Annotated in this window: 47 protein-coding genes, 6 pseudogenes and 1 riboswitch (1 of these 54 running past the window's edge); of the genes and pseudogenes, 14 read left to right on the plus strand and 39 right to left on the minus strand. The window is 65.3% G+C overall.

Going from position 1 to position 57671, the window contains the following annotated elements:
• Positions 1-1938: DUF5801 repeats-in-toxin domain-containing protein (locus ALC15_RS35565; protein ID WP_244486398.1), on the plus strand; the 1938-nt coding region annotated here is incomplete at its 5' end.
• A gap of 68 nt (positions 1939-2006) precedes the next feature.
• On the opposite strand, the gene ALC15_RS35570 is transcribed toward ALC15_RS35565, so the two are convergent.
• Positions 2007-3776, minus strand: a complete 1770-nt coding sequence (locus ALC15_RS35570; protein WP_050631326.1) for an alkaline phosphatase family protein — start codon at positions 3774-3776, stop codon at positions 2007-2009.
• 307 nt (positions 3777-4083) lie between these two features.
• Here ALC15_RS35570 and ALC15_RS35575 point away from each other — a divergent pair, with 307 nt between their 5' ends.
• On the plus strand, positions 4084-5514 hold the full coding sequence (locus tag ALC15_RS35575; protein ID WP_094194319.1) for a cytochrome c peroxidase: 1431 nt from the start codon (positions 4084-4086) through the stop codon (positions 5512-5514).
• 11 nt (positions 5515-5525) lie between these two features.
• Here the strand turns inward: ALC15_RS35575 and ALC15_RS35580 are convergent, their stop codons facing one another.
• From ALC15_RS35580 to ALC15_RS35595, 4 genes are all read right to left on the minus strand, one after another.
• The gene (locus ALC15_RS35580) at positions 5526-6212 is read right to left on the minus strand and encodes a hypothetical protein (protein ID WP_244486399.1); all 687 of its coding nucleotides are present in this window, start codon (positions 6210-6212) and stop codon (positions 5526-5528) included.
• A 120-nt stretch (positions 6213-6332) separates the two neighbouring features.
• Positions 6333-8396 carry an alkaline phosphatase family protein gene (locus tag ALC15_RS35585; RefSeq protein WP_244486400.1) on the minus strand — a complete coding sequence of 688 codons (2064 nt, stop codon included), beginning with the start codon at positions 8394-8396 and terminating at the stop codon, positions 6333-6335.
• Positions 8397-8633: 237 nt separating this feature from the next.
• Positions 8634-10010 (minus strand): cytochrome c peroxidase, encoded by a 1377-nt coding sequence (locus ALC15_RS35590; protein WP_050631328.1) that lies wholly within the window; start codon positions 10008-10010, stop codon positions 8634-8636.
• The gene (locus ALC15_RS35595) at positions 10007-10792 is read right to left on the minus strand and encodes an EfeM/EfeO family lipoprotein (RefSeq protein WP_050631329.1); all 786 of its coding nucleotides are present in this window, start codon (positions 10790-10792) and stop codon (positions 10007-10009) included. The genes ALC15_RS35590 and ALC15_RS35595 overlap by 4 nt, the downstream gene beginning before the upstream one ends.
• A 246-nt stretch (positions 10793-11038) precedes the next feature.
• On the opposite strand from ALC15_RS35595, the gene ALC15_RS35600 reads away from it, so the two are divergent.
• Positions 11039-11530, plus strand: coding sequence for a prepilin peptidase (locus ALC15_RS35600; RefSeq protein ID WP_050631330.1), 492 nt, complete (start codon positions 11039-11041; stop codon positions 11528-11530).
• 18 nt (positions 11531-11548) lie between these two features.
• On the opposite strand, the gene ALC15_RS35605 is transcribed toward ALC15_RS35600, so the two are convergent.
• The 11 genes from ALC15_RS35605 to ALC15_RS35655 are packed head-to-tail and all read right to left on the minus strand — an operon-like array spanning position 11549 to position 19748.
• A complete protein-coding gene (locus tag ALC15_RS35605) occupies positions 11549-12193 on the minus strand; it encodes a hypothetical protein (protein ID WP_244486401.1) in 645 nt (214 codons plus the stop codon).
• Positions 12193-12756, minus strand: coding sequence for a type II secretion system protein GspM (gene gspM, locus ALC15_RS35610; protein ID WP_050631332.1), 564 nt, complete (start codon positions 12754-12756; stop codon positions 12193-12195). The genes ALC15_RS35605 and gspM overlap by 1 nt, the downstream gene beginning before the upstream one ends.
• On the minus strand, positions 12753-13826 hold the full coding sequence (locus ALC15_RS35615) for a PilN domain-containing protein (protein ID WP_050631333.1): 1074 nt from the start codon (positions 13824-13826) through the stop codon (positions 12753-12755). The genes gspM and ALC15_RS35615 overlap by 4 nt, the downstream gene beginning before the upstream one ends.
• Positions 13826-14200 carry a hypothetical protein gene (locus ALC15_RS46725; RefSeq protein ID WP_050631334.1) on the minus strand — a complete coding sequence of 125 codons (375 nt, stop codon included), beginning with the start codon at positions 14198-14200 and terminating at the stop codon, positions 13826-13828. The genes ALC15_RS35615 and ALC15_RS46725 overlap by 1 nt, the downstream gene beginning before the upstream one ends.
• Positions 14185-14754 carry a hypothetical protein gene (locus ALC15_RS46730; RefSeq protein WP_050631335.1) on the minus strand — a complete coding sequence of 190 codons (570 nt, stop codon included), beginning with the start codon at positions 14752-14754 and terminating at the stop codon, positions 14185-14187. Before ALC15_RS46730 ends, ALC15_RS46725 begins: the two co-directional genes overlap by 16 nt.
• On the minus strand, positions 14754-15461 hold the full coding sequence (locus ALC15_RS35630) for a PulJ/GspJ family protein (protein ID WP_050631336.1): 708 nt from the start codon (positions 15459-15461) through the stop codon (positions 14754-14756). Before ALC15_RS35630 ends, ALC15_RS46730 begins: the two co-directional genes overlap by 1 nt.
• Positions 15458-15868, minus strand: coding sequence for a prepilin-type N-terminal cleavage/methylation domain-containing protein (locus ALC15_RS35635; protein WP_128089668.1), 411 nt, complete (start codon positions 15866-15868; stop codon positions 15458-15460). Before ALC15_RS35635 ends, ALC15_RS35630 begins: the two co-directional genes overlap by 4 nt.
• Entirely contained in the window at positions 15843-16307 is a 465-nt protein-coding gene (locus ALC15_RS35640; RefSeq protein ID WP_050631338.1) for a type II secretion system protein, read from the minus strand. Before ALC15_RS35640 ends, ALC15_RS35635 begins: the two co-directional genes overlap by 26 nt.
• Positions 16308-16322: 15 nt before the next feature.
• The gene (gene gspG, locus ALC15_RS35645) at positions 16323-16802 is read right to left on the minus strand and encodes a type II secretion system major pseudopilin GspG (protein ID WP_050631363.1); all 480 of its coding nucleotides are present in this window, start codon (positions 16800-16802) and stop codon (positions 16323-16325) included.
• Positions 16803-16855: 53 nt separating this feature from the next.
• Entirely contained in the window at positions 16856-18067 is a 1212-nt protein-coding gene (locus tag ALC15_RS35650; protein ID WP_050631339.1) for a type II secretion system F family protein, read from the minus strand.
• Between the two features lie 4 nt (positions 18068-18071).
• Positions 18072-19748: a GspE/PulE family protein gene (locus ALC15_RS35655; RefSeq protein ID WP_050631340.1), complete on the minus strand. Its 1677-nt coding sequence runs from the start codon at positions 19746-19748 to the stop codon at positions 18072-18074.
• Positions 19749-20081: 333 nt separating this feature from the next.
• Between ALC15_RS35655 and gspD the strand changes: the two are divergent.
• Both gspD and ALC15_RS35665 read left to right on the plus strand, forming a co-directional pair.
• Positions 20082-22456, plus strand: a pseudogene (gene gspD, locus ALC15_RS35660) (type II secretion system secretin GspD).
• Between the two features lie 76 nt (positions 22457-22532).
• Positions 22533-23006 (plus strand): tetratricopeptide repeat protein, encoded by a 474-nt coding sequence (locus ALC15_RS35665; protein WP_050631364.1) that lies wholly within the window; start codon positions 22533-22535, stop codon positions 23004-23006.
• Positions 23007-23110: 104 nt separating this feature from the next.
• On the opposite strand, the gene ALC15_RS35670 is transcribed toward ALC15_RS35665, so the two are convergent.
• The 7 genes from ALC15_RS35670 to ALC15_RS35695 all read right to left on the minus strand — a co-directional run bounded on the left by ALC15_RS35670 (position 23111) and on the right by ALC15_RS35695 (position 32316).
• Positions 23111-24664 carry a PepSY domain-containing protein gene (locus ALC15_RS35670; protein ID WP_094194321.1) on the minus strand — a complete coding sequence of 518 codons (1554 nt, stop codon included), beginning with the start codon at positions 24662-24664 and terminating at the stop codon, positions 23111-23113.
• A 2-nt stretch (positions 24665-24666) separates the two neighbouring features.
• The gene (locus tag ALC15_RS35675; protein WP_050631341.1) at positions 24667-26946 is read right to left on the minus strand and encodes a TonB-dependent receptor; all 2280 of its coding nucleotides are present in this window, start codon (positions 26944-26946) and stop codon (positions 24667-24669) included.
• 106 nt (positions 26947-27052) lie between these two features.
• Positions 27053-27248: riboswitch (cobalamin riboswitch) on the minus strand.
• A 96-nt stretch (positions 27249-27344) separates the two neighbouring features.
• A complete protein-coding gene (locus tag ALC15_RS35680) occupies positions 27345-28271 on the minus strand; it encodes a CobW family GTP-binding protein (RefSeq protein ID WP_094194322.1) in 927 nt (308 codons plus the stop codon).
• A 1-nt stretch (position 28272) separates the two neighbouring features.
• Positions 28273-29763 (minus strand): amidohydrolase family protein, encoded by a 1491-nt coding sequence (locus tag ALC15_RS35685; protein ID WP_050631343.1) that lies wholly within the window; start codon positions 29761-29763, stop codon positions 28273-28275.
• A gap of 152 nt (positions 29764-29915) precedes the next feature.
• Positions 29916-30080 (minus strand): hypothetical protein, encoded by a 165-nt coding sequence (locus ALC15_RS46735; protein ID WP_244486403.1) that lies wholly within the window; start codon positions 30078-30080, stop codon positions 29916-29918.
• Positions 30077-30307: a hypothetical protein gene (locus tag ALC15_RS46740; protein WP_244486404.1), complete on the minus strand. Its 231-nt coding sequence runs from the start codon at positions 30305-30307 to the stop codon at positions 30077-30079. Before ALC15_RS46740 ends, ALC15_RS46735 begins: the two co-directional genes overlap by 4 nt.
• A 152-nt stretch (positions 30308-30459) precedes the next feature.
• Positions 30460-32316 carry an ABC transporter ATP-binding protein/permease gene (locus ALC15_RS35695; RefSeq protein WP_050631344.1) on the minus strand — a complete coding sequence of 619 codons (1857 nt, stop codon included), beginning with the start codon at positions 32314-32316 and terminating at the stop codon, positions 30460-30462.
• 194 nt (positions 32317-32510) lie between these two features.
• Between ALC15_RS35695 and rpmE the strand changes: the two genes are divergently transcribed.
• Positions 32511-32738, plus strand: coding sequence for a 50S ribosomal protein L31 (rpmE, locus tag ALC15_RS35700; protein WP_016845230.1), 228 nt, complete (start codon positions 32511-32513; stop codon positions 32736-32738).
• 477 nt (positions 32739-33215) lie between these two features.
• On the opposite strand, the gene ALC15_RS46745 is transcribed toward rpmE, so the two are convergent.
• The 3 genes from ALC15_RS46745 to ALC15_RS35715 all read right to left on the minus strand — a co-directional run bounded on the left by ALC15_RS46745 (position 33216) and on the right by ALC15_RS35715 (position 35231).
• Entirely contained in the window at positions 33216-33452 is a 237-nt protein-coding gene (locus tag ALC15_RS46745) for a hypothetical protein (RefSeq protein WP_244486405.1), read from the minus strand.
• Positions 33453-33973: 521 nt separating this feature from the next.
• The gene (locus tag ALC15_RS35710) at positions 33974-34591 is read right to left on the minus strand and encodes a LysE family translocator (RefSeq protein ID WP_050631346.1); all 618 of its coding nucleotides are present in this window, start codon (positions 34589-34591) and stop codon (positions 33974-33976) included.
• Between the two features lie 13 nt (positions 34592-34604).
• Positions 34605-35231 (minus strand): FMN-binding negative transcriptional regulator, encoded by a 627-nt coding sequence (locus ALC15_RS35715; RefSeq protein WP_050631347.1) that lies wholly within the window; start codon positions 35229-35231, stop codon positions 34605-34607.
• Between the two features lie 98 nt (positions 35232-35329).
• Between ALC15_RS35715 and pdxR the strand changes: the two are divergent.
• Positions 35330-36822 (plus strand): annotated as a pseudogene (pdxR, locus tag ALC15_RS35720) (MocR-like pyridoxine biosynthesis transcription factor PdxR).
• Between the two features lie 31 nt (positions 36823-36853).
• Here the strand turns inward: pdxR and ALC15_RS35725 are convergent.
• The 4 genes from ALC15_RS35725 to ALC15_RS35740 all read right to left on the minus strand — a co-directional run bounded on the left by ALC15_RS35725 (position 36854) and on the right by ALC15_RS35740 (position 38984).
• Positions 36854-37444 (minus strand): hypothetical protein, encoded by a 591-nt coding sequence (locus ALC15_RS35725; protein WP_050631348.1) that lies wholly within the window; start codon positions 37442-37444, stop codon positions 36854-36856.
• Positions 37445-37456: 12 nt separating this feature from the next.
• Positions 37457-37774 (minus strand): hypothetical protein, encoded by a 318-nt coding sequence (locus ALC15_RS35730; protein WP_050631349.1) that lies wholly within the window; start codon positions 37772-37774, stop codon positions 37457-37459.
• Positions 37775-37779: 5 nt separating this feature from the next.
• Positions 37780-38292 (minus strand): protease adaptor protein RcdA, encoded by a 513-nt coding sequence (gene rcdA, locus ALC15_RS35735; RefSeq protein ID WP_021081334.1) that lies wholly within the window; start codon positions 38290-38292, stop codon positions 37780-37782.
• A 500-nt stretch (positions 38293-38792) separates the two neighbouring features.
• Positions 38793-38984, minus strand: coding sequence for a DUF1192 domain-containing protein (locus tag ALC15_RS35740; protein ID WP_050631350.1), 192 nt, complete (start codon positions 38982-38984; stop codon positions 38793-38795).
• A gap of 348 nt (positions 38985-39332) precedes the next feature.
• On the opposite strand from ALC15_RS35740, the gene metG reads away from it, so the two are divergent.
• The 3 genes from metG to ALC15_RS35755 all read left to right on the plus strand — a co-directional run bounded on the left by metG (position 39333) and on the right by ALC15_RS35755 (position 44999).
• Positions 39333-40934, plus strand: coding sequence for a methionine--tRNA ligase (metG, locus tag ALC15_RS35745; protein WP_244486406.1), 1602 nt, complete (start codon positions 39333-39335; stop codon positions 40932-40934).
• Between the two features lie 69 nt (positions 40935-41003).
• Positions 41004-42002 carry an NAD(P)H-quinone oxidoreductase gene (locus tag ALC15_RS35750; RefSeq protein WP_050631351.1) on the plus strand — a complete coding sequence of 333 codons (999 nt, stop codon included), beginning with the start codon at positions 41004-41006 and terminating at the stop codon, positions 42000-42002.
• 120 nt (positions 42003-42122) lie between these two features.
• A complete protein-coding gene (locus ALC15_RS35755; RefSeq protein ID WP_050631352.1) occupies positions 42123-44999 on the plus strand; it encodes an EAL domain-containing protein in 2877 nt (958 codons plus the stop codon).
• A 211-nt stretch (positions 45000-45210) separates the two neighbouring features.
• Here ALC15_RS35755 and ALC15_RS35760 read toward each other — a convergent pair whose 3' ends face one another.
• Positions 45211-45468, minus strand: coding sequence for a DUF7662 domain-containing protein (locus ALC15_RS35760; RefSeq protein ID WP_050631365.1), 258 nt, complete (start codon positions 45466-45468; stop codon positions 45211-45213).
• 116 nt (positions 45469-45584) lie between these two features.
• Here ALC15_RS35760 and ALC15_RS35765 point away from each other — a divergent pair, with 116 nt between their 5' ends.
• On the plus strand, positions 45585-47078 hold the full coding sequence (locus ALC15_RS35765) for a sensor domain-containing diguanylate cyclase (RefSeq protein WP_050631353.1): 1494 nt from the start codon (positions 45585-45587) through the stop codon (positions 47076-47078).
• A gap of 258 nt (positions 47079-47336) precedes the next feature.
• On the opposite strand, the gene ALC15_RS35770 is transcribed toward ALC15_RS35765, so the two are convergent.
• From ALC15_RS35770 to ALC15_RS35805, 8 genes and pseudogenes are all read right to left on the minus strand, one after another.
• On the minus strand, positions 47337-49385 hold the full coding sequence (locus ALC15_RS35770) for a DEAD/DEAH box helicase (RefSeq protein WP_050631354.1): 2049 nt from the start codon (positions 49383-49385) through the stop codon (positions 47337-47339).
• A 186-nt stretch (positions 49386-49571) separates the two neighbouring features.
• Positions 49572-50164, minus strand: a pseudogene (locus ALC15_RS35775) (GNAT family N-acetyltransferase).
• Positions 50164-50869 (minus strand): annotated as a pseudogene (locus ALC15_RS35780) (ABC transporter ATP-binding protein). Before ALC15_RS35780 ends, ALC15_RS35775 begins: the two co-directional pseudogenes overlap by 1 nt.
• Before the next feature lie 131 nt (positions 50870-51000).
• The gene (locus ALC15_RS35785) at positions 51001-51798 is read right to left on the minus strand and encodes an ABC transporter permease (protein ID WP_050631355.1); all 798 of its coding nucleotides are present in this window, start codon (positions 51796-51798) and stop codon (positions 51001-51003) included.
• Between the two features lie 120 nt (positions 51799-51918).
• The gene (locus ALC15_RS35790) at positions 51919-53382 is read right to left on the minus strand and encodes a phenylacetate--CoA ligase family protein (RefSeq protein ID WP_128089670.1); all 1464 of its coding nucleotides are present in this window, start codon (positions 53380-53382) and stop codon (positions 51919-51921) included.
• A 516-nt stretch (positions 53383-53898) separates the two neighbouring features.
• The gene (locus ALC15_RS35795) at positions 53899-54258 is read right to left on the minus strand and encodes a hypothetical protein (protein ID WP_050631357.1); all 360 of its coding nucleotides are present in this window, start codon (positions 54256-54258) and stop codon (positions 53899-53901) included.
• A gap of 191 nt (positions 54259-54449) precedes the next feature.
• Positions 54450-55133 (minus strand): haloacid dehalogenase type II, encoded by a 684-nt coding sequence (locus ALC15_RS35800; protein ID WP_244486408.1) that lies wholly within the window; start codon positions 55131-55133, stop codon positions 54450-54452.
• A 31-nt stretch (positions 55134-55164) separates the two neighbouring features.
• Positions 55165-55766, minus strand: a pseudogene (locus ALC15_RS35805) (CGNR zinc finger domain-containing protein).
• Positions 55767-55931: 165 nt separating this feature from the next.
• Here ALC15_RS35805 and ALC15_RS35810 point away from each other — a divergent pair.
• From ALC15_RS35810 to ALC15_RS35820, 3 genes and pseudogenes are all read left to right on the plus strand, one after another.
• A complete protein-coding gene (locus tag ALC15_RS35810; protein WP_050631358.1) occupies positions 55932-56627 on the plus strand; it encodes an alpha/beta fold hydrolase in 696 nt (231 codons plus the stop codon).
• 33 nt (positions 56628-56660) lie between these two features.
• Entirely contained in the window at positions 56661-57260 is a 600-nt protein-coding gene (locus ALC15_RS35815; protein ID WP_050631359.1) for a TMEM175 family protein, read from the plus strand.
• Between the two features lie 40 nt (positions 57261-57300).
• A pseudogene (locus ALC15_RS35820) lies at positions 57301-57671 on the plus strand (alpha/beta fold hydrolase) (it continues 483 nt past the right edge of the window).

Below are 57671 nucleotides of genomic sequence, written 5' to 3' on the forward strand. Positions count from 1 at the left end.
CTGGTCGATTCGCACACCGGCCTCGCCGACCTGCTGGTTCTGAACGGCAACACGATCGAGGGCCATGTCGGCACGACCGACGGCACCCTGGCATTCACCATCACGGTCGATCCGGCCACGGGGCTCGTGACCTTCACCGAGTATCGGGCGGTGAAGCAGCCGCTTGGCACCAGTCCGGACAACGGCGAAGGCGTGACGCTGGCGCCGGGAATCGTCAGCCTGGTTGCAACCATCACGGACCGCGACGGCGACGTCCAGAGCGCGAGCCTTGACCTCGGCAAGCAGCTCACGATCACCGACGACGGACCGAGCATCGCGGCAAATGGCACGACGCCATCGCTGTCGTTGAGCGAAACGCATCTGACCGCGACGGCGTTCGACGACCACATCGCCGGCTCGGCGCCGGATGCATCGCAGACGACGACATCGACCGACTTCTCGACGGCATTCACTTCGGTTCAAGGCGCCGATGGTGCGACCATCTGCTACGCGCTGACGATCAGCGGCGGCAACGATACCGCGTCGGGCCTGATCGATTCGCACACCGGCCTCGCCGACGTGCTGGTTCTGAACGGCAGCACCATCGAAGGCCATGTCGGCACGACCGACGGCACGCTGGCATTCACCATCGCCGTCGACCCGACAACAGGGCTCGTGACCTTCACCGAATATCGCGCGGTGACGCAACCCCTCGGTACCAATCTCGACACCGGCGAAGGCGTTACGCTGGGAGCCGGCATCGTCAACCTGGTTGCAACCATCACCGACAAGGACGGCGACGTCCAGAGCGCGAGCCTCGACCTCGGCAAGCAATTGACGATCACCGATGACGGTCCGACCATCGGCGGATTCCCGGAGACCTGCATCGCCGGTCAAGACGATCAGATCGCGACCGGCACCTACCACGTCAATTTCGGCGCGGATGGCGATGCCGGGATGCAGGTTGCGATCCACGACGGTGCGGTCGGCAGCACGGGATTCAACCTGGCCACGTCCAGCCTCGGTGGCGGCATCACCTCGGTGCATGTCACCGGAAATGGCGACGACTACAACTTCTACTATGCGACTCACACGGTGAGCGGCGGCGTCGAAATGGACGCCTACCTCTCGGATTCAGGCGGTACGCTGGCTGATCCCTACTTCACGCTGCTGATCAATCCGGACGGAACCTTCATCTTCGATCTCGAGAGCGTCGACGTGCTGAAGCAGGTCACCGTGACCGGCTCCACCTTCGGCGCCTCGGGCGGCGGCACGCCGTCCCTCACCGCCCCGGATAAAGAGCTCGTCATCACCGGATCCGACAACAGCGGCAATCCCATTGATGTCAAGGCGTCGAGCAACGGCATCGCAGTCGGCGATACCGGGCTCAGCATGGATCCCAACGAGCAGCTGAACCTTAAGTTCTCCAACGAGCAGCCGCAGATCAGCTTCATGCTGACCCAGTGGCAAGGCAATGGCACGGCGAGCGTGATCTTCAAGGTCCTGGACGGCGGCACCGACGTGCACGACTTCAGCATCGACGTTGCAAAGCCACATAGCGGCAATCCCACCGTGGTCGTGCAACAAACGTCGGATGCGTCGCTGATCGACACGTCTACTTTCGACAGCGCCACGTCGACCTACACGCTCTACGTTGGCAAGGAGTTCAACCAGGTCGGGATCGACTACAGTCAGGCGGCCAGCGGAAACGCCACCTTCACGGTCAACAACATCACCTATAACGAGAAGACGACCATCCCGAGCACCGATCTGCTTTTCGACGTGCTTGCCGCCGACAAGGATGGCGATACAGCCACGACCAGCCTTCAGGTCGATATTCAGGGCGTCACGACCGGGGCACCCGCGCCGATATTCGCGCCCAGTCCGGAAATTGCGGCAATGGCCGGCACCGTCATTTCAGATCCGATCGCTCATGTGCAGCACGATCTGATCCTGTAAGGGCCCTGAAGCCTGGTGAAAGTCCTGGCCCGCGTCAGCTATTGGCGCGGGCAGGATGATCTCTCGTATCAGTGCCAGCCTTCGCCGGCCTTCAGCGCCGCCGACAGGCTGCGCACCGGGCGCGTCACCAGCGGATCAAGATCGAAACGCTTCTCGAGCATCCTGAGGATCGACGTGGTGTCGAAGTCCTCATGCGCGACGCCCGACTTGTTGAAGCGCTTGGCGATCAGCAGCGCCGGAATGCGGGTGCCCGGGCCCCACTGGTCCGCAGCACGGGCCTCGGCACCATGACGGTTGAACGGCGGCGGCGGCACGTGGTCCCACTGCCCACCGAACTCGTCATAGGTGATGACGATCAGCGTGTCCTTGCCATCAGGCCCTTCGACGATCGCCTTGACGAGATCGACGAGATGCTGACTGCCTTCGGACTCGCTGGTGTAGCCCGGATGCTCGTTCTCCTCGCCGATCGGCTTGATGAAGCTGACCTGCTTCAGCCGGCCGGTCTTGGCTGCCTGGATGAACTCTGCCTCGTCCTTCAGGTGATCCCTGCGGGCCTGCGTTCCCGGCGCGTAATTGGCGAAGTAGTTGAGCGCCTGGTGGTGGTACTGGAAGTCCACGTCGGGGCAGTTCGGGAACACTGCGGTGGAGACATGGTTCGGATCGGTGCAGGTCGTGCCGTTGCCATTGGTCCAGCCGGAAGCACCGACGTCGCCATTGGCATTGGACCAGCCGCCCGAGTACCAGGCCCAGTCAACATGCTTGGCCGACAGCCGATCGCCGATGTTCGGCGTGTGCAGCGGCGGCAGGCGCTTGATGTCCGGAGTGCCCGGCGAATAGGGCTGGTAGGTCGGCTGCGTGGTGTTAACCGCATAGTCACCGCAGGCGAGGCCCGCCGGCAGGCCGGCCTGGTTGCACTTCGCCGTGAGCTGCGCGTCCTTCACGGTGGAGAGCGGCGCATAGAGCGGCGTGCTGGTCGGCATGCCGTTGGCATCGACGATCGAGTGGAAGTCGTTGGCGCTGCCGTCGTTCAAGGCACCGACGAACTGCGGCGCCGCGGCCGCGACAAAGAATTGGTGGTTGAGGAACGAGCCGCCGAAGGCACCCTGGAAGAAGCTGTCGGCGATGACGTAGTTCGGCGCGCCGTGGCCGTGGAGATAGCTGTAGATCGGCAGCTTCTTGGTGTCGTAGTAGCCCATCACCAGGCCCGAAGCGTCGCTGCCGGTCACGTAGCGGTTCTGCCGGCCGCCGTTGAGCTGATACTGCTCGCTGTAGAAGCGATGCACGATGTCCTCGGTACAGCCGCCGGGCGCGCCGGTGCCGTTGAGGAAGCCGTGCGCGGCGAACGCACCGACCGGCTTCGGACAAGTGGTCGCCGAGGTCGGGATGAAGTCGTTGATCTCGAACGGCTTGTTCTTGAACGCGCTCAGGATCGCGACCGAGCCCGTGTTGTCGGTGCAGGTGGTCGGCTGCGGCGACGGAGAGGTCAGATTGACGTCGTTCTGCAACAGGCAGGCATAGACGGTCTGGTTGTCCTGGCGGACCTGCAGCGTATGGGCCTGGTCGGCGTCGGAAGTACCGTTGATCTTGTCGCGGCCGACATCGCCCCAATGCCCGTACAGGTTATCGAAGCTGTGGTTTTCCTGATAGATGACGACGATGTGCTTGTACTGATGCACGCCCTCATGGCCGCGGTCGCGCAGCTCACGCAGTTCGTCCCGCACCTCGTGCTTGAACTCATCAACGATCTTTTCGACCAAATTCTCGGCGTTTGCCACCGGTGAGATGGCAACGGCGCCAGCAACAACTGCGAGCGCCGGAATGGCTCCCCAAAGCCGCATAGTGCTCTCCTGATTCCAGAAAGAAATAGAAATGGAGTTGCACGCTATGCAAAACACATTTCGCCGGGATGACCGTTTTTCGACGCGCGCACAAACGCGTGAAAGAACCCGCACACGCCGATCATTTTTCTTTCTGTCATATGCAGCGCCGCTTCCGGCCCGTTGATTGATCGTCATCAAACCGCAATCAACAGTCGTCTATCCAAACAGATGGTCATTGATCCTGCCGACAGGAAACTGTCACCTCGGTGACATCTTCCGACGTCGGGCGGCGCATATGCATTGTGACAAGGGGCGTACTCTCGCAATGGCTTGGGATATTCTGGCGTCCGGCTCCGCGAAATGTCGTGCGCCATCTGCCGATCGCGACGTGAGACCGCGGCGGACTGCATTGCTGGCGCTCGTGGTTGCCTTGCTGCCGTTGCGCGCACTGGCGTTTCCGCTCGGCGGCGACCAGACCGTGCTGCCGGCCGGCACTGAATTTTCCGAGGACGCCCTGGTGCGGCCGCGCGAGCTCTTTCATTCCGAGGCGATGGGCGGCCGAAAGTCCTATTTGGTCAATCTCGGTGATCTCGCGTTCAACTCGCCTTCCATCCTCGGCGGCAAGGCGCGCCAGGCCGAGATGAGCTGCGGCACCTGCCACGTCAGCGGCGCATCGAACCCGAAGCTGTTCGTTCCGGGCGTGTCCTCGCGCCCCGGCACCTTCGACACGACGAGCCTCGTCTTCAACGCGAGGACCTTCAACAGCATCCTCGACCCGGTCAGGATTCCGAGCCTGCGGGGCGCCCGCTTCCTCGCTCCCTACGGCCATGACGGGCGCATCACCTCGCTGCGCGAGTTTGTATATAATGTCATCGTCAACGAGTTTTCCGGCCCGCGGCCAAGCGACCAGGTCCTCGACGGCCTCGTCGCCTATATCAACGACATCGACTTCCTCCCCAATCCGAAGATCGCGCCCGGCGGCAGGCTCGGTGCGCAGGCAAGCGTGGCCGAGCGCCGTGGCGAGGCGCTGTTCTTCAAGCCGTTCCCGAAGCAGGCCGAGCTCAGCTGCGCCGGCTGTCACATTCCGGGTGGAACCTTCAACGACCAGGTGCGTCACGACGTTGGATCGGGCGGGCTGGTGAAGACCCCTACCCTGCTTAACGCCAATTTCAACGCGCCGTACTTCCACGACGGCCGCTACGACAGCTATGAGCAGGTGGTCGATCATTTCGACCGCGTGTTCGACCTCGAACTGTCGACCCAGGACGTGCAGGACCTCGTGGCCTATCTGAATGCGGTCGGCGACGGCGAACGTCCGTTCGACAAGGACGGCGTCGTGCTCCGGATGAAGGAAGTGCTGGAGCTCTCAAGCGTGCTTGAGGCCGCGATCCCGGCCGCCGATACCGCGGCGGTGTCGCTCGCCGTGACCGGGGTCGGCGCCGAACTGCGCGAATTGACCGAGCACATCCCGGACATCAGGAACACCTCGATCGGCGGCAAGGACGAGCGGCTCGCGGCGCGCGCGATCCTGAAGGAACTCGTCCTCACGCTGCGCCGCATCGACCTCGAAGTCGCGGCCGGTCATATCGACGAAGCGATGACGGAGTATCGCAGATTTGCCCAGCTGGTGAATTTCGACGTCCCCGTCGCCCTGAAAAAGGCCGAGCCGTGGTCGCTGTTCAACAGCACCGTGCATCAAGCCCACTACACGGCACTCGGCCGGATGCTGCCGGTCACCAGCGGGCAATCACAGTAGCGCACGGCCCATCACTGCGAGGCCGGCGGCTCGACCCATACGTCGCTCTGCTGGATCCGGCGGATCAGCGCGTGCGGGTCGAACTTGCGCAGACCCGCGGGAAGTTCGAAGCTTTGCGCCGGCTGGGGCTCGTCCCGGATGTGATCGGCTGATATCACCGTCCCGTCTTCGGTCTTGATCTGCACCGGAAAGCTGCGCGCACGGTCGATCCAGCCGGTGAAGCCCAGACCGGACGGTGCGGCGATTCGATAGATTTCGGTGTTGCGCCCCGCGATGGCCTGCTGTCCATCGTGCTGGCAGTGCCACGTCGCGAGATCGACCGGCGCGGATAGCTGCGCCATCACCAGCCATTGCCGGCACGGATCGTCGGGATCGACCGGCACGAACTGCTGGGTGAGCGGGCTCGATTGCATCGCATTCATGAAGACGTGCGTGGCCGGCCGGACGAAATAGGCGGCGGGGCCGGCCGTATCGAGCAGGAAGAAGCCGTCGGGCAGCGCGGTGGTCTCGATGCGCGCTTTTCGGCCCGAGACCCGCAGCGTTCCCATGGCGGTTGCCGCATCGTCCTTCCGCGCGACGAGGTCAGCTGCAAATTGCTGCGCCGTCGCCGGCATCGGCGCGACGGCCAGGATCGCGATCGCGGACAGGCAAGCCGCCACACGCCTGCGCTCCTTGCATGTGTTTTCGTCGCGCGTCATCGCAGATCCCCGGTCGTCCAGTTGATGGGCAGGCAGAACATGACGGCGCCGACCGAACCAATGGTTCGATCGGCGCCGGCCTTGGATGGATTCAAGACCTCGTGGTGGACGAGGGCCCGATCACTCGGTGTAGGACAACGTCACCGGCTTGCTGAAGTCGAACGCGTCGAACAAGTCAGAGAGCGCCGGGCTGTTGGTCGGGACGTACTCGTTGTTCTTCGAGTAGCTCGGGTTCGGCAGGTTGTCGCGGCTGCGGTTCGTGAGCGGCTGGAGGCCCCAGTTGCGTTCGATGAACTTCAGCAGCGAAGCGTGGTCGGCGTAGTTGTGGTTGACCTTGCCGCCCGTCGAATAGGGCGAGAGGATCAGGGTCGGAATGCGCGGTCCGTCGCCGAAGAAGTCGATCGACTGCTGGTAGCCGGAGTCCCAGTAGCCGCCGGCCTCATCCCAGGTGACGAAGATCGCGGTATCAGCCTTCAGCTCCGGATTGTTCTCCAGCGCGTTGAGCACGTTCAGGACATAGGCCTCGAACAGGTCAACCTTCGAGCTCTGCGGGTGACCGTCGAGCAGACCGTCCGGCTTGCCGAACGACACCGCGGGCAGCGTGTTGTTCTGGATCGCCGTGATCAGATCGGCAGTGTCCTTCATGTGGGCCTGACGCACGGCCGGGTTGGCCATGATCGAGGTCGCATACTGGAACGGATTGCAAATCTGGCAGTAGGCAACACCGAGCGCGTGCGCCGGATCGGCGACCGCAGCGGCGCTGAGGTTCGGGTTCGACGGATTGGCGGCAACCGCGGCATTGGAGAGCGCCACGGCGTCGTTGAACGCGCCACCATAGAACGCCCAGGAGATGTTCTTCTCCATCAGCGCATCGCCGATCGTGCGAACCGACGACGGCGGCACGTTGTTGCCGCCCGACAGCGCGCCGTTCGGCAGGTAGCCCGGATTGACGTTGTTGAGCATGTAGTAGTGGTTGGGCTTGCAGTTGGGCTCCGCCGCGTACGGCAGATTGTTGAGATAGTTGACGATCGGCTTCACGCCGGGCTGGAACACGTCCGAGCAGTTGCTCCAGTTGCCGTCGACGGTGTAGCGATTGACCGAACCCGCGACCGGATTCGGATTGGCGATCAGGTTCGCCGGCGGCGTCACCGGATTGCCCTTGCCGTCGCTCCAGAACGCCGCGTCGCCGGTGCCGAGCATGAAGTGGTTCGCGCCGGTGCCGCCGTGGAACGACTGGTGGAAATTGTCGCTCAGGGTGAAGCGGTCGGCGAGCATCTTCAGGACCGGGGCCTGACCCTGCTGGGCATTGTAGAAGCCCATCGAGTTGGCCATGCTCTTGTTCGACGACGAATAGGTCGCCATCACGAACGGGAACAGGTCGTTGAGGCATCCCGAATTGTTCTTCTTGGTGGCGTTGGCGGCGTTGCAGTCTTCCTGCTGCCAATCCTGATAGAAGCGATGGGTCGAGTCGCCCGTATAGTCGTCGTCGCTGATCTGCTCACCCTGCAGCGGGAACGGTCCGTTCAGACCGCCGGCGCCGGGCACGCGGGTATCCAGCACACCGGTCGGCAGGCCGCTGAAGCCGGTGGTGAGGATGTCGAGATCGGCCGGATCCATGTCCTTTTCGACACTGGCTTCGGTGATCGTCTTGAACGGAGGCGACGTGTCGCTCTGCGCGGTCGGCGTGCCGTTGGTGTTCGGCTGCGGCATCAGATTGGTGGCGTTGTAGGGCGACTTCGAGATGGCAGGCGCACCGATGTAGTACAGCGGCTGGCCCGCGACCGAGGCCTGCTGCGCCAGCGCGAAGTTCGGTCCCGGCGTTCCGTCCTCGTTGACGATACCCTTCGACAACAGGTTGGAGATGGTCTGCCCCTTGCCCTTCGGCTTGTACACACCGAAGGTGTGATCCAGGCCGCGGTTCTCGCCGATCAGAATGATGACGTGCTTGATCGGCGACGCCGTCTTGCCCTTGTCGCCGTGATCCTTGCCACCATGATCTCCATGGTTCTCATGCTTCGTACGATCGCCCTCTTCTTGCGCCTGGTGATTGTGATGCGAACGCTTGTCCCAATCACTGCGACCGCCCGGATAGTGAGCGGCATATGCGGCAGTTGCGACCAGCACCGTTGACGCGATGCAGAGCGCGGTGCTGGTTCGCCAGTGCTTTTTGTAATTCAAACTCATTGTCGACCTCAGGGTGTTTGCGGATAGCAACACGCCCTGCTTAGTGCGACAGTATGACGCATGCTTTTCGCTTACGTGAAAGCGCGCGAGAAATTTCGAAACGTTCAAAGATTTTCTGTGGAGACATCTGCCGCCGCACGACGCATCTCCACTAATCGACTTTCGATCGATGATCGAAAATCGACGCAGCAGTCCACGCAACGACGCGTTGCGCGAATCCGCTACGATAAAAGCCGATCAATGCGCGATGTGCCTGGAGCGCATCACCTCGCGAAGTGCAGCGTAATGCTGGTCGTGCACATCTTGATTGAACAGCGACCACGGCTCGGCGCTGGCCAACAGCGCAGGCACAGCAGCGGCCATCAGGTTGCGATAGTTCCTGAACTCGGTTGCAGCATCCGCGTTGCGGCCCGCGGCAACCGCCATCTCGATGCGCCGCAACGTCAGCACGAGCTCTTTGAGCCCGTTGCGCGCAAGCACACGCTGCTGCTCGCCGCCCGACACGCTGGTGTTCTTGCGATCGGGATATTGCTCGGTCAGTTCGCGCAGTTCGCGGCCGATCGTATCGACCGCCAGCCCGACGATGTCCTTGTCACCGGCGGGAATCGCCGTCGCGAGCACCGTCGAGAAATCGTTGATCTCCTTCAGCGTCGCACCGGCGCCGTCGCGTTCATAGGGCTGCACGCCGTCGCCGACGGCCGTGAGATAAGCGACGAGGTCGCCCTTGTCCTGCGCCGAGAGCTCGAGCTGAAAGGTCCGGTCGAAATAATCGACGACCTGGTTGTAGTTATCGAAGCGGCCGTCGTGGAAATACGGCGCGTTGAAGTCGGCGTTGCGCAGCGTCGGCGTCTTGAACAGTCCGCCTGAACCGACATCGTGCTGCTGGTGATCGACAAAGCCGGACGACGGAACATGGCACCCCGCGCAGCTCAGTGCAGCATCGTGCGGGAACGGTTTTGCGAACAGCGCCTCGCCGCGGCGCTCCGCGTCGGTGATCTTGCCGGCCAGTCGTCCGGCTGGACCGAGACTCGGATTGGGCAGGAAGTCGATATCGTGAAGATAGGCGACGATCGCATCGAGTGTTGCCGGCGACGGCTCGGGACCGGCAAACTCGTTGGTGATGACATTGTGGACGAAATCGCGCAGCGAGGCGAAGCGGCCGTCGGCGCCGTAGGGCGCAAGATAGCGCGCGCCGCGCAGGCTCGGGATCCGCACCGGATCGAACGCCAGATTGTTCGCCTTCGGATTGAACAATGGGCCCGTGGTGTCGAAGGTGCCGGGCCGGCTCGACATCTTCGGCATGAAGAATTTGGCGTTGTTCGCACCATTGACGTGGCAGGTGCCGCAGCTCACGCCGGCCTGCCGCGCCACCTCGCCTAGCAGTCCCGGCGAATTGAAGGCGAGATCACCGAGATTGACCAGATACGATTTGGCTCCGGTCCGCTCGGACTGGAACACCTCGCGCGGCTTGTCGAGCGCATCCTCGTTCAGCTCGGTCGCGACCGGCAGCACGGTCTTGTCGCCGTCGACCGGAAACGCTGCCGCACGCCCGAGCAACGCGAGGGCGATGACGCCGGGAAGCAGCGCGGCCAGCCGCCGGTGGAACGATGTCATCGCGCCTGCGCCTCCAGGGTCGGGCGTTGCAGCCCGAGCTTTGCCGAGGCGCTCTGCAGCGCGACGACCAGCTCCTCGCTGGTCTGGCGCAGATCGGCGATATTGATGTGAGGCAGGTCGGGCGTGGCAACGATCGCCTGCAGCTGCTCGATGCGGTTCGTCACCATCTCGTCGAGCTTGCCGTCCACCGTGTTGAGCGCGGCGGAGAATATCGTGTGATAGGCGAAGTCGATGCCGGCGATATTGTTGCGCATGTCGTCCAGCGAAGTGCCGCTGATGCGCGACTCGCCGCCATCGGCCTTGCTCTCGCCGACTTCGTAGGCGAGCCGCACCGTGCCGTCGAGCAGGCCCTGCGGCGTCAGCTTGATGTCCTTGAGCTTGCCGTGAAGATCATTCAGGTGCTCGACGAGGCCGGTCGCATCGGTGGCGACGTCGGTGCTGGCAGCGCCGAACAGTTTTGCCTCGATGGCATGAAACCCGCTGTCCGCGTTCGGCCAGGCGTCGATCTGCGCATCGAGCTCGGGCACGAAGCCCGCGGTGAACACCTCCGAGCGCTCCCAGCCGGCGCGCGCCGACAACCAGGCTTTCCTTGCACCGGGCAGATCCGCAGCAGCGGCGCGTTCGCGCAACGCACGCGCGCCCGCCAGCGCGCTGCCGACGCCCTCGATCAAGTAGGGCCGATAACGCTCGGCGCCGTCCTCGAGAGCGCCCGCATTCGCGGCGCGCACGCCTGCCGACGCGGCCAGCAAAGCCAGGCACGCCGCCACTCGCATCTTGTACATAGTCAACCCACTCATCTGCCGCGAAGGGCTCGCGGCACGTAGCGGAGCGAACTATTGTCGGTATCCTATGCGGATTTGTGACAGCGCAGACTTTTTGTCGCATCTTTTCTGTTTCATCATCGTCGATGACGATCACAATGCCGCAAACGCATCATGCGGCGCTGCTGATCGATTGAAAATGCACTGTTCAATGCGCGCGAGTTGTTGCAACACATTGTGCTTACGCGTCACACTTGTCCCGTTACCATGCAGATCGATCACGAAGCGCTTTACTTCATTGCATCTTATAGCGCGCTTTGCGTGCTGTGTTGCGCCGTCGCGCTGATCGATCTTCGCCACGGCATCATTCCCGACTGGCTGAATCTTGCGATCGCAGCACTCGGACTTGCGAACATCGTTGTCACTGACAGTGCAACAGCCGCCTTCAGTGCGATGGCGATCGCCGGCCTCGTCGGCGTCGTGTTCTGGCTGTTGCAGCGCCTCTACTTCGCCCTGCGGCACGTGGACGGCCTCGGGCTTGGCGACGTGAAGTTTCTTGCCGCCGCGTCGATCTGGGTCGGTGCGTCGGGGGTTCCAACCCTGCTGCTGATCGCGGCGCTCGTGGCACTTGGTGTGGCCGGCGGCCTGCAACTCGCGGGACACGCGATGAAGCGCCAGACGTCGATCCCGTTCGGCCCTTTTCTTGCGCTCGGGCTTCTCCTGACGCCGGCACTTCAGAACTGGCTTGCGCTGAACTAGCTGCTGCGGGACGTCCCCTTACATCTGACGTCGCAGGGCCAATGGCTTGCGCTCGGTGCTGACCGGAACGAGGCGGGCCTCGCCGCTCTCATCACCACCAGGCTGAGGCAATGTGAGCACCGCCTCGTGCTCGTCCTTCTCCATCGTGGCTTCGCGCGCTTTGATGGTTCGCAGCTTCCAGCCCTGGAAATCGTCGCCGATCTTCAGCCGCAGCGCGGTCTTGTTCGATTGATCGAGAAAGATTCCGAAGCTTTCGTCATCTCCCGAGATCGTGCCGACCAGCGACAGCGGCGGCGGCTCGGTCGCGACCTTGCGCGGCGGTGGCGGCACAGGCTTGCTGACCTCCGGTTCCGCAACCACGGCAGGCGGAGGCCGCCGCGACGGCGAGAACACCGGGCGGTCGCGGGTATTGGACAGCGTCGTGAGCGGAATGCCCCACAGCGGATTTGCGCTGAGCGGCCGCGGCGTCGGCGCAGGCGACGGGGCCACCCGGACCGACGTCACCGGTTCGGAGGCCGGCGGCGAGCTCAGCACCGGCCCCCCCAGACGGGTCTCGTCGAGCAACCCGGCATCCAGCGCATCGCCGGACCGGTCCGGCACGGCGGCCGGCGCGGCTTGAGCCGACATCGCGAGCAGCACGATGATCGCAGCATGGCGTCGCATCATTTGGCTCCTCGCCATTGTCCGGACACGCCGAGCAGCACGCGCAACTTGCCGGGATCGCTGCCCTTGGCGGCTTCGTCGGCAACCGGTTGCACCACCAACTGGTCGATGAACAGGAACGGCATGCCGGCTTCAAGATCGTAGAGCACCTGCTGCAATTGCGCCTGCTCGATCTCGCTGCTTGCCACCATGCTGATGAAGCCGGCCTTGGCCGGTGCGTTGGGAACGTCGAGCTGCGTCGACAGCACGTTGCCGCCGGCCTTGATCACCGCACCCGACACCCGTTGCAGCAAGGTGGCGCCAGCAACCGTGACCGTCGCCCCCTCGAGATAGGCGGAACCGGTCGGCATGGCGGCCTCGCCGGGCGCGGTCTTCGCCCTGGATCGTCCCTCCAATTGCTCCAGCATTCCGGCCGATGCCGCAACATCGCTGCGCAGGCCGATGAGATCCGAGAGCGACGAGATGACGACGAAGAGCAACAGCACGACGAGACCGAGATAGCTCGCGGTGGCGACGAGGGGTGAGGTGCTGACCGCGGTCAGCGATCGGGATGCTACGCTCATGAGCCGGACCCAAAATAGGCTGATATGTTGGCTTCGACGTGGAACCGCTCCGCCGATTCATTCGCCGCGCGGGTTGTCGGCGCGAAGAACGTCGCGCGGGTGAATTGCGGCGACTGCTCCAGCAGCCGGATCAAGGATGGCGCATCCTGGGTCAATCCCACCACCTGCACCTTGTTGCCCTCGATACGGAGCTCCGTCACATAGGTCGTGTCCGGCAGCACGCGCGAGATCGCTTCCAGGACCATGACGCTCGACGGCGTCGTCTGCTTGCGCTTGGCCAAGAGGCCGAGGCCGGACGTATTGCCGTTGGCATCGAGGCGCAGCGCGGCGCGGCGCTGCGAAATCCGATGTTGCAGATCCTCCTGCTCGGATTGCAGCCATCCGCCGACATAGATGTTGAGCAGCATGCAGACCGCGGCCGCGGCGGCCGTCGAGACCAGGGCGATGCGCAGCAGCCGTGGAACCGCAGGCCCGGCAAGGCCGCGCAGCGATCGGTCGAGCAGCGTCACCTGCTGCGGCGTGCCATCGCTGCCGACTGCCGGCGCCGAGACCGCAATGGAGGCGGCGCCGAGCATCCTGGCCATCCGGACCACCGGATCGACCTTGGCCGCCGCGGTCGCACCGAACGCGACTTCGATGCGGTCGTTGGCGATCGGCTGCGGCGAACCCCAGCCGAACACCGCATCGGCGGCGGACCATGGCGTCAACCGGTCGACCTGCGCACGGATCATGCCGTCGAGAAAGTCGCTTGCCTGGCTCGGGAAATCGAGCACACGGCTGACGATGTGATCCGAACGCAAACGCACCTCGATGCGGCTGCCGTCGAAGGCCGTCTTCCACTCCGCCGGCAGCGCAGGTTGCGGTACATCATGATCGAGCCGGAACGAAACCGGAGCTGCGGGCGAGCCGTCCTTGGCCGCCGCCAGGCGGGCGGTGAAGGTGCCGTCGCCATTCTCGTCGAGCTCGACGCTGCGCCGGCGCACGAACCTGCCCGCGACGCCGTCAACGGCCGTCGCGACCGCGCCGATCCATTGCTCGAACCATTGCCGTGCTTCGGCAAGCATTGCCATCACCCTCTCCCGCGCAACATAACCGGGCCTCTCGGTTCAAGATCGTTCTGCCAGGACAACACACGATAGGGCTCGGCCTTGTCGCCGAGCGCGATCACCGCTTCAGACGTGGTGCGGTGACCGTTGCGGAATCGGATCGATATCGCGATCCGGTAGCAAGGGCTCTGCGCCGTCGACGCCGCACCCTGCGGGTTCTGGGCCTGCGCTCCCGCGGCGATGCCGTTCGGCGACGGAGCATTCGAGCCGAGCGTGCTCGAGCCGAAACTATCCTGTTGCTTCCCCGATGCCTTATCCACCGCCAGCGCGACTTCCGGCGCGGCGATCTTCGGATCGACATCCGGACTGCCGTTGAACACCGTCACGAACGGCAGCACGCGGTCGACAAAGGCCTCGGGGATGCCGGCGACCAGCGCCAGCTCGTTGACATGGGTGAACAGCCCCTGCTTGGCGAATAGCCCAGCGCGTTGTAGCGCGCGGCCTCCACGTTCTCGCTGCCCGGCGTCGGCCGGGTCCGCCAGCCGACGATGCGGTCGGCATATTCCGAGGCGGCGTCCTTCTGAGCGCCGAGCACGACGAAGAGGCCGGCCAGCATCTCCTTCGACGCGTAGTTCAGGTCAACACGGCCGGCCTCCGACGTGAAGCTGACACCAACGCTGGCATCGTCCAGCCCGAACTGAAACGCGCCGTGCTGCGGCCGCGTCTTCTCATCCGTCAGCGTCAGCTGATAGGCGGTGAGCTCGAGCCCGGCCGAGACCAGCGCCTCCGTCTGCAACGAGACGTCGCTCGCCGCCAGCGCCCGCGCCGACGCGGCAAGATAGGCCGAGAAGATGACCGCCAGCGACGACAGCGCCAGCAGGATCCAGAGCACCGCAACGATGACGAAGCCGCGGTCAGCCGGCGATCGGCCGCTATTGCCGGGCGCACCCATCAGGTCTTCCCCTGATCGGTCGGAACATTGGAACTGCCCTTGTCGCCGCAATTGCCGTCCGGCTTGGTGCAATCGCTCGGGATCTGGACATGGACCGGCGCGATGGTCGAAACCGACAACACGCGCTGGCTCACCGCGTCACGCACGGTCAGCCGGATCATCGCCGGCAGCCGCTCGGCATCCTTCCACGCGTTCTTCCAGGCCCGGTCGACACCGGCATAGGCGAAGGACAGCCGATACGGCGCACGCAGCAGCACCACGGGGCTGCCGAGATGCACCTGCTCCGACAGCGACACCCCGTCGGCGAGGGGCGTGAATCGCGCCTGCGAACGGACCGTGACGAACTCGCCGCGATCCCTGACCTCGCCAAGGTGCACCACGTCGAGCCCCGGGCCGGCATTCGGCCCCAGCGAGGTGCGCACGAAGGTCACTGACAGTTCCGATCCGTCGAACAGCGGCTTGTGGGTATCGCGGTTGGCCGCAACGAACTCGGCCGCGGCAAGATCGGCGCCGATCCGTTCCAGCGCGATCCCGATCAGTTCGCTGCGCTGGATCCGATCGAGCCCCCTGTTCCAGCTCGGCAGCCATTCCCCGGTGATGCCGGCGAGCGCCGACAGCAACAGCCCCATCAACGCCAGCGCGACGATCATCTCGATCAGCGTGAAGCCGCGCTCATTGGTTCGCTGTGCTGTCCTTGCCCGGATCATTCCGCAGACCTCGGCATCAGGCGCACGGTGCGAATGTCGGACAGCGCACCGCCTGGAGATTTGACGCGAATCCGCACCAGCTCCGGAGCCCAGGGCACATTGCCTTCGGGCACCGTCCAGTTGCCACCGAGCGGACTGACCTCGATGGTCCAGCTATAGCCCTCCGCCTGTCCGGTCGTCGTACCCGACTGCAATTCGGCGCGCGGCGGAATGCCGACCGTCATCAATGTCCGCACCGCCTGCATCAGCGCCACGTGTTGCTCCATCGCCCGGACGCCGCGCGTCTTGACGCCCATCACGGCGCCGATCGCAACGATCGAGACAGCCACCAGCGCCAGCGCCACCAGCACCTCGATGATGGTGAACCCCGCCTCACTGCGGTCAGTTGGCGGCGACGTCGCGGGCAACGATTTCAACCCTTCCGGTGAGCCAGTTGACGCGGACCTCATATCCCGTATCGAGCCGCGTCAGCGCGATGGAGCCGCCGCAGGAACCGCCATTGGCGAAGAAACGGATGGTCGACAGTGCCGCGCGGCGCTGGCAGCTCTGCGGCAGCACCGCATCGAACCGCACGTCATCGGGGATCCGCACCGTCATGCGCGACGACCCTGAATGGATCACGCGGCTCGGCGCATCGACCAGCGTCGCAACGCTGGTGCTACGCTCGATGGCGGCGTTCCGGTCGGCCTTAAGCAGCGTCGCGGTCTGCAGCGCATAGGCCTGCAAGCGCGACCGCGACGTCTGGTGCGGAATGAACGGAAGCAGCACGGCCGCCAGCAGCGCGATGATGGCGAGCACGCACACCATCTCGAGCAGGGTGAAGCCGCGCTGCGCCGCGTCATTCATGCTTGCCATGCATCCTTACTGGTCGTTGTTGGCGGCCGTGGTCTTCTCGAGCGAGATATCGGCCGAGGCACCGCTGCCGCCTTCCTGGCCGTCAGACCCGTAGGAGACGATGTCGTAAGGCCCGTGCTCGCCGGGCGAGCGATAGAGATAGGGGTGATTCCAGGGATCGTTCGGCACGTTGCCACCCTTCAGATACGGGCCGTTCCAGGCCGCGACCCCGGGCGTGCGCCGCACCAGCGCGGCGAGCCCCTCCGCCGTAGACGGGAAGCGCCCGGCGTCGAGATAGAACAAATCGAGCGCGCTGGAGAAGCTCTGCAGCTGGATGCGCGCGGTCTTGACCTTGGACTCGCTGAGATAGTTGAGCACGCGCGGTCCGATCAGCCCCATGATGAGGCCGATGATCGCGATCACCACCAGCATTTCGACCAGGGTGAAACCCGCCTCGCCCGAACGCCTCGGCGTTTGCGGCCGCACGCGACCGCGTCCCGCTCGCATGGATAATGCTTCGATGATGCTGTTGCGCGATATCATGACCGATGACCTCTGCTTTAACCGACTAGCTGCGTGACCGAGAGCAGCGCCGTCATGACCGAGACGATCAGCCCGCCGACGACGGTGCTGATCGTGATGATCGCCAGCGGACCGACGATGCCGACGACACGATCCAGGCTGCGCTGCAATTTAGCTTCGTAGAATTCCGCCACCCGCCCGGCCAGCGCCGGCAGCTGCCCGGTCTCTTCGCCGAGCCGCAGCATGCGCACCGCCATCGGCGGCAGGCTGTCCGCCACCGCGAGTGCTTCGGACAATTTGCCGCCATGGCGGACGCGGTCCGCGGCGGCGGTCCAGTTCGCCTCGCTCCCGGTCACTGCCATGATGTCGACGAGGATGCGCAGCGCGGCCGTGAGGTTGACGCCGCTGCCGAGCAGGACGCCCAGATTGCGGCAGAACAGGCTGGCGCGATAGAACTGGAACGCGCTGCTGATGCCCGGCACCCGCGAAATGCCGTTGACCAGCGCAGCGCGCACCCGCGCCTGTCGCAGCAGCCACCATGCGAGCGCAATCGTCGCCGCGCTGATCAGGCTTGCCGCTGTGGCGTTGGCGCGCAGGAAATCCGACAGCGCGATGAAGCTGGCGAGCGCCGTGTCCGAATTGCCGCCGAAATCACCGAGCACGGTCGAGAACTGCGGCAGCACGAACAGCAGGAAGAACAGCATCACGCCGGATGCCGCAACCAGCACGAAGGCCGGATACTGCATGGCGTCGGTCAGCTTGCGCCGCATCTGCTCGGACCGCGCGCGCTCGGTGCCCAGCATCTCCAGCACGGAATCGAGCGTGCCGGAGATTTCGCCGACCCGCACCAGCGCGATGTACATCGGCTGGAACAAGGTCGGATGGTCGGCGACTGCATCGGCGAAGCTCTCGCCGGTAAGCAGCGCTGCGCGGATCTTGGCGACCACCGGGCGCATCCGCCCGACATCGGCATCGCCGGACAGGAGCTCCAGCGCATCGTCGAGACGCGCGCCGGCTTTCAGCAGCAGCGCAAGGTCGCGCGTGAATGTGGTGACCTCGGCGGCACTCGGCCCGCCGAACAGGCTACGGCCGCCGCCGGCGCTTGATGCGCGCTTGTCCTCGGTGGTCTCGATCGGCAGCAGCTTGAGATATTCGATCCGTCGCGCCACCTCGGCCGCGGTCGGCGCCGAGATCGTGCCGTTCACGATCTCGCCAGCCTGGGTCAGAGCGCGATAGCGATAGTTCGGCACGGCGTCACCGCACCGTTGCAACGCGGAGGATCTCGGCGGGCGAGGTCAATCCGGCGCGGCATTTGGCGACCCCGTCATCGAGCATCGTGGTCATGCCCGCGCGGATCGCCATCGTATCGATCTTCAGCCCGTCGGTTCGCTCTCCGATCAGTTCACGCAGTTCATTGGACAGTTCGAGCAGTTCGAACACGCCGAGGCGGCCGCGATAGCCGGTGCCGCCGCAGCGTTCGCAGCCGCATGGCTCCTGAATGATCTCGTCGGCCTTAAAGCCGAGCGCGGCGAGCCGCGGATCCTCGGTGAAATCGGCCGATGCCAGCGGCCGCGCCGCCTTGCAGCGCTCGCACAATTGCCGGACCAGCCGCTGCGCGATCACGCCGCGCAGCACCGAACGCAGCAGATAGCCTTCGACCCCGAGGTCGAGCAGCCGCGGCACCGCGGCCGCCGCGGTCTCGGTGTGCAGCGTCGTCAGCACCAGATGCCCGGTCAGCGCCGCATGCACCGCGACGTGGGCGGTCTCCGTGTCGCGGATTTCACCGACCATGATCACGTCAGGGTCCTGGCGAACGAAGGAGCGCAGCGCGGTGGCGAAGGTCAGGCCGATCGCCGGCTTGATCTGGGACTGGTTGACGCCGGGAAGCTCGTATTCGACCGGATCTTCGATCGTGAGGATCTTGCGGCTCGGCTCATTGAGGATCGACAGGATCGTCGCCAAGGTCGTGGTCTTGCCGCTGCCGGTCGGCCCGGTGATCACGATCATGCCGTGCGGCAGCTTCAGGAGCCGCCGCAGCTTGATCTCGTCGGGCTCCGAGAAGCCGAGCTTTTCGACCACCAACAGACCGCGATCCTTGGGCAGGATGCGGATGACGGCGGATTCGCCGTGCTGCGTTGGCATGATCGCGACGCGGATATCGATGTCGGTACGCCCGGCTCGCAGCCGCGCCGCACCGTCCTGCGGCAGGCGCCGCTCGGCGATATTGAGATTGGCGATGATCTTGATGCGGGAGACCACCGCCTGCGGCAGCACGCCCGAGAGCGCCGCAACCGGCCGTAGCAGACCATCGATGCGCAAGCGGACCATGAGTCCGGCGGAGAACGGCTCGATATGGATGTCGCTGGCGCGAAGCTCGACCGCCTTCTCGATCAGATCGTTGACCGCGCGCACCACCGGGGCGCCGCTGGCAAGATCGCGCAGGCTCTCGATGTCGTCTTCCCGGGGCAGCGCCGCCGTTGTATCGGCGGTCTCAGCCTCCTCGGCGCTGGAGGCGTTGTTCAGCGCGATGGCGACGTCCTCCGACGAGGCCACCTTCACATTGATGTCGGCGCCGAGCACGATCTGCGCCGCGCGCAGCGTCGCCTGGTCGGTCGGGTCGACCACCGCGAGCACGGTGCCACCATCGACCGCACGGCACGGATAGACCATGGTCTCGCGCAGGAACCGCGGCGAGAACGAGCCAACCAGCGGTTCGGCCGAGGTCATATCCTGGAGCGTCAGGCGGCCAAGCGCAAAGAAGCGCGCGGCTTCGTCGGCGAACTCGGTCGGTGAGAGACTTGTGATCTCCCACAGTTTCAATTGCCTGACGTCGGCGCCCGGCCCGGTCCGGTCGGACGCTCCGTCGGTCGGCGTCAGGTAATTGTTCTGACGGAGATAATCCACGAACCGAACGGACAGGTCGTTGGCCATTCTCGATATCCCGCCACACTATCCCGGATCAGTTCGTGCCAAGGCCGCTGCGTGCGGTCGCGTTCGGCTCCCGGCAATTCTGCGGTTATCGATCCGAAGTGTGACAGCTGTGCGAAGTCACATCGTTCGCCGCGCTCAAGAAGCCTTGACGTGGCTTCGCGGACACGGCGGGGCATCGACTGCACAGATTTGGTGCGATGCGCTGGGCAGGTCGCGAACGACAATCATGTAACCAATTTATTTCTGTCATGTTCGATCGCTAAGAGTCCTCCCGGGGTAGGACCGATCGTCGCAAGCAATCGAAATCTCAGTTAGTCAGACCGAAGGGCCTTCATGCAACGCGTAGGCACAGTGGGCCGCTGCCCGACGATCCGTGGCGGCCTCGCAGCCATTTTTGCCTTGACGTCATTGGGTTTGCTGGCGTCCTGCAATTCCGCAACGGTCGGCGAGAGCGTCGACGCGTCCCAGCTCGACGTCACCGACAAGGTGCGCTCGCTGGATCTGACGCAGCGCCAGCCGGCGCCGGCGAACGCGCTGGCGGCCACGAGCGGCAGCCAGGGCGGCAGCGTGCGCGCGGCGATGTATGACGGAAGCGAAGTGACGGCGCTTGCGGATGCGCGGCCGCAGCCGGCCTCGAACGGCAACGGCTTCGACCTGAACTTCGAGAGCACGCCGGTGGCGACCGTCGCCAAGGTCGTGCTCGGCGACATCCTGCATGTCGGTTACACCATCGACCCGAGGGTGCAGGGCACGGTGAGCCTGGTGTCGGTTCGACCGGTGCCGAAATCCGACATGGTCTTCGTGCTTGAAAACGCGCTCCGCCTGAGCGGCGTCGTGCTGCTCAAGGATACGTCGGGCTACCGCCTGACGCCGCTCGGCGACGCCGTCGGCGGCGGCCGCGTCGATGCCGCGGCAGCCAATCCCGAGCCGGCTTCGGCATCTCGGTGGTCCCGTTGCAATATGTGTCGGCCCAGACACTGCTGAAGCTGACCGACAGCTTCGCCACCCGGGCCGGCTCGGTTCGTGCCGACACGTCGCGCAACCTGCTGCTGATCCAGGGCACCGGCGCCGAGCGCCGCACCGCCGTCGACACCGTGCTCAGCTTCGACGTCGACTGGATGCGCGGCCAGTCCGTCGGCATCTTCCCGATCTCGAGCGGGTCGCCCGCCCCGGTCATTGCCGAGTTGGAGAAGATCGTCGATTCCGGCGAGAACGGCCTCAGCCAGAACGTCATCAAGTTCATGCCGATCCAGCGCCTCAACGCGGTGCTGGTGGTGACCAAGAAGCCGGAGATGCTGCACACGGCTGCGACCTGGATCAAGCGCCTCGATCGCAACGACACCGCACGCACCTCGGTCCATGTCTACCGCGTCAAATACGGCGATGCGCGCCAGATCGCGCGGGTTCTGACCGACATGTTCCTCGGCGGTTCCTCCGGCAATTTGCTCGACAGCGCCGACAGCCAGCTCGCGCCCGGCTCCGGCACCTCGTCGACGTCGAGCGTCGCCGACCGCCTGTCGCTCAACAACAACAACGGCGCGAATTCGGGTATGAACGGCTTCGCGTCGCGCGGCACCTCGGGGACGGGCCAGGGCCTCGGCCAAGGATTTGGCGCCGGCGGGCAAGCGAACAATCCCAACAATCAAGGCCAGGGTAACAATGCCGCGCTGGATGCCGGGCGCGGCGCGTCGGGCTCCGGCAACGGCCAGCCCGTCATGCAGGACGTGCGGATCACGCCCGATGTCGTGAACAACAATCTCCTGATCTATGCCGACCAGGCCAACTATCGCATCATCGAGGCGACGCTGGTGCAGATCGACGAGCCGCAGCTCCAGGTCGCGATCGACGCGACGATCGCCGAGGTCACGCTCAACAACACCCTGTCCTATGGCGTGCAGACCTATCTCACCAGCCGGAGCCTGGGCCTGAAGCCGAACATGGGCTCGTTCACGGGCACCCAGGCCACCACGGCGCCCGCGACCACCACGGACGCAACCACCGGCGTCGCCACCGTCGCCGGCTCGGTCACCAACGCCTTCATCAACCGGGCCTTCCCGGGCTTCAACTTCCTGGTCGGGTCCGAGACGCAGCCGAGCCTCATCCTGGATGCGTTGCATGCCGTCACCAGCGTCAAGGTGCTCTCCAATCCATCGCTGGTCGTGATCAACAACCAGGTCGCGACCTTGCAGGTCGGCGACGTCGTCCCGGTGTCGACCGGCAGCGCCACGGTGCTGACCACCAGCAACACGGTGGTCAACACCATCGACTATCGCAACACCGGCATCATCCTGAAGGTCTCGCCGCGTGTCAGCGTCAACGGCACGGTGCGACTCGATATCGAGCAGGAGATCAGCAACGTTCCGCAGAGCAGCACGGTAAACCTGACGCCGACCGTGTCTGAGCGGCGGGTCAAGAGCCAGATTTCGGTCGCCAACGGCCAGACCGTGCTGCTGGCGGGCCTGATCAGCGAACAGCAGAGCGGCGCCCGCAACGCGCTTCCGGTGCTTGACCAGATCCCCGGTCTCGGCGATGCCTTCGGGCATCAGAGCAATGGCACCCAGCGCACCGAGCTGATCATCTTCATCCGCCCGCAGATCATCCGCAACGGTTCCGACGCCCAGACCGTGGCCGAAGAGCTGCGATCGAAGCTGCGCGGCAGCATCGCCACGACAACGACCAATGCGCCGATCACCACCAGCTATCACTGAGCCGGGCATGCGCGCACGCAGCCTTTTCACATCGCGCAAGTCGCTCTGCGCCTCGCTTGCTGTCGCGCTTTGGGCGGTGACCGCGTCAGCCGCGAGCGCCGACGGCGTCGCGCGCGGCGCAGCCGCCTTCCATCGCGGCGATTATGTCAGGGCCGCTCAGGAGCTTGCGCCGGCTGCCGAGCGCGGCAACCCGAGAGCGCTCGGCATGCTCGGCTTCATGTATGAGCACGGCTTCGGCGTACCGCAGGCCTACGCCGCTGCCGCCGATCTCTATTATCGCGGCGCCGTGCAGGGGGACCCGTTCGCGCAAGCCCAGCTCGGCCTGATCTACGACAAGGGCCACGGCGTCCCGACCGATTTTGTGCTGGCCTACAAATGGCTCAATCTCGCAGCGGCCCGCACCGGTGGGCGGCAGCGTGACGTCTATCTCAGGTTCCGCGACGCCGTCGCATCGAAGCTCTCGACCTATGAGATCATTGCCGGCCAGCGGTTTGCATTGGAATGGGTCCCGGACCGGCCGGCGCCGGACGTGCACCTGACGGTCAAGTAATCACCGATCGCAAGCCCGCACTGCGCGCGAGCCGTTGCGCTGCTGCGACAGCGAGATTTGCATCGCGCTGTCGCTCCTCCCGCCTGCGATCCCGCTCCCTGCCGTCACCTGCCGGACGAGCCCGCCGCATCGCCGAGCCCGATGACCTGGAAGGCGCTGTTCTCGTTATAGGTCTGCTTCTCACGACGCTTGCGCTTCTGCTCCGGCCGCATCTTCCGCCGCAGCCGGCGCCATCCGATCACGATACCGCTGATCGAGACGACCGTGCCGACCACGGACAGCAGCCACACCACGACGTCGCGCGCCGGCCAGATGCGCAGCAGCAACGGGACGTCGAGGCTATGCAGCGCGTTGAACAGCCAGCGATAGGATCGGCGGCTGTCATCGCTGCGGTCGAGGATCTCGGCGGTGGCCGGAGAGATGTGCAACCAGGTGTGGGCCGGATCATCGAAGCCGATCCGCAGCACCGGAAGCTCGCGCTGATGGTGCAGCGTGTACCAATAGGCATCCGGCTCATCGAGCTGATGCGCCGATGTCATCGCAGCGCCCGGCATCGCGCGTCGGGCCGCCCCGATGATCTCGTCACGCGAGAGAGCCGCGGGCGCGCCGGTCGCGGGATCGGCGAGGCTGCGACGGCCGTTGCCGTCGTCGAGCAGCATCAGAGCGCGTCCGCCGATCCAGACGAAGCGTGCCTCCACCGCCGGTATCGGCGGCGACTGCAAGCGCGCGACGATATCGGGCGTATCGTGGCCGCTGTAACCGACCGCGATCTCGCACGTGAGGCCGCGCCCGGCGAACGCGCCGCCGGGATTGAGCGACAGCCAGCCGCTGAACATCCAGGTGAGGACGAAGATGCCGCCGACGAGGCCGGCGATATGATGCCAGGCCATCCAGCCGCGATAGGGCGAGACGGCGCCATCAGCGTAACGGCGCGTCAGCCGCAGGCGGAGGATGCCGATCCAGAAGCCGGTGACGGCAACCACCAGACACACGCCCGAGATCCACAGCACCACATCCCGCCACAACGGCCCGTCCTTGCGCAGCACCGTCGGATAGATCCAGTGCGGGATCGAGCCGAGCCAGTTCCAGACCCGTTCCCGCCGCGTGGTGTCGAGCGCGATCTCGCCGCTGCGCGAGGAGAGATAGAGTTCGGTGCCGTCGGCATCACCGAGGCCGATCAGATAGAGCGGCCGCAGCGGATCGAACCGCGCGGTGACCGACCATTGATCGCGCGTCACGGTGTCGAGCAGCTGCGGCTGCACCGCGTGCGAATGATGGCGGGCGACGGCGAGCGCCTGATCGGCCGTGATGCCGTCGATGATGCGGCCATCGATCGCCGAAATGGTGACGGCGGCGCCGTTCCAGCCGATCACGCGATAGACCGGCGTATCATCCATCATCGCGAGGCGCAGGTCGCGCGGATAAAGCTCCGCGCCCGCAATCGCCATCGCGCGATCCGGTGAGATCTGCACCTTGTTCCAGAGAAGGACCGGGAGCGCAGCGAGGCGCTCGCCGTCGGTGAGGCGCGGAAACGCCACGTACATCATGACGAGGCCGGAGATGAACCACATCGCGAACAGGAGGCACGTCGCGATGCCGATCCAGCGATGGACGACATAGAGCCATCGCCGCGCTCGCCGGATCAGAGCCTTGCGCATCGTCAAAACTTCACGTTGAGGGAAAGTTCCGCGGTGCGCGGCATACCGAGCAGCCACTGCCCCGTGCCGTTCGAGGTCACCGCGTAGACCTTGTCGAACAGATTGTAGACCCGGAACGCGACCGTGGTGCGATCATCCGGCTTCCACTTGATGCCGCCATTGACCACATTGTAGCCCGGCCGCAACTGGGTGTTGGCGAGATCGGAGTACATCGCGCCGACGATCTGCACGCCGCCATAGGCAGACCAGTTCGGTGCGAAATCCCAGGTCAGCCAGACGTTCGAGACCTGCTGCGGCACGTTGACCGGAACATTGCCGCTGTAGCTGACGATCTTGCCGCCGACCACCTGGCTGTTGTTGTCATATCGGGCGCGCAACAGCGCCAGATTGGCGTCGATGCGCCAACCGTAATCCAGCGCAAGCCCGACCGACGCCTCGACCCCGCGGGAAGATTGCTGGCCGATCTGCAGCGCCAGGCCGGTGCCGGGATTGGCCGGATCAGGAATTGTCAGCCCGGTCTTGACGATATCGTAGCCCGCCAGCGTCCACTCGCCGCGGCCGCCCCAGAACGACTGCTTGACCCCGATCTCGGTCTGCTTGCCGGTCGCGAGCTGGAAGGTCTTCTGCGAGGTCGACAGTGAGATCAGATTGCTGACCGGATCGACGCCGACCGCGTACTGACCATAGAACGCGAGGTTCTTGATCGGCTCGTAAACGAGGCCGGTGCGCCAGCTCGTTCCCGACAGCGTGGTCTCAAAGCTGTTTGACGGCGTCTTGTAATCGGTGCGATCGACCTCCGGACGATCGTACCTGACGCCGGTGACAACAGACAATTGATCGGTCAGCGACAGCCGATCCTCTGCGAACAGCGCGTATTGATTGACGATCGCGTTGAAGCCCGGCGTGGTCGCCGTGGTCGTCGCGACGAACGACCCTGGATCGGACACGTAAGGGTTGACCGACGACGCGCCGCCATAGGGCGAGTTGTTGGTGTGGGTGAAATCGATCCGGTTGACGTCGAACCCGGCAACGAACTGGTTCGCAAGGCCGAACACGTGACCGCTGAAGGTCGTATCCATCCGGTTGCCGAGCTGCTTCTGGTCGTGGAAGATCTCGATATAGCTGGAGCGATCGATCAGCTGGGTCTTCGGATTGAAGGTGTAGTTTTCGATGTCGCGCCAGTGCCGCTCGCTGGTCAGATAGTAGAGCGTGTTGTTGACCTTGATGCCGTCGGCGACGTCCCACTCGGTCTTGAACTGGGTCCAGCTGTCCTGGTAGCGGATCGCGCTGTCGGATGCGTTGTAGCTCTTGAAGCGCAGCGCGTCCTGGATCGCGCCGTTGATCAGTGGCGTGCCGAAGTAGCGCGACGGGCTGCGATCGCCATAGTCCTCGGACAGCGTAAAGGCGAGATTGTCCGACGCCTGCACGCGCACGGCCGCGGAGACCACTGCATTCGAGGTCTTGTCCCGATCGACCCAGCCGTCCGACATGTTGCCGGTGGCGTTGATGCGGTACGACACATTGGGATTGATCGGACCGGTGCTATCCACCGACAGCCGCCGCGTCATGTTGCTGTCGAGCGAGACCTCGGCCTCGTTGTACGGCGTGGCTAACGGCTTCTTCGGGATCACGTTGATGACGCCGCCGATCGCACCTTCGCCGTACAGCACCGAGGCCGGGCCGCGCAGCACCTCGATGCGCTGCGTCGACCAGGTGTCGTAAGGGAACGTCAGCGTGCCGGAGCCGATATAGAAGCGCGTGCCGTCGTACAGCGTCATCACCGAGTTGCTGCCGGCAAAACCGCGGGTGCTGAACGACAGACCGCCATTGCCGGGCGCCGGCGTTGCGATGAAGCCGGCCGCATTCTGGGTGACGGCATCGAGCACATTGTGCTGGCCGCGTTCGGCGATGGTCTGCGCCGTGATGATCTCGACGCTGGCCGGCGTCTGCAGCGGCGTCAGATTGAGGCGGCTGCCGGTGCCGGCCTGCGTCGTTGCATTGAGTGTCGGTGATGCCGGCCCTGATGCGCCTGACGCTGCGGCACGCGGCGCGCCGCCGGCTGCGGCGACCGTCGCCGATCTGGCGCGTCGCGGCGCCGCCGCGCTGTTGCTGCTTCGCGCAGCGGGTTTGGGCTTTGCGGATGCCGAGGGGGCGACTTCGATCGGATCGAGCGTGGTGGGTGGAGCTGTTTGTGCCGAAGCCTCAGCCGGCAGCAGCAACGATGGCAGGGAGCAGACGAGACCGAGGCGCCAGTTGCGCGCAACGGAGGGAGACGAGGACATGAAACGACTCGCGGTAACGTGGCACGTCACCGCGAACGCGGACTGGCGCATTGCCCAAAAGGCAGTGCTCCGATCCCACCAGGACGCCCCCGCCCGATGTGCTCGCGTGTGACCACGACTGACGGCAGGTCTCCTGGCTCACGGGTCATCGCCTGTCGACGCCTTCCCGGGCCTGATGGCCCAGTGGCAAATTGACGAAAGGCTCGCCGTTTACAGTTGCGGGGACAGCTGCGGCATTGGGGTTACCCTCGCACCGCATTCCCTTTTGATCCCCGAAGGGAACCGTCGAGAAAAACGATAGGTGGCGGACGCAGAGCTGTCAATTCGATGCGATTGTCGCACACATGCTTTGCCGATGTACGTGGCCGCGACGTCACAAAGAGTGCGGGCTTACCTCACTAAGTCTCGACGCAATGCTCCATGATCGCATCAATCTCGGCGCGCGAGAGCGCACCCATCTCGGCGATGAATACGATTCGCGTACGCGGCACGCCGGGAGCCGGTACGCCGCCGGCAGCCAGCGTCGCGCGTCCGCCGGCGAGTTGAAATACCGTCAGCCGCCCGGGCTGCTCGACCGTCTCGAACAATCCCTTCGCCCGCGCCAGCTTCGGCGCCAGTTTACCGATCGCCAGTTGCAGGCGCGGCAGCCGCACCGGATGCTCCGAGGTCCAGCTCAGTGTCTCGAAGCGATCAGCCGCTGGCCGTCGCGGCGCGGTCTCGCGCGGCGCCGGCACATGATCGAGATCGGCCGGAAACAGCAATTCCGTTGGCACCTCGCCATGCAAGGCATCGACAATCACCGCCGCCGGCCGCACCGTTCGCACGGCGGCGCGGATCGCGGCGCAGGCGGCTGCATCGGCGAGATCCACCTTGCTCAGCGCCACCACATCCGCCGCCCGCAACTGCGAGCGCAGCAGCGCGTCATCCAGCATCGCCACCGGCTGCGTCGCGTCGACGACGCAGAGCACCGTCTCCAGCGGCGCCTCCTTCCAGATCACCGGATCCATCAGGTTACGGACGATGTCCGCGGGATCGGCGATGCCGCTGGTCTCGATCACGATGAACTCGGGACGCGGATCACGCCGCAACAAGGTTGCAAGCGTGCGCAGCAGATCGCCCTCCAGCGTGCAGCAGATGCAGCCGTTGCTCAGACTGACCACGCCATCACTGGCGCCGGCGATCAACTCCGCGTCGATGTTGATCGCACCGAAATCGTTGACCACGGCGGCGATGCGCTTGCCTTGCGCATGCGCCAGCAGATGGTTGACGACCGTGGTCTTGCCCGCCCCGAGGAAGCCCGCGACCAGCAGGATCGGGACCGGCACGTCAGCCCCCGATGACGGGCCGGCGCACCGGCCGGCCGGGCCGCGCCGCGACATCGAGCACGCCGTCATTGATCAGCGGCTGGCCGCTGACCACGAGGTGCCGCACGCCTTCCGCCGGACGGTTCATCGCCGAGAAGGTCGCGCGATCGCTCAGCGTCTCGTAGTCGAACACGACGACATCGGCATCGGCGCCCGCCTGCAATCTACCTTTGGCACGCATCGCCGGCGTGCTCGCCGACAGGATCTCGGCCGGGATCAGCGCGCATTTGCGGATACCCTCGAGCAGCGACACCTTCTTGCGCTCGCGCACCCACTCGCGGATGAAACGCGTGAAGCAGCCGGCCGAGCGCGGATGCGAAGTGGCGTCGTCCGGCAGCGGCCAGGCGTCGCCAGTGTAGGGCCGGCCATCCGACAGTGTCCACGGCATCGCGTCGGAGGCAATCGCACCGCCCGGATACAGCACCGCCATGTCGAGCAGATCGCGATGATGCGCGTTGTTCTCGATGTCGAGCACATGCCAGAGCACCAGCGTCGAGGGCTCCTCGGCCTGCGCCGCCAGCAGTTCCTCGCGGCTGCCGAAGCGGTGACCGTCGGTCACACGCTGCACCGAATCGTAGCCGAGGCCGTTGCGCTCCTCGAATTTGGGATCGCTGAAGAAGGTCGCCGCCAGCACCGTCGAGCCGGTGCCGTAGGGATAGGCCTCCACCGTGATCGGCAGGCCCTGCGCCTGCGCTTTCGCGATCAGCGCGACGCAGCGCTCGATATCGGTCTTGCTCGACGAGTTGAAGTGGCAGATGTGCATATGCGCGCCGGTGGCGCCAGCATAGCCGATCAGGCGGATATAGGCCTCGGCCGCGCTCTCGGGATCGATGCGCGACATGTAGGCGACGTGGGTGAAGGTCGGCACCGCGTGATCGGCGGCGAGCTGGCACACCGCGGTCAATTCCTGCACGCCGGCGCCGGGGGCATAGGCGTTGAGAATGCCGATGCCGATGCCGCCTTCATTCAGGCCGTTGGCGAGACGCTCGAGGATGCCGCCGACCTCGCTCTCGGTCGCCACGTTCTCGATCCAGCGGCGATCGCGCATCGCCGCGCCGAATGATTCCAGCGAGCTTTCCGAATTGGAGCCGGTCATCGCGCCGATGCGCGCAAACGCCCAGTTGGTCGCGGCGCCGTAGTTCAGCACCCGCCCCTTCTCGGCCTGACGCTTGTACCAGGATGCCACCGGCAGCACGCCGGCCTCGAGGTCGAGCGATGTCGTCACCCCGTCGAACGCCTGCATCCGATCAGCCGGAATGGTCTGGCCATGCGCGTGCAGGTCGATGAAGCCGGGTGCCACGACGAGCCCGGTCGCGTCGATCTGGCGCTCGGCGCCGCCAAGTCCGGTGCCGACAGCGGCGATCTTGCCGTCGACCACGGCGACATCGCCGACCGCGTCCATCCCGCTGGCCGGATCTACCACCCGGCCGCCGCTGATCACCAAACCACCCATCTCACCACTCCCCGCATTCCGAAACCGACCGGTCTCTTTTCGCGCACAGAGAAGCGCATCGCACGCATCGCGGCAACCCGGCCAGGGTTGTGGCGACATGCTCTGGCGGAATATCCGCCGCGCCGTGATGGCGATTGCAGGGGAGCCCTTCCCTACGATCCGGTTGCACACCGCGACGGCAACCCTCGCCAGAGATCGTTGCCTGGCTTGATGCGGCTCGCCACCAGTTTTGGCGGCGTACGGTCCCTGGAGATCGCCGCCTCGAATGCACGCTTGAGCCTGACATTGTCGATCTGCGCCAGGAATCGCCGGATCACGGCGTCCTGATCCACGCTCCGGCCGGAGATCGCCGCGCACAACTCCGCGGTCGCCTGCGGAAGAAGTGGAAAGCGTCATCGGCGGCGCCGCCCAGCCGGTCGACCTCGCCGGCGACACCGAGCACGTGCATCCGATCGTCGTCGTCGAGCGTCACGGCGAAGCGCAGCACGGCAAGCTGCCAGGCACGGAGCAGCTTGCTCTCCGGTTCGCTCACCATCTCGCGCATTAGTCGAACACCCCGCGCGACTGACCTGCCTCGGCTGTCGGGGGAGGTCAGACGCGGCGCGACTATCCCCACGCGGGAATAGGTTTTCGAGGGGAGCGCGCGGGCGATCGCATAGGAATCGCATAGGTGGAGCGCTCGGAGTCCCGATCCGCTCAGATGCCCTCGAACTGCAGGCGCGCCAGCCGCGCATAGAGGCCGCCCGCCGCGACCAGTTCGGCATGGGTGCCCTGCTCGACGATCTTGCCCTGGTCCATGACCAGGATGCGGTCGCAGGACAGCACGGTCGCCAGCCGATGCGCGATCACAAGCGTGGTGCGATGGCGCATCAATTCCTCCAGCGCGGTCTGCACCAGCGTCTCGCTCTCGGCGTCGAGCGCCGAGGTCGCCTCATCGAGCAGCAGCAGCGGCGCATCGCGCAGGATCGCGCGCGCGATCGCGATGCGCTGGCGCTGGCCGCCCGACAGCGTCACGCCGCGCTCGCCGAGCTGGGCGTCGAAGCCTTCCGGCAGGCGACGCAGGAATTCGGTGGCATGGGCGAGGTCAGCGGCGCGCTCGACTTCGGCGTCGGTGGCATGGGGCCGCCCGAACCGGATGTTCTCGCGGGCTGAGGCGGCGAACACCACGGAATCCTGCGGCACCAGCGCGATCCGCGCCCGCACCTCGGCCGGATCGGCCTGCCGGATCGGCACGCCGTCGAGCGAGATGATGCCCGATTTCGGATCGTAGAAGCGCAGCAGCAGATGGAACAGCGTGCTCTTGCCGGCGCCGGAGGGACCGACGATCGCGACCTTCTCGCCTGATCGAACCGAGAGCGACACGGCGTCGACCGCCAGCGCGTTGGGCCGGGTCGGATAGGCGAAGCTGACATTGTCGAAGCCGACATCGCCGCGCGCCGGCTGCGGCAGCGCGCGCGGCGATGTGGGAGCCGCGATCTGCGGCCTGACGCGCAGGATCTCGAACAGCCGTTCGGCGGCGCCCGACGCGGCCGAGACCTCGCCCCAGACCTCGCTGAGCTGGCCGAGGCCACTGGCCGCGAACGCGGTATAGAGAATGAACTGGCCGAGCCGGCCGGGGCTGATGGTGCCGACCAGCACGTCGTGCGAGCCGACCCAGAGAATCACGACGACGCTGGCGAACACGATGAAGATGACGATCAGCGTCAGCACCGCGCGCGCCTTGGTCGAGCTGCGCGCGGCCTCATAGGCCTGCTCGACCTCGCGGCTGAAGCGCGTCCTGGCGAGCCGCTCGCCGGTATAGGCCTGCACGGTGCGGATCGCGTTGACCAGCTCGGACGCATAGGCGCTGGCATCGGCCAGCGTATCCTGGGCATTGCGCGACAGCCGCCGCACCCAGCGGCCGAACGCGACCAGCGGGATCACGATGATCGGAATCGCCAGCAGCACGAAGCCGGACAGACGCGGGCTCGTGATCACCATCATCGCAGCGGCGCCGAAGAACAGCATCAGGTTGCGCAGCGCGATCGAGACCGAGGCGCCGACTGCAGACTTGATCTGCGTGGTGTCGGCGGTGAGCCGCGACACCAGCTCACCTGAGCGGGCGGAATCGAAGAACGAGGGCGACAGCGAGATCAGATGCGCGAACACGTCGCGCCGGAGATCGGCGACGATGCGCTCGCCGATCGTCATCACGAGGTAGTAGCGGGAAGCACTGGCGCAAGCGAGCACTGCGACGACCGCGATCATCACGCTGAAATAGCTGTTGATCATCGCGATGCCTTCGGGTGTGAAGCCGAGGTCGATCATCCGCCGCACCGCGACCGGCACGACCAGCGTGGTGATCGCCGCAATCGTCAGCGAGATCAGCGCGAGGATCGCCCGCCCCTTGTAGCGCGCCACATAGGGTGCGAGCGCAAGCAACGGGCGCAGGCGGGCACGGCTCTTCGCCGGCTCCACGATCTGGCTCTCGATGAAGGCTTCTTCATCGAGCAGCGCGTCGCGCGGAGGCTCGGGGGCGCCGCGAGGGGTCTCAAGCTGTTCGGCTACACTCATTATTCTTAGACCGGTTCTATCGCCCCCCACATAGGCCCGCCGACCCCCGGCTGGCAAATCCGGTAAAGTCCCAATGCGGTGATGGGCTTAAGCCCTTTCTTGGCTTGTTTTGGGGGTCTCCATGGGTTATAGAGCCGCCCAAATCCCGTACCTGAATGTCTTGAGATGGGCGCCGGCGCGCCGAAGGAACTGTCATGAAAGCCGATATTCATCCGAATTATCATACGATTAAGGTCGTCATGACCGACGGCACCGAGTACCTGACCCGCTCGACCTGGGGCAAGGAAGGCGACACGCTGAACCTCGACATCGATCCCAAGTCGCACCCGGCCTGGACCGGCGGCACCCAGCAGCTGATGGACCGCGGCGGCCGCGTCTCGCGCTTCCAGAAGAAGTTTTCGGGCTTCCTCAAGAAGGACTAAAGTCCGCTTCGGGATCCTCGCAATCGAACGCAAAACGCCTCCATCGCGGGGGCGTTTTTGTTTTTTGCGGGCTGCGCCGGACCGGCGGCCTCTCCATCCCGTCCTCCCGGCCTAGTGCGCAATTGCGCACGGGGGGCCGAGACCCATAACCACCGCGTTCGGTGATGAACGGGATTGCGGCCCAGCGCCGCGCAACAATTGGGATTCGGGGCAATGGGTCCTGGCTTTCGCCAGGACGACACCGAATGTATGGCACGACCTGCATCCACAACCGTCGTCCCTGCGAAAGCAGGGACCCATAACCACAGGGCAATGTTGTTACGGAGAGCCGTGGCCCCAGCGTCCCACAACGATCACCTTCGGCGGTTATGGGTCCCGGCCTTCGCCGTGACGACAGTGAATGTGTGGCACGCTCGCGATGTCCAGAGACGCAGAGCTTGTGTTCAACCGGAACAGACTGCCTGCGGGAGGCCCAACCTAGCGCGGATGTTTCGGTCGCTTGAGTTCGGCGACTTTGAACTTCCCTGCGGCCTGCAGGCTGCTGCAAAGCCACCAGGCCCTGTTGCGGTATTCGCCCAGGAACCATTTGGTCTCGACGCAATCCACGTAGGATTTGTAGGTCAGATTGTCGCGGCATGTTGTCGAGAACGGTCCATATGCTTGGCCGCCCGCCGACTCGCTGCACCCCACCCAGGGGTCCTTGCCGTGCGGCATGCTCGACTCGCAACCACCATTGCAATTGCTGGCGACCTTCTCCAGCGCGGCAATCCTGCCCAGCACGGAATCCGGCGACGGCGCGCGCGCTGACGACGATGACGTCTGAGCGGTTCTCGATCTCCGGTGCGACGCCCCTGTGGTCGCCGCCTGCGTCGGCCGATTTGGCCGCACCGCCGGCTTCGGTGCTTCGACCGTGATGGAAGGAAGCGGCTTGGCGGAATCGGTTTGTGATGCTGCCGGGCCGCACAGCAACACGGTCGACAAGACGGAGGCAGCTGAAGGCGCGACAAAGCGTGACGACAATCTCATGACTTGCCCTCCCAAATGCGGGACGGAACAGCCGTCCCGAGAGGCGCACGGTACCATACATCCCGGATTGCGCTACCGAGGGTTGAGGATATTTCCGCCGGTTGCTAGCCGTTTCATGAATACACGCCGTGGATCTGCGGAAGCAGCTCGCAGCGCAGGTCGGCGAAGCGTCGATCGACCCCGTTGCCACTGATCGACAGCGCCTGCGCCTAGCGATCCCCGAACGCCAGCCGCGCACCGAGCGCAACCAGGATGCTGCCGCCGATCCGCTGCATGATCCGCTGCGAGGTGCGCGAGCGCTGCAGCTTCGACATCACGGCGCTGGCAAAGAACACGCAGACGATATCGACCGCCGAGAAAGTCAGATTGACCGCTGTGCCGAGCAGGAACAGCTGGGCCCAGACCGGCAGGCTTGCCGACGCATCGACGAATTGCGGCAGGAACGCCAGGAAGAAGATCGCGGTCTTCGGATTGAGCACCTCGACGACGATGCTTTGCGCGAAGGCACGCTCCGCGGAGAGCGGCGCCAGTGTGGGACGCTTGGTGTTGTCGCGATCGCGAAACAGCGACAGGCCGAGCCAGACCAGATAGGCCGCGCCGGCGAGCTTCATCGCCATGAATAGCGGCGGCACCGCGTGAAACAGCAGCGCGAGCCCCGCAGCCGCGGCGATGACATGGACATAGCCGCCGAGATGCAGGCCGAGCGAGGCCATCAGCCCCGCGCGCCGGCCGCCCGCGAGCGTGCGGGCAGCGGCGTACAGCACGGCGGGACCCGGGATCAGTGCGAAGGTCGCGGTCGTGATCGCGAAGGCAAGGTACAATTCCATTGTGGCTTTCGTCTCAGTTCGCCGGAATCAACGCTGCGACCTCACGGTCATGAGGATTGTCGCTTTCGCCGAGCCCCGAGATGACGCCGGCGCGATCCTCGAGCTTGCGGTTCTGGCTCATCTTCTTCTTGGCGTCGATCCGGGTGATCGGCATCCGGAAGCCGACGATGCCGCGCAGCTGCGCCTTGATGAAATCATCGGGCGCATCGCTGACCTGCCAGACTTCCTTGCGCGAACTCTCGTGCAGCCTGGTCAACCGGGTGACGACATCGAGCAAGCGGTCGGCATCCTCGAAGAACTCGGCCGAACCGTAGGCGTGCACGGCAACGTAATTCCAGGTCGGCACCACCTTGCCGTGCTCGGCCTTGGTCACATACCAGGACGGCGTCACATAGGCGTCGGGGCCCATGAAGATCGCCATCGCCTCGCCAGTCGCGGGCAGCTTCCACTGCGGATTGGGCCGCGCGACGTGACCGTACAGCGTGCCGTACTCGCCCTCGTCCTCATTGAGGATCAGCGGCAGCGGCGTTCCGATCAAGCCGTCCGCGGTCGCGGTGACCAGCGTCGCGAGCCGTGAGGCCCGCATCGCGGCATGGATCGGGCCGAGCTCTTCCATCTTGAAATGCGGCGGCAGGTACATCGCGAACCTCTTGGTCGACCTGATCTATTGCTGCTCGCACCATAGCGCAGAAGTGGCCTATGATAAGGGCCACTTTCGATCATCTTGATTGGTCCACTATGCCGCGCCTGCGCGCCACCATCAGCATCCCCTCGCTCGGCGCAATCGACCGCGCCGCCGGACAGGTCGGGCGTCAGCTCGCGCAGGCCCTGCGTGCGGCGATCGCCAAGGGCGAATTGAAGGCCGGAGAATTGCTGCCGTCGACGCGTGCGCTGTCGGCCTCGCTCGGCGTTGCGCGTGGCACGGTCACCGAGGCGTTCGAGCAGTTGCAGGCCGAGGGCTATCTGGAATCGCAGGTCGGCGCCGGCACGCGGGTGGCGCCGACGCTCGCGGAACAAGCGCGGCCGGCTGCGATCGATCGCCGCCCGAACAAATCTGCGCCGATCCAGCTGCCACCGCGCGCGGCGCGACTTGCCAAAGTGGTGACGGCCTTCACGCCGATGCCCGAAATCCCGTTTGCGATCGCGGTCCCCGGCGGTGCGGTCGCCCCCGACGACAATTGGCGCCGCCTCGGCAACCGTGTGCGCGCATCGCGCGCGGCGCGCCCGCGAGCTATGGCGATCCGCGCGGACTGATGGAGCTGCGGCAGGCGATCGCCGACTATGTGCGCAAATCCCGCGCGGTGCATTGCGAGCCGGAGCAGGTCGTGATCACGGCCGGCACGCAACAGGGCCTCTATCTCGCCGGCCGCGTGCTGCTGTCGTCGGGCGATCGGGTGTGGGCCGAGGATCCCGCCTATCCGGGCATGACTGCCGTACTCGACGATCTCGATCTCGTCACCACGCGCGTTGGCGTCGATGCGCAAGGCATCGATGTCGATGCCGCGATCGCGGCGTGTCCCAATGCACGCGCGGCGTTCGTGACGCCGTCGCATCAGTATCCACTCGGCATGCCCTTGAGCATGGCCCGCCGCAACGCGCTGGTGGCGTGGGCGCAGCGTAGCAATGCATGGATCGTCGAGGACGATTACGACAGCGAGCTGCGCTATGCAGGACATCCCTTCCCGTCGATGCAGGGCCTCGCGCCGTCGCGCGTGATCTATCTGGGTACGCTGAGCAAGGTGCTGTTTCCCTCGCTGCGGCTCGGCTACGTCGTGGCGCCTTCGCCGCTGATCGACGCCTTCGCCGGCGCGCGGGCGCTGCTCGACCGGCATTCACCGACTGCCGACCAGCATGTGCTGGCGGCCTATATGCGCGAGGGCCTGTTCGAAGCCCACATCCGGCGCATCCGCGGCGTCTATGCCGCGCGGCGCGCAACACTGATTGCGGCGCTCGAACGACACATACCCGATGACGTCACGCTGCAACCAAGCGACCAGGGCATGCATCTGCTGCTGTGGCTGCCGCAGCGCTTCGACGATGTGCAGCTGGCGAAATCAACGCTCGCCGACGGCATCGTGGTGCGGCCGATCTCACCGATGTACAACGCAGCGGCGCGGCCCGGCCTGATGCTCGGCTTCGGCGGGTTTGAGCCGGAAGAACTGGAGGCGGCGGCGATCCGGTTACGTAGCATCCTGGATCGGAACAGACCAACGCGGCGGACCGGAGCATGAACTGGTCAGCCGCTGTTCGATGCCACATGAACTATTTCTGTTCGGCCTGCTCCGGCCGAACGGTTATGGTGTGGACACGCTTCGGCTCATCCAGCGAGTTCGACCCCGCCCCTCGTTCCCGCTCGGCGGTTTCGGCGCGAGCTTTCGCGTCTTCAATCAAAGCGGCGCAGGTCGATTGATCAATAGTGAATTCGAAGGGGACGCTATTATCGGGCGCGAAAAGGACCCGATGGATCACCACTCCATTCTTTTGAAACAGCGATACGAGGCGATCAAAGCAAAACCTGCCGGCAAATCGAAGTCGCTCCTCTTCACCTTCGGCTTTGTTGTGAGGAAGCAATCCCGCATCATTCGCCCTGTAATGCACATCGACGACGTTGTCGCGCGACTTTGCAGATTGGAAGGCGATCGGCGGCGTCGCCCTATTCGGCGCCTTCGCGTCAAACGCGTGAGCCATCGCTTCGATAGAATGAGCAATAGCCTGCGCCATTTCCGCGGGCGTCTTGGAGGGCGGCTTGGGCTCCGGATGGCCGACCGTCTGGCCGCCGGCATTGCCAATTGCGGCCACAAGAAGCGGTACCGAAGCGGCTGCGGCTATGAGCGACTTTCGCCGAGAGAACATGCTGCAGGCCCGCTATTTCCCGACATGCGCAACACCTGGTTCGGAAGGCGCTGTGGGTTGAAGGACATTGTAAAGGACCCCGCCAAACATGAACCAGCCAAAGGCGCAAAGAAGAATGCGAAAGCGCTTACGGTTGTAGTCAGCCAGCAAGAAGGTGCCGCCGAAATACGATGACGGACTAAGGTCGCCGGCCAGGTACGCAGCCCAGATCATCCGCAGCAGGGTCCACGCAAAGATCAGCAATCCGAGCATGACCCAGGCGAGAAAAAAGTGTCCAATGATCGTCCCCGGCAGGGCGAAGCTGATTGCGCCAGCGATGCCTCTCGGCACCGACCCTACTGCTCGAACGCCGCCTTGAGGCGGTTGAGCTGCGGCACCAACGGGTTGCCGATCGAGGAGCGATCCGGCGCCGGCGCGTGGATCGTGGTGTCGAGGCGACGGACGCGGGCCTGCAGATCCATCGAACGGGCGATCAGCTGCTGCAATTGCTCCGGAAGTTTCGTCACCATGTCGGCCGGGCCGGGATCGGCGGCCGACAGCTTGACCTTAGTCTTCTCGCGGTTGGCCTGGGTCAGCGTCATCTCGCCTTCCTTGACCGCGCGATGCAGCAGCAGCCAGGACGCGAGCTGCATCAGCCGCGTGGTCAGGCGCATGCTTTCGGTCGCATAGGTCAGGCTTACGGACCGTTCCAGCGCCTTGGCCTCGGCACGGCCGTCGCCGTCGAGATAGGCGGCGGTCTGCTCGACCAGGTCCATGCCTTCCCGGAACAGCACGCCGAATGCCGCAGAATTGGTCAGCCGTTCACTGAACAGCACAAGCCCGGCTTCGTTCTGGGAACGATCGGCCATGGTTAACGCCCTCACACCATCGTAACGCCCGCTGGCATCTCACGCGCCAGCTTATGATGAACAAATCATTGCGCGGGCGCGCCGAAGAGTCCAGCCGCAACCGGATTTATGGTTTCCAGCCGTGGATGCAACAAAAAAGAGCCGCCGTTTCCGGCGGCTTTTGAAGTTGATAACAGGGAGGCGTCAAACAGAGTGGACAGGAGCCACTCGGTGTCCAAACGAGGACAATGCAGTCATAATCGAGAAAGCTTAACCGATCGTAAATGAGCGGATTTCTTCAGGCTTTGTTTGCCATGTCGGCCATTGACCTAGTTTGGGACAGCTGCGCGCTGGTCCCCACGCGTCGTCCCGGCGAAGGCCGGGGACCATAGCCACCGGTGCCCGCGTTGCACGAGGCTGTGGCCCAACCCTACGCAACGAGGAGCAGCGGTGGTTATGGGTCCCGGATCGCGCTTGCTTTGCTCGCTTGTCCGGGACGCCGTGATGTGAGGTTGCAGCGCTTACGATTTGAAGAACGCGTCCGCGGCGTCCTTTGACGCGCGCTTCTTCGACATCGCCTCTTTCAATCGGTCGACTTCTGCGTTGAGCAGCGCGATCCTCTCGGTCAAATCCTCGACCGACAGCAGGTAGAGATCTTGTCCGATCTCGTGGCTGATCTTTTTCTTCGGCCGGTCGTCATCCTCAATCGGCATGTTGTCCTCCCGGCGATGTGATCTGGCGCCATGCGTCCAGAGATGGTAAATGTTGGGTCGAGGAGAATTTTGCAGTGACTTTCGTGTGCGTGCAACATCTGACGCGAATGCCCCGGCCCGACCGCAAGGAGTCTGACCGGACGGGATAGTGCGCGCCTGCGCGCCAGGCATGAGCCGACCCCAAGCCCTTCCGATCATGCGGGAGGGCTTTTTGATTTCCCGATTTGATTTTTCGGGGTCGGCATCACCGAAACGCGAAAGACTTCGACCCATGACCAGGATTCTCATCACCAGCGCCCTGCCTTACGTGAACGGCGTCAAGCATCTCGCAATCTCGTCGGCTCGCTCTTGCCCGCCGACGTCCACGCCCGCTTCCGCCAGCAGCTCGGCGACGACGTGCTGTTCATCTGCGCGACCGACGAGCACGGCACCCCGGCCGAGCTCGGCGCCATCGAGGCCGGACAAGACGTCAGGGCATTCTGCGATGCACAGCACGCCGGCCAGGCCGACATCTACCGCCGCTTCGGCCTGTCCTTCGATCATTTCGGCCGCACCAGCACGCCGCATAACCATGCGCTGACGCAGCACTTCTATCGCCGGCTCGACGCGGCCGGGCTGATCGAGGCGCGCACGACGCGGCAGGTGTTCTCGCCGGCCGACCGGCGCTTTCTGCCCGATCGCTACGTGCTCGGCACCTGCCCGCATTGCGCCGATGGATCGGCACGCGGCGATCAATGCGACCATTGCGGTGCGCTGCTTGATCCGCCGGAGCTGATCGATCCGCATTCGGCGCTGTCAGGCGACCGTGCGCTCGAGATCCGCGAGAGCCGCCATCTGTTCCTGTGTCAGTCGCAGCTCGTCGACCGCATCGGCGCATGGATCGACGACCGCACCGGCTGGCCGCCCTTCGTGGTGTCGACCGCCAAGAGCTGGCTCAATGCCGATTTGCGCGATCGCTGCATTACACGTGATCTTGACTGGGGCATTGCGGTGCCGCGCGAGGGCTTTGACGGCAAGGTGTTCTATGTCTGGTTCGATGCGCCGATCGGCTACATCGCGGCGACGCAGGAATGGGCCGCTGCCGCGCCCGGCCGCGACTGGCGGGAATGGTGGTGGCAGGCCGACGAGGTCAGCTACATCCAGTTTCTCGGCAAGGACAACATCCCGTTCCACACTGTGAGCTTTCCGGCGACGCTGCTCGGCTCCGGCGAACCGTGGAAGACCGCCGACGTGATCAAGGGATTCCACTGGCTCAACTATGAGGGCGGCAAGTTCTCGACCAGCAGGAAGCGCGGCATCTTCACCGATGCGGCGCTGGAGGAATTGCCGGCCGATCTCTGGCGCTGGTGGCTGATCGCCAACGCGCCGGAAAGCGCCGACACCGATTTCAGCGTCTCGCGGTTCGTTGCCGACGTGAACAAGGACCTCGCCGACATCTTCGGCAACCTCGTCAACCGCATCGTCAGCTTCGCGCATCGCGCGTTCGACGGCCGCATTCCGGATGGTGGCGTCCCCGGTGATGCCGAGCGCCGGCTCGCGCATGATCTGGAGCAACGCATCGCAGCGCTTCACCGCCATCACACCGCGCTGGAGTTTCGCGCCGCGGCGGCGACGACGCGCGCGATCTGGGACGTCGCGAACGCCTACCTGCAACACGCAGCGCCCTGGACGGCGATCAAGTCCGATCCTGACCGCGCGGCGGTCATCACGCGCGTCGGGATCAACCTTGTCGCGCTCAGCGCGACGCTCGCGTGGAGTATCGTGCCCGCCCTGTCGGCGCGCGTGCTCGGCGCGCTCAGTCGCGATGAGGCCGTGCCGCGCTGGCCCAATGGCCCACCGCTCCCGCTGCTGGATCGCGGTGCCGGCACGCCGGTCGCGAGCTTCGGCCCGCTGGTCGAGAAAATCAGCCCTGAAAAAGCCGACCATCTGACGGCCCGGTTCGGGGCGTAATGGCGTTTCGCTTCCTTGGAAAAGGCGGTATGCCATCCGCCAATCCTCTTCTCTGACCAGGGACCAACCATGACAAACCTGCCCGCGCAAATGACCGTCGTTGCCATCAGCAAGCCCGGTGGCCCGGAGGTGCTGGTGCCGGAGACCCGCGCGCTGCCGGTGCCGAAGGCCGGCGAGATCCTGGTCAAGGTCGCGGCCGCCGGCGTCAATCGTCCCGACGTCGCGCAGCGCTCCGGCTCCTATCCGCCGCCGCCCGGCGCCAGCGACCTGCCCGGCCTCGAGATCGCGGGCGAAGTGGTCGCGCTCGGCGAAGGCGCCAAGCACAAGATCGGCGACAAGGTGATGTCGCTGGTCGCCGGCGGCGGCTACGCGCAATATTGCATCGCGCAGGACGCGCAGGCGATGACGGTGCCGGCCTCACTGTCGATGCAGGAAGCCGGCGCCATTCCGGAAACGCTGATGACGGTCTGGCACAACGTGTTCGAGCGCGGCGCGCTCAAGGCCGGCGAGACGCTGCTGATTCACGGCGGCTCCTCGGGCATCGGCACGATGGCGATCCAGCTCGCCAAGGCGTTCGGCGCCAAGGTGATCGTCACCGTCGGTTCGCAGGACAAGGCCGATGCCTGCCTCAAGCTCGGCGCCGATCACGCGGTGAACTACAAAACCGAGGATTTCGTCGAGGCGGTGAAGAAGGCGACCGATGGTGCCGGCGCCAACGTGATCCTCGACATGGTCGGCGGCGACTATATCGACCGGAACTACGACGCCGCCGCGGTCGAGGGCCGCATCGTCCAGATCGCGTTCCTGTCGGGAACACCTAAGGCCACGGCCAATTTCGCCAAGCTGATGGTCAAGCGGCTGCACCACACCGGCTCGACGCTGCGCCCCCGTAGTAATGCGGACAAGGCGGCGATGGTCGCGGCGATCGAGGCAAAGGTGCTGCCGCTGCTGCGCGAAGGACGCGTCAAACCGCTGATGGACAGCACATTCCCGCTGGAAAAGGCTGCCGACGCGCACCGGCGCATGGAGACCAGCGAACATATTGGCAAAATTGTGTTGGTGGTTTAACTCTCGCAACCGAAGCGGGGGCGGAAACCCTTTGATTCCCTTCGCTTTCGTGTCATTTATCGCGCCACCTCCGGGCCGGTCGCCGGGCCCGGGCAGTTTGTCGATCGCGGAGTACTGACATTGCGTCTGATCAGGTGCCTTGCGCTGCTCGCGCTGGGCCTCATGATGTTTGCCGCTGCGCCTGACGCGTACGCGATCGACGCCGTCAGCGTGCGCAGCGATGCGCCGGCGATCGACTTGACGGCGGTTCTCGACCATCAACGCAGTGAAACCGACCGCATCCAGGTCTCCACCGCACCGGGAACCGACGGCATCGTGCGCCGCATCGAAGTTCGCGCCCGCGAAGGCGGCCAGAACTGGGTGGTGTTCGCGCTTGCCAACAACACGGACGACCAGCTCGACCGCCTGATCGTTGCGCCGCATTATCGCATCGTGTCGTCAGGCCTGCTGTGGCCCGACCTCGGCCTGTCGCGCATCGCAACCATCACGCCGTCGGTCGGCGATCGTCCCGAGCGGCAGGAGAGTCCGACCGCCGACGTGTTCCGCATCACGCTCGATCCCGGCGCTGTCGTCACCTATGTCGCGGAGCTGCGCACCGACAAGCTGCCGCAGCTCTATCTGTGGGAACCCGACGCCTACAAGGACAAGGTCAACTCGTTCACGCTGTACCAGGGCATCGTGATCGGCATCTCGGGCCTGCTCGCGCTCGTGCTCACGATTTTGTTTGTGGTCAAGGGCAGCATCATGTTCCCGGCCGCCGCCGCTCTGGCTTGGGCGGTGCTGGTCTATATCGGCGTCGACTTCGGCTTCTGGGGCAAGGTGCTCGACATGTCGAACAACGCCGAGCGCGTCTGGCGCGCGGCGGGCGAGGCGATCCTCGCCGCGACATTGCTGGTGTTCCTGTTCGCCTACCTCAATCTCAGTCGCTGGCACGTCCGCTACTCGCACATCACGATCGGCTGGCTGGTCTTCCTCGGCTCGCTGGTGGCGTTGGCGCTGTTCGATCCCGCGGTCGCCTCCGGCATCGCGCGGATGTCGCTGGTGATGATCGCCTTCGCCGGGTTCGCGCTGATCGTTTATCTGTCGACCCACGGCTTCGACCGCGCGGTGCTGCTGATCCCGACCTGGTTCCTGCTGGTGGTCTGGGTGGTCGCGGCCGGCATGACGGTCGCGGGCTCCGTCACCAACGACATCGTCGGTCCGGCGCTGCTCGGCGGCCTGGTGCTGATCGTGATGCTGATCGGCTTCACGGTGATGCAGCACGCCTTCGCCGGCGGCGGCGCCACCACCGGCGTCGTCTCCGATGTCGAGCGCCGCGCGCTGGCGCTGACTGGCTCCGGCGACCTGATCTGGGACTGGGACGTCTCCGCCGACAAGGTGTTCACCAGCCCGGAGACCGAGGCGCTGCTCGGCCTCAAGCGCGGCACGCTGGAAGGCCCGGCCGCGAAATGGCTCGAAGTGCTGCACCCGCTCGACCAGGACCGCTTCCGCGCCGCGCTCGACAGCGTGCTCGACCAGCGCCGCGGCCGCCTGGTGCAGGATTTCCGGCTGCGCACGCCCGACGGCCATTTCATGTGGTTCGCGCTGAAGGCGCGGCCGGTGGTCGGCTCCGACGGCGAGGTCTCCCGCGTGGTCGGCACCCTCACCGACGTCACCGAGTTCAAGAACTCCGAAGAGCGCATGCTGCATGACTCGGTGCATGACAATCTGACCGGCTTGCCGAACCGCCGGCTGTTCATGGATCGGCTCGGCGCGGTGGCGAACCTCGCCAAGACCATGCCGAACCTGCGGCCGACCTTGATGGTGATCGATCTCGACCGCTTCAAGCAGGTCAACGATTCCGTCGGCATCGCGGTCGGCGATTCCATCCTGCTGACGCTGGCGCGCCGGCTGACCCGCATCCTCAAGCCGCAGGACACGCTGGCGCGGATGGCCGGCGACCAGTTCGGCCTGATCCTGCTGTCCGAGCAGGACCCGGCGCGGATCACCAATTTCGCCGAGACCATCCGCAAGACCATCCGCGCCCCGATCGCCTTCAACGACCGCGAGATCTTCCTGACCGCCTCGATCGGTCTTGCGCTGTCCGACCCGGCGGCGCCGCTGACCGACGAGATCATCAAGGACGCCGAGCTTGCGATGTATCACTCGAAGCGGATCGGCGGCGACCGCATCGACGTCTACAAGCCGGCGATGCGGGCGCGGAAGACCGACCGCCTGACGCTTGAGAGCGACCTGCGCCGCGCCATCGAGCGGCAGGAGATCACGATCCTGTACCAGCCGATCGTGCGGCTCGAGGATCGCGCGATCGCGGGCTTCGAGGCGCTGGCGCGCTGGGACCATCCCAAGCTCGGCCGGATGGCGCCGTCGGAGTTCATCAACGTCGCCGAGGAGACCGGCCTGATCGTCGATCTCGGCATGTTCGTGATGGACCAGACCGCACGGCAGCTCGCGGTGTGGCAGCGCGCGATGCGCGCCCGCGAGCCGATCTTCGCTTCCGTCAACGTGTCGTCGCGGCAATTGCTGCGCCACGATCTGATCCACGACATCCGCACCGTGCTGTCGCGCTCCTCGGTCGCGCGCGGCACGCTGAAGCTGGAGCTGACGGAATCGCTGGTGATGGAAAATCCGGAGCACGCGGCGCAGATGCTGGCGCGGATCCGCGAACTCGGCACCGGGCTGTCGCTCGACGATTTCGGCACCGGCCACTCCTCGCTGTCCTATCTGCAGCGCTTCCCGTTCGACACCATCAAGATCGACCAGTCCTTCGTCCGCACCACCAGCCGCGGCACTCGCCCGGTGATCCTGAAATCGATCATCGCGCTGGCGCACGATCTCGGCATGGAGGTGGTCGCGGAAGGCGCCGAGACCGATTCGGACGCCGTCGAGCTCTACCAGCTCGGCTGCGAATACGCGCAGGGCTTTGCCTTCGGCGAGCCGATGGACGCCGACGCCGCGACGCGGCTGCTCACCGAGGAACGGCTGGAAGCCGCGAGCTAAGGCGCGAACAGCGACGCCGATGCGCTCCCTCGCCCCGTTCTTACGGGGAGAGGATTGGGGTGAGGGGCCGCCTCCGCGTAAACGCTGATGGCTGCATTCGCGGAGATTCCCCCTCACCCGGAACGCATCTGACGATGCGTTCGACCTCTCCCCGCACGCGGGGCGAGGTGAAGCAGCGCTCCACGGTCCGATTCGAAAAAGTGATCGCGCTCTACCGCGGCTTCGGCATGCGCTTGAACTTGACGCTCTTGCCGTCGGTCTGGCGCGTCGCGATGTAGCCGGCCTCGATGCAGGCTTCGCGCTGCGGCATCTTCTCCTGCGGGCTGCGTAGGGTTTCCCACCACGACGCCCGGTGCGCGGCGCGCGGCAGCGCCGCATCGATGATCGCCTCGATCTCGTCGAAGGTCAGCACGAATTCGGGCAGATGCTGCTTCTTCAGATAATCCCGCAGCGCGTCGTAGTCGTTCACGTCATCCTCAGGGCTCAGGGTTCCGGCAACCACCCGTTAACCCATTCGGCGGCCGCTGTCGCCATTTAAGGCGACAACAAGATTTCCCGTTGCATGACGGCGCATTGGAGCGGGACATGCCATTTCGACGGGGACACGACGCAAGGCGGCGGTGGCGGCTATCGGCCAGACTGCTGGTCGTTGCGTCGGTTGCGACCGTCCTTGGCTTCTCCGCGGTCTGCGCCGGCGTGATGTTCGACATGCGCCGCGGCGAGGAGCAACTCGCCCGCCGCACCCTGGAGAATCTGGCGTCGGGCATCGAGGCCGACATCAGCCGCAACATCGAGCTCTACGACCTGTCGCTGCGGGCGGTCGCCAGCAACCTGGAAATGCCGGAGATCCGCAATGTCAGCAAGGAACTGCGGCAACTGATCCTGTTCGACCACGCCGCGACCGCAAAGCACTTCGGCGCGATCCAGGTGTTCGACAGCAAAGGCGATCTGACCATCGACGCGGCGAGCCTCGATCCGCAGCCGGAGAACCGCGGCGACGAGGAGTATTTCACGGTCCAGCGCGACCATCCCGACACCGGGCTGTATGTCAGCCGGCCGATGCTGCATCGCGGCGCCTACGCCATCGTGCTGAGCCGGCGCATCGTCGGCGAGGGCGGCCGCTTTCTCGGCGTCGTGGTCGGTTCGATCCGCTTCAGCTATTTCCATGATCTGTTCGGGCGCCTGAACCTCGTGCCGGGCGACACCATCACCGTGCTGCGCAACGACCGCACCATCATCATGCGGACACCGTTCGATCTCGACGTGATCGGCAAGAACCTCGCCGAGCAGCTGGACTGGAAATCCGAGAACCTGAAGGTGGGCGGTGCGTTCTCCGGCAAGGGCCCGGTCGACGACACGCCGCGGCTCTATGTCAGGCGTAGCAGCAGCGGGCCGCTTTACGTCGTGGTCGGCAAGCCGCTCGAGGCCGTCTTCAATCTCTGGCGCACCGAGGCGATCCGGATCGGCGCGATTATGGGCTTTCTGGTCCTGTTCGTGCTGAGCGCAACGTTGGTGCTCGCGCGCGAGATCGTCCGCCGCGGCGACGCCGAGGACAGGCTGGAGGAGATGGCGACCACCGACGCGCTCACCGGGTTGAAGAACCGGCGCAAGTTCGATGCCGAGATCGACCGCGAATGGCGGCGCGCCGGCCGCTATGGCCAGCCGGTCGGGCTGTTGATGATCGATGCCGATCATTTCAAGGCCTACAACGACACCTATGGGCATCAGGCCGGCGACCAGGTGCTGGTCGGAATCGCGATCTGCATTTCGGACGCGGTGCGCCGCGCCGGCGATTGCCCGGCACGCTTCGGCGGCGAGGAATTCGCCGTGCTGCTGCCCAACATGACCGCGCTCGAGGCCTTCAACCTGGCCGAGATCATCCGCAACAAGGTTCAGCAATGGTGCGAGGGCGAGCTGATCACCACGGTCAGCATCGGTGTCGCCAGCATGCGCCCGCTCGCGGGCCAGCAATGGTCCGACCTGATCGAAGCCGCCGACAAGGCGCTCTACGCCGCCAAAGCCAACGGCCGCAACCAGTCGGTGCTCGCAACAGTGCCGAAGATCGCGCTGGTGGCGTAGCAGTCGAGCGGACAGCGGCAAAGACGCCGCGCTGCATACGCAATAGAGTTCGTCGCGAATCTCTCCACATCGTCGTCCGGCGAAGGCCGGAACCCATAACCGCCGCATGTGATTGTGAATGGGATTGTAGCCGCAGCGTCACGCAACAACGGGCATTCGGGGTAATGGGTCCCGGCCTTCGCCGGGACGACGCTGAGTTTGCTGCAGCGTCGAGACTCACATCGGCATTCTGAACGCGCGGCAACACCGCACGCCAACTCAACCGCGCCGCTTCTTCTTTGGCTTCTTGCCGAACTTCGGCTTCGCCGACACGTCCGGCCACTGCGTGGGGCCAGCGTGGCCGGACTTGCCCCGATGTTTCTTTTTCTTCCCGAACCTAGGCTCGTCGCCGGACGTCGGCCTCGAGCCTCTTGCTTCGCGATCGAAGCGGGACGGCGCCCTGGATTCCTGTCTTGGCGCATAGTCTTCGCGCGAACCGCTTGGCGCTTCGCTGGAAAACGCTCTCATCTCCCGATCCGGCTTGCCGCGCCGCTTGCCGGGCGCCTCGTCACGCGGCGCGTCGCTGCGCGGAGCGCGGTGGCCGCCGTCATCCCGATCGCGCCAAGGCTCGGGCCTGGGCTTGCGCGCCGGCTTCTCCGCGCGCGCTTCCCCCTGCGGTGCGTCCGCCAGCGGCTCGATGCGGATGCTGTCTTCCTTGTCCGGACGCTTGATCTTGACCGCGAAGGAATCCGCAACCCGCGTGGCGATCTCGAATTCGGTCGTCGTATCCATGATCTTGATGGCGCCGATGTCGCGCTTGTCGATGCCGCCGCGGCGGCAGATCATCGGCAGCAGCCAGCGCGCTTCGGCATTCTTGCGGCGCCCGATCGCGGCGCGGAACCAGACGGTCGCCTCCTCCATGCCATGGCGCGGAGACTTGCCGGTCTTCGCTCGCGGCCCGGCGGCGCGCTCATCGCGGCGCGAGGCGCGATCGCCGCGATCGCGGCCCCGCCCCTCGCCGGGATCGAGAATGTCTTCGGGCGCCGGAAGCCGCGCGCGATAGAGCCGGGCCAGCGCAGCGGCGACCGCCTCGGGCGACCGTTCGGCGAGCAAGGCCTGCGCGAGAACCAGGTCGTCCGCTGTCGCCTCTTCGGAGAACACCGCATCCTTCAACAGGCGCTCATGGTCGAGCTTGCGGATCTCGTCGGCCTGCGGCGCGGTGCCCCAGACAATATCGATGCCGGCCAAATCGAGCAGCAGCTCGGCGCGCCGCCGCCGTGCCGGCGGCACCAGCAGAATGCTGACGCCCTTGCGGCCGGCGCGGCCGGTGCGGCCCGAGCGATGCTGCATGACCTCCGGGTCTTTCGGCAGGTCGGCATGAATCACGAGATCGAGGCTCGGCAGGTCGATGCCGCGCGCTGCGACGTCGGTCGCAACGCACACCCGCGACCGCCCGTCGCGCAACGCCTGCAATGCCTGGGTCCGCTCGTTCTGGGTCATTTCACCCGAGAGCGCGGCCACGGAGAAGCCGCGCTCCAGCAGCGCCGCCTGCAAGTGCCTGACGGCTTCCCGCGTGTTGCAGAACACCAGCGCGCTCGGCGCTTCATGGAAGCGCAGCACATTGACGACCGCGTGCTCGACATCGTCGGCGGCGACCCGGATGGCACGGTACTCGATATCGGAATGACCGCCCTCGTCGCCGGCGACCTCGATCCGGAACGCCTGCTGCTGATACTGCTTGGCGAGCGCGACGATGCCGCGCGGAAACGTCGCCGAGAACAACAACGTGCGGCGGGTATCCGGCGTGGTCTCGAGGATGAATTCCATGTCCTCGCGAAAACCGAGATTGAGCATCTCGTCGGCCTCGTCGAGCACGACGACGCGCAATCCCGAAATGTCGAGCCGGCCGCGGCGCAAATGGTCGCACAACCGGCCCGGCGTGCCGACCACGATGTGGGCGCCTTGGGCCAGCTCGCGCTGCTCGCGGCGCGGGTCCATGCCGCCGACGCAGGAGACGACGCGGCCATCGGCATGTTCGTAAAGCCAGGCCAGCTCGCGCTGAACCTGCAAGGCGAGCTCGCGCGTCGGCGCCACGATCAGGGCCAGCGGCGCGGCGGCCGGCTCAAACCGCTCGGCGTCGCCGAGCAGATCCCTTGCCATGGCCAATCCGTAGGCAACGGTCTTGCCCGAGCCGGTCTGGGCGGAAACCAGGAGGTCGCGGCCGACGGCGTCGTCGGCCAGCACGGCGAGCTGGACGGGGGTCGGCTGTTCGTAGTTGCGCTCAGCCAGGGCGCGGGCGAGCGGCGGACTTGTGGTCGGAAAGGGCACGAGATGGGAAACCTTGATTGGTCCGGGCGCAGAACGTCGAGCGGGACGACCTGAAGCTGCGACCCCGGCAGGCGGCACGGCCGCATGACGATTTGGCGCTGCTTTACGCCAAGACCGGCCAAATCGCCATGCCCCCAAAGCCTTCCCGTGACGGAAAAGGCCCTCCATGGCGGAAAAGGTGCCGGATCAGGCCGGCTGCCCGATCGGGGCCTGGCTGCCGGCAATCCGGTCCATCAATCCGGACAACCGCGATGGCGGCGGGCTGGCTGGAGCAATCAGGCCGCCCGCCCCGCGCAGCGCGCCCGGCGCCAGCTCGCAGGCCAGCAGACGCTCACGTTCGTAGGGGCCGGGCATGCGGAGCGCGCCGGTCGACGCCGCCGAGAAGCCGAAGCGTTCGTAATAGCCGGCGTCCCCGACCAGGATGACGGCGCGATGACCGAGCAGGTCGCCCGCTGCAACGCCTGGCGCATCAGCGCGGCGCCGAAGCCGAGGCACCTCACCTCCTCCGCCACCGCGAGCGGGCCGAGCAGCAGGCAGGCATGACCGGTACCGGTCACGACCGGCCATAGCCGCAATGTTCCGACCAGGCGGCGGCCACGGCGCGCGACAAACGCGAGGCCGCGCGCAGGCTTGCGGCCCTCGCGCAGCCGCTCCGAGGTCTTGGCGAAGCGGCCAGGACCGAATGCGGCGTCGAGCAGACTCTCCCGCGCCGCCACGTCCGAACGGCGTTCCCTGCGGATCGCAACCGGTCTGTCGTTCGGAGAACCAGATGAGGACATCACGCCACCCTCGCCAGATAGATGAAGACCTCGTCGAGGTCGCGGCACTTGAAGCGCTCGGCGAGCTCTTGCGGACGCCCCATCGCGACGACGCGGCCGTGGCTCATGATCACGACGAAGTCGCAGAGCTGCTCGACCTCGGTCATGTTGTGCGAGGACAGCAGGATGGTGGCGCGCGGCGCTTCTGATAGGCGCGCAGCCGGCTGCGTACCCACTCGGCACGGTCAGGATCGAGCGAGGCCGTCGGCTCGTCGAGCAGCAGCACGTCGGGATCGTTGATCAGCGCCTTCGCCACCGCGACGCGGGTCTTCTGGCCGGCCGAGAGCCGACCGGTGACACGGTCGAGCACGTCGCCGAGCTCGAAATCCTCGATCAGCTCCTCGATCCGCGTCTTGAGGTTGGTGACGCCGTAAAGCCGGCCGAACACGGTCAGGTTCTGGCGCACGGTGAGCCGTCCCGGCAGCGCGACATAGGGACTCTCGAAATTCATCCGGCTGAGCACCTTGTGACGCTCGGTCGCATGTCATGGCCGAGCACCATGGCGCGACCGAAGCTCGGGATCACGAGGCCCATGATCATGGCGATGGTGGTGGTCTTGCCGGCGCCGTTGCCGCCGAGCAGGCCGACGGTCCAGCCCTTGGGCACGATGAAGTTCACGTCGTCGACCGCCCAATGGGTGCGGTACTGCTTGCAGAGATCCTGCACCGCGATGGCTGGCACTTCATCGGGACTGGATAGGTCCGACGAGTTGCCCTGTGCGGGGGCGGTGTTCGGCGACACGGATGTCAGATGTCTGCGGGGCAGCAAGCGTTCGATGCGGCTCATGGATGTCTCCCTTACTCGCCCATGGTGAGCAGGCCGCCCTTGTGGCGGGCGCTCTGCAGCAGGGCGACAAATGTGATGAAGCCCACGCCGAGATAGACGGCATTGAGCGCGAGGCATTCGATCATCAGGTCAGTGCGGAAGGTGCCATCGAGCAGCACGGCGCGCATGCCCTCGAATACATAGGTCGGCGTCAGCGACCAGGCGACCGGATGCAGCCAGAGCGGCAGCGCGGCGACCGGATAGTAGACGCAGCACAGCGGCAGCAGCACGATCATGATCGAGTAGGCGAGGCTCTCGGCGCCAAAGCCCTGCCGGATCACGAGGCCTGCGATCACGAGCCCGATCGCCCAGCTGGTCAGCACCAGATTGAGGAAGAACGCGAGCAGCCCCGGCCCCATCGCGAAGACGTTGAAGCCGAACAGCACGAAGGTCAGCAGCATCACCGGCAGCGTGCCGATCACGAGCCGAATCAGGCTCATCGCCATCAGCGACGCCGCAAGCTCGAACGGCTGCAGCGGGCTCATCATCAGGTTCGCAAGGTTGCGCGACCAGATCTCCTCCAGGAAGGTGAAGGTGAAGCCGAGCTGGCCGCGAAACAGCACGTCCCAAAGCAGGACGGCGCCGAGCAGCAGGCCGGCGGTGGAGGCCATCGCCGACTTGCTGTCATAGAGGTAGGTGTAGAGGAACCCCCACACCATCATCTGCATCGCCGGCCAGTAGATGATCTCGAGCAGCCGCAGCGATGACGAGCGCAGGATGTAGTAATAACGCGCCGTCATCGCGGCGATGCGGTTCAGTGACTGTGTCATGGCACGCACCTCCGTTTGCTAAAGCGTTTTCGAGCGAAGTGGATACCGGTTCGCGTGAAGAAAACGCGTCAAGACAAGATGGAGAGTGCCGTTCCGATTCGATCGGAACGGCGCTCGCGATTAGTCGAACTCGCGGCGGATCGGGCGGCGCTTGCCGACCTTGGGCGGAAACGCCAGCAGCGCGTTGGCCTGCACCCGGACCGGATGCTCGAGGCACGCCGCGAGCAGGTCCTGCAGATGCGAAACCGAGCCGTGCAGCCGGCACAGCGGCGTATCCTGGCCGAGCACGACGCGCGCCTCGACGAGGTCGACGCCACGCTGCACGATCTCGAACTGCGCCAGATGCAGGTTGCAGTCGAACATCCAGCGATAGGTCGCATCGAGAATGCTGCCGGCCGGCACCTTGCGGCCGTCGCGGTTGACGAAGGCGTCGTTGAGCCGGCCGTCGATGCTGGCGATCTGCGACCAGTTGATATCGGATGGCGCCGGATTGGCCGGCCGGGTGATGTAGTCGCCCTGGACGTAGCGGATGAACGGCATCGCCTCGTTGAGCAAGTTGGTGATCACGGCGATGCCGGACTGGCCGTCGGCCTGCGGCGCCATCGTGACGGGGTCGAGCACGTCGAGATGCACGGTGTCCTCGCAGACGTGATACTGGCCGTTGGGCATCTCCAGCGCGATCCGCGTCGCCTCCTCGGAGGAATATTCGTCGAGCACGGGCACGCCGAGCTGACGCGACCATTCCTGACGGGCGGCGCGCGAGGAGTATTCCGAATGCGTCACCGCGAGATTGAGCGACGAACGGAACTCGTCGACATGCGGCATCAACGCATCGAGGCTCGACGGATAGAGCGACAGAATCTTGGGCCCGAGATAGCGCAGATGCTGGGCGACGCGGGCCGGCGGGATCAGGTTCGAGATGAACGCGGTCGGATAGTCACCGCCGATCGAATCGAACCACCACGGCACGGTATAGACATGGGCGAGCAGGTCCTCGGCGCGGTAATTGCCGCCGCTCTGCATCGCGAACTGGCGGACGCCCTGGATGGTGTCGGTGATGACGGCGTCATAGTCGACACGGATCAGCAGGGTCTGGCCGGACGAGCCCGATGAACGGGTCGGAAACAGGTTTTCCGGCTTGTACTTCTTGTTGACGCACTGGTCCGGGAAGGCCGCGACCAGCTCGGGCTTGGTGATGACCGGAATCTTCTGGATGTCGTCGTAATCGCGCAGATGCTCCGGCTTGAAGCCCGCCGCATCGTACTTGTTGCGATAGACCGGAATGTCGCGGTAGGCGAGCTCGACCAGCTCCTTGATGCGGGCGAACTGCCGCGCGCGGATTTCGGACACCGGCAGATAGGGATGCCGCATGCATTCGCCGAGATAGTTCGCGGTCGCCGCGACCAGCTCGGGCGCCGCGTCGTTGGACGGCTGGAAGTCCGGCCGGGTGTGCTCGGTCTCCCAGAACTGGCGCTGCGGCACAGCGGCTGCATCGGAGGGGACGAGGGACGCGGCGGCCTGATCGTGCTCCGGCACGAGAGCAAGGCCGTCATCGGAAGTGCTGATTGCAAGGGTGGACGTCATCTTCAGCTCCATGATTGACGGGGACCGCCCGTTCATGGCGCTATCAATGGCGCGCGGCGCTGGTGCCCGCCGTGACGCGTGTCACACGCGGCCGCAGCCCGCGCGCACCCCACCCGTCGCGGTCGTTCGCGGCTGCGGCCCGTGACGTTCGCTGATTGTCGTTAGGCGATGGCTACTTGCCCCACGTCGCCTTCCTAATCCGCCCCTTGCCGCCGCATTTCTTGCAGGGCTCGGGATAGATTTTCCGTCCCGGCTCGCTCGGCTGCCTGACCTCGGGAAAACCTGTGCCGTTGCACGCGTCACACTTCTCTTCATCGGAAATAAGGTGCTTCACCATCGAACGTCCCGGATTGAAAAATCCGAAGCCCGCGGGCGCGGGCTTCCGCCACCGCAGGTTACGAACAAAGCCGGGTCGTGGTTTCAGCTGCATGGCTGCCCTGCGCGGCAGCGCATTCGAGAGGTCAAGGGAACGACGGCGGGACGACCGCCGTTATCACGCTCTCTTTTTGCGTCACGTCACTTCGCCTTGAGCGCCTTCTCGTGACTCTCGAGTGCTGCCGCCATCAGCTTCGGCAGTTGCGCGGCATAGACCTCGATGAAGGTGGCATCGCCGCAGCCTTGCGGATCGCGCGCGGCCTGCTCGGCGACGCGCGCAGCCTTTGCCTCGCATTTCGCGAACATGTGCCAGAACCAATCCGGACTCTTGCCGAGCGCCGGCTTGTGCTTCTTGATGACGGCGGCGCCGACCGCGCTCATCGCGTTGACGACGCCGGCGCCCAGCGTGCTGATGGCTCGCGCGTTCAGGATATCCTCGCGCGATTGCGCGGTGGCGTTGGTCGCGGTCGCCCGTCCGATCGTTCGTGCCTTGGCCGGCATGCTCAAGCTCCTTGTCGATCCCTGTCGATCCCTGCGGCAGGCCGAGCATCGGCCGGGGAAGTTGAGGAAGGCTCAAGGGGCATGGTTGAAAACCGCTATGGAATTCATTCCGGTTTTATGCGCTTCCGAGCGATCGGGCCGGGAGGGGTTGTTGCCTGCTCCCCTGCCGCCGCAAAATCCGTCAGCGGCCGTTACCCTTTGGCGCCATAGCGCCGGATCAGCTGATCGGCGACGTCGTCGAGATTGTCGCCCACGACCTGCGGCTGCGGACCGACGCCGAGCAGATCATTGCCGGGACGCTTGATCAGCGCGGCCTCCCAGCCGGCGGCGACCGCACCCAGCGTGTCCCAGGTGTGGCAGGCGATCAGGCAGAACTCCGAAGGTTTCGCGCCGAGCTCCTGCTCGACATAACCATAGGCCTGCCGCGACGGCTTGTGATGCTTGACGCCATCGGCGGAAAAGCGCCGCTCGAACAGGTCGACGATGCCGCCATGCGTCAGCTGCCGCGTCTGCACCTCGAGGAGATTGTCGGTCAATGTGAACAGCCGGAAGCCCGCCGCGCGCAGCTTGCGCAGCGCCGCCGGCACTTCCGCATGCGGCGGCATGGTGGAGAATTTCTCGGTCAGCTCCTTCCTGTCTGCCTCGTCGATGCTGATGCCGCGCGTGTCGGCCAGCATCTTCATGACGGCAGCGCCGATCTCGGTGAAGGGCACATAGCAGCCCGCCACCGTAAGCGCGGCCGAATACATGATGAAGTTCGCGAACCACAGCCGCATCGCGCTCTTGTCGCCAAAGATGCGCGCGAACACCGGCTCCATGGTCTCGAGGTCGAGGAGGGTCTCGTTGACGTCGAACACGATCAGAGGAAGCGCCACTTGTTCGTCTCCTGTTGCTGATTTGTTGGTCTCAGCCCCTGTCCTTCATCCGGCTGCGGTGCGCGGCCTGCTTGGCGCGGTTGCCGCAGATCGCCATGCTGCACCAGCGGCGCGCGCGCGCTCGCGTATGATCGGCGAACATCAGCGTGCAGGCCGGGCCCTCGCACGCTTTGATGTCGGAAAAGCTTTCCTCGCAGACGACCCTGGCCATCGCCTCGCCGATCGGCAGCAGCAAGGTTTCCGCAGGCGCCAGGGCCGCGTGCGCTCCAGCGCGAAGCCGTCATGATCGTCGTGGCGATGCGCCACGATCCGGCTGTATGCCTGATCGCTTTCGAGCAGCTGGTTCAGCGGCTCGAGCTCCCTGAGCGCGCGCAGCGCCAGCGGCCGGCCCATGTGCTTGCGGACGAAGCCACGGAACCATTCGCGCAAATCGCGCGCCTGAGCGGCGACATCGTCGAGCTCGCCCGGCCTCGCCCGCGCCTGGAGCTCGTCGAGCACATCTGACGGCACCAGCTTCGCCTGCGCCAGCCAGCGCAGCAGGTCGCCGCCGTCGGCGATCCAGTCGACCGGCGTATCGACCGGGGTCGCGATCGAATTGATGAAATCGAGGCCCAGGCTGTCGGCGATGAACATCGCGGGCGGGTGGGATTGCACGGTGATGTCCTCCTGCACGGACTTTTCGACGTCGCCGAAATAACCGGATTAAAGCCTATTGACAAGTTACGAGCACTGGACCATAAGCGGCGTAACCTGTCAAATGGCATTTTAAAGGTTACTTTAGAAACAAAGGAGCGAGCGATGTCGAACAAGGATGTCAGCGTGGTGCTTGCCCATGGCGCATGGGCCGACGGGTCGAGCTGGGCACGGGTGATCACGGCGCTCGACGCCGAAGGCATCACCGCGGTAGCGGCACCGTTGCCGCTGACTTCGCTTGCCGACGATGTCGCCGCGCTGAATCGCACGCTGGATCGCGTCGAGGGACCGGTCGTGCTGGCGGGCCATGCCTATGCCGGCGCCGTGATCGCCGAGGCCCGCTCGCCGCGGGTCAAGGCGCTGGTCTATGTCGCGGCGCTGGCGCCGGACGAGGGCGAAACGGTCGCCGACGTGTTCTATCGCCTGCCGCCGCATCCGTTCGCGCCTACACTCGCGCCCGACGCCGACGGCCTGATCTGGCTGCCCGAGTCCGCCTTCGCGTCGGCGTTCGCGCAAGGTGCGCGTTCCGAGGACCTCGCGGTGCTCGCCGCCGTGCAGCGGCCGATCTCGCCCGCCTGCATCACCGTGCCGGTCGGCCGTCCCCGATGGAAGGACGTCGCGAGCTGGTTCCTGGTCGCCGAGGAGGACCGGATGATCGCGCCGGAGACCCAGCGCAGGATGGCGGCCTGCATGAAGGCGACCGTCCGTTCACATGCCGTCGATCATACGCCGATCGTCACGGCGCCGAGGCTCGTCACTGACGTGATCCGGGAGGCCATCCGCGGCGTTGTCGCGGCGTGAAACTCGTTCCGCAATCAGGACAGGAGAGCTGCCATGCAGGACAAACCTCTATCGGCCGACCGGCTGGGCGCTTTTTCCGATGCGGTGATCGCGGTCATCATCACCGTGATGGTGCTTGAGCTCAAGGCGCCGGAGGGTGCGGCGTTCGCGGACCTGCTGCCATTGTGGCCGACCGCGATCAGCTATGCGGCAAGCTATCTGTTCATCGCGGTGATCTGGGTCAACCATCACCATCTGCTGCAGCTGGTGCGGCAACCGACGCCGCGGCTGATCTGGCTGAACTTCGTCCACCTGTTCGCTGTCTCGCTGTTGCCGTTTGCAACGGCGTGGGTCGCGCGGTCGCACATGGCTGCCGCGCCGGTGGTGGTCTATGCGGTCATCTTTCTTTTGATCGATCTCGCATATCTCGGCTTCGAACGCGCGGTGCTCGCGCAGGCGGACCAGACGATGATTTCCGAACGCGTGCGGACCTGGACACGGCGCCGCACGCTGCTCGCGCTGCTGGTGTTCGCGGCCGGCGCGGCCATAGCCCCCTTCGTGCCGCTGCTCGGCTTCGCCACGGTGTGTTGCGCGCTGCTGCTCTACCTCAGGCCCGAGGCGATCAGCGGACTAGCGACGCAGATCAAACCCTAAGACCAACTCACCACCACATCACGATCACAAGGAGTGACAGATGTCCCAGGTCAGATACCGCACCGCCGATGTCGACGGCTTCAAGGTGTTCTATCGCGAGGCCGGCTCGCCGGGTGCGCCGAAGCTGCTGCTGCTGCACGGCTTCCCGAGCGCGGGCCACATGTTCCGCGATCTGATCCCGCTTCTCGCGGACAGATTCCACATCGTGGCGCCGGACCTGCCCGGCTTCGGCCAGTCGGACACGCCGCCGCGCAACACGTTCAGCTACACATTCGACAACATCGCCGGCGTGATCGATCGCTTCACCGAGGTGATCGGCTTCGATCGCTACGCGGTCTACGTGTTCGACTATGGCGCGCCGACCGGCTTCCGCCTGGCGCTCAAGCATCCGGAGCGGATCACCGCCATCAT

It is taken from the genome of Bradyrhizobium viridifuturi (assembly GCF_001238275.1).
Taxonomy (GTDB): Bacteria; Pseudomonadota; Alphaproteobacteria; order Rhizobiales; family Xanthobacteraceae; genus Bradyrhizobium; species Bradyrhizobium viridifuturi.

Bases quoted from the DNA above. Each gene is read 5' to 3' on its own strand.
- ALC15_RS35570 (WP_050631326.1), bottom strand. From the start codon at position 3,776: ATGCGGCTTTGGGGAGCCATTCCGGCGCTCGCAGTTGTTGCTGGCGCC.
- ALC15_RS35575 (WP_094194319.1), top strand. From the start codon at position 4,084: ATGGCTTGGGATATTCTGGCGTCCGGCTCCGCGAAATGTCGTGCGCCA.
- ALC15_RS35580 (WP_244486399.1), bottom strand. From the start codon at position 6,212: ATGACGCGCGACGAAAACACATGCAAGGAGCGCAGGCGTGTGGCGGCT.
- ALC15_RS35585 (WP_244486400.1), bottom strand. From the start codon at position 8,396: ATGAGTTTGAATTACAAAAAGCACTGGCGAACCAGCACCGCGCTCTGC.
- ALC15_RS35590 (WP_050631328.1), bottom strand. From the start codon at position 10,010: ATGACATCGTTCCACCGGCGGCTGGCCGCGCTGCTTCCCGGCGTCATC.
- ALC15_RS35595 (WP_050631329.1), bottom strand. From the start codon at position 10,792: ATGTACAAGATGCGAGTGGCGGCGTGCCTGGCTTTGCTGGCCGCGTCG.
- ALC15_RS35600 (WP_050631330.1), top strand. From the start codon at position 11,039: ATGCAGATCGATCACGAAGCGCTTTACTTCATTGCATCTTATAGCGCG.
- ALC15_RS35605 (WP_244486401.1), bottom strand. From the start codon at position 12,193: ATGCGACGCCATGCTGCGATCATCGTGCTGCTCGCGATGTCGGCTCAA.
- gspM (WP_050631332.1), bottom strand. From the start codon at position 12,756: ATGAGCGTAGCATCCCGATCGCTGACCGCGGTCAGCACCTCACCCCTC.
- ALC15_RS35615 (WP_050631333.1), bottom strand. From the start codon at position 13,826: ATGGCAATGCTTGCCGAAGCACGGCAATGGTTCGAGCAATGGATCGGC.
- ALC15_RS46730 (WP_050631335.1), bottom strand. From the start codon at position 14,754: ATGGGTGCGCCCGGCAATAGCGGCCGATCGCCGGCTGACCGCGGCTTC.
- ALC15_RS35630 (WP_050631336.1), bottom strand. From the start codon at position 15,461: ATGATCCGGGCAAGGACAGCACAGCGAACCAATGAGCGCGGCTTCACG.
- ALC15_RS35640 (WP_050631338.1), bottom strand. From the start codon at position 16,307: ATGAATGACGCGGCGCAGCGCGGCTTCACCCTGCTCGAGATGGTGTGC.
- gspG (WP_050631363.1), bottom strand. From the start codon at position 16,802: ATGCGAGCGGGACGCGGTCGCGTGCGGCCGCAAACGCCGAGGCGTTCG.
- ALC15_RS35655 (WP_050631340.1), bottom strand. From the start codon at position 19,748: ATGGCCAACGACCTGTCCGTTCGGTTCGTGGATTATCTCCGTCAGAAC.
- ALC15_RS35670 (WP_094194321.1), bottom strand. From the start codon at position 24,664: ATGCGCAAGGCTCTGATCCGGCGAGCGCGGCGATGGCTCTATGTCGTC.
- ALC15_RS35675 (WP_050631341.1), bottom strand. From the start codon at position 26,946: ATGTCCTCGTCTCCCTCCGTTGCGCGCAACTGGCGCCTCGGTCTCGTC.
- ALC15_RS35685 (WP_050631343.1), bottom strand. From the start codon at position 29,763: ATGGGTGGTTTGGTGATCAGCGGCGGCCGGGTGGTAGATCCGGCCAGC.
- ALC15_RS46740 (WP_244486404.1), bottom strand. From the start codon at position 30,307: ATGCGCGAGATGGTGAGCGAACCGGAGAGCAAGCTGCTCCGTGCCTGG.
- ALC15_RS35695 (WP_050631344.1), bottom strand. From the start codon at position 32,316: ATGAGTGTAGCCGAACAGCTTGAGACCCCTCGCGGCGCCCCCGAGCCT.
- rpmE (WP_016845230.1), top strand. From the start codon at position 32,511: ATGAAAGCCGATATTCATCCGAATTATCATACGATTAAGGTCGTCATG.
- ALC15_RS46745 (WP_244486405.1), bottom strand. From the start codon at position 33,452: ATGCCGCACGGCAAGGACCCCTGGGTGGGGTGCAGCGAGTCGGCGGGC.
- ALC15_RS35710 (WP_050631346.1), bottom strand. From the start codon at position 34,591: ATGGAATTGTACCTTGCCTTCGCGATCACGACCGCGACCTTCGCACTG.
- ALC15_RS35715 (WP_050631347.1), bottom strand. From the start codon at position 35,231: ATGTACCTGCCGCCGCATTTCAAGATGGAAGAGCTCGGCCCGATCCAT.
- ALC15_RS35725 (WP_050631348.1), bottom strand. From the start codon at position 37,444: ATGTTCTCTCGGCGAAAGTCGCTCATAGCCGCAGCCGCTTCGGTACCG.
- rcdA (WP_021081334.1), bottom strand. From the start codon at position 38,292: ATGGCCGATCGTTCCCAGAACGAAGCCGGGCTTGTGCTGTTCAGTGAA.
- ALC15_RS35740 (WP_050631350.1), bottom strand. From the start codon at position 38,984: ATGCCGATTGAGGATGACGACCGGCCGAAGAAAAAGATCAGCCACGAG.
- ALC15_RS35750 (WP_050631351.1), top strand. From the start codon at position 41,004: ATGACAAACCTGCCCGCGCAAATGACCGTCGTTGCCATCAGCAAGCCC.
- ALC15_RS35765 (WP_050631353.1), top strand. From the start codon at position 45,585: ATGCCATTTCGACGGGGACACGACGCAAGGCGGCGGTGGCGGCTATCG.
- ALC15_RS35785 (WP_050631355.1), bottom strand. From the start codon at position 51,798: ATGACACAGTCACTGAACCGCATCGCCGCGATGACGGCGCGTTATTAC.
- ALC15_RS35790 (WP_128089670.1), bottom strand. From the start codon at position 53,382: ATGACGTCCACCCTTGCAATCAGCACTTCCGATGACGGCCTTGCTCTC.
- ALC15_RS35795 (WP_050631357.1), bottom strand. From the start codon at position 54,258: ATGCCGGCCAAGGCACGAACGATCGGACGGGCGACCGCGACCAACGCC.
- ALC15_RS35810 (WP_050631358.1), top strand. From the start codon at position 55,932: ATGTCGAACAAGGATGTCAGCGTGGTGCTTGCCCATGGCGCATGGGCC.
- ALC15_RS35815 (WP_050631359.1), top strand. From the start codon at position 56,661: ATGCAGGACAAACCTCTATCGGCCGACCGGCTGGGCGCTTTTTCCGAT.